Source organism: Vibrio casei (assembly GCF_002218025.2).
GTDB classification, from domain to species: Bacteria; Pseudomonadota; Gammaproteobacteria; order Enterobacterales; family Vibrionaceae; genus Vibrio; species Vibrio casei.
This window is the reverse complement of record NZ_AP018682.1, coordinates 115,344-160,294: the sequence shown is the minus strand read 5'-3', so window position 1 is coordinate 160,294 and position 44,951 is coordinate 115,344. Positions and strand designations below refer to the sequence as shown.

Sequence of the window (44,951 nt, the reverse complement as noted above, 5' to 3'; positions counted from 1 at the left end):
ATGGATACCAATCACACCAACACCACACAAGATTTTCAGCAACTTAAAGAAGGCGCGGACCAATACATAAAGCGTCGTAACTTGCGCTTGTTGGCAAACCATCGCAAAGAATTGCGTAACTTCACACGAGCCGAAGCATCAACCTATTTAGGTATCGATGCTAAAACACTCGATAAGTATGTCGCCAGTGCAGAAATTGACCCTAGACGTCATGAAGATTCTCAATGGTCAATTGATATTGAAGAAATGTATCAAGTTCGTGCCCTACTTCCTGAATCTTTACGTAAAGAAATTAAATTCGAACGTAGTAGTAAGCAAACAGCACAAGTGATTGTTATTCAGAACCAAAAAGGTGGTGTGGGTAAAACCGTATCGGCCGCAACTATTGCATCAGGTTTAGCGACTGAATTTCATCAAGAGTACCGTGTAGGTTTAATTGATATGGATGGACAAGCCACCCTATCGATGTATTACGCACCAGAAGCGGCCCAGGAAGGCTGTTTATCCGTTGGTGATTTAATGATGCGTAACTTTGATTTAGATGAAGGTGAAACCTACGAACAGGCTGTATCGGAGGCTTTTCTACCTACCACTATACCGAACCTACGAATTTTGCCGGCATCTCAAACGGATAGAGCTATCGAAGGCTGGTTCCATGAACAAGTATTCAGTCAACAACTACCCTCCCCTTACTCTATTTTAAGCACGATCATTGATACGGTTAAAGATGAGTTCGATATCATCATCATCGATACGCCACCATCACTTGGCTATGCTACTTACAATGCCTACTATGCCGCTACCAGTGTTGTCTTTCCGCTCTCCATTACAGAAAATGACATCGATGCAACCTGTTCATACTTTAGCTACATTCCACAGGTCTGGGCATTACTGAAAAATGCCGACCATGCCGGTTATGATTTTATGAAAATATTGCTAACCAATCATAAAGACAGCTCAACCACGACCGAGCTGATGAACAGCCTTTATGATCACTTTGCACCCTATTTGTACTCAAAAGAGTTCAAAAACAGTGAAGCGATCAGACAATCATCCTCACTACTCTCAACCGTGTTTGATATGTCAAAAAGTGAGTACCCGAAAAGTAAATCTACTTTTCAAACAGCACAACAAAATAGTTACGAGGTCACAAGTCAAATTCAGCGTGACATTCTCAGCGTATGGCGTGAACAGGAGCAAGCATAATGGCGAAGAAACGCGGAGCGATCAGCCCACTAGGAAACACAGTCGGCTCTCAAGAAGCACAGCAAGGTGCCACTCAAGTGAATATAGACTCACTATCTCGCCAGCTTTCTACTGAGATTGAAAAAAGTGGTCAATCGGTAGAAGCATTTCTCGCTAAGCAGTTTGGTATTGAAGCGGTTGGCAAAAGTGTTGACTGGGAATTAGCATCAGGCCAGAAAGCAACCTTCCATGAACTCACACTGAGTTATGAGCAAGTAAAGAACAATACCTTTGTCACCTTTGATGTAAATGGCCGTGATCAGTCATTACTCACCAAAGAATCATTACAAGATCTCGATTCGATTCAATTCCAACAGTTCTACCCTGCCGTAGGTTATGAAGTTGATGGAAAAATCGATGTGCTAGATGGCTCTCGTCGTCGCGCACGTTTCCTACTGGAAGAAGGCAAGCTAGACCAATTTATAATCTTAGTAACCAAAGATGCCCTATCAACCAGTGACGCCAAAGCGTTGGCCAAACAGCTACAAACGGCCAAAGAGCACAACTTGCGTGAAATTGGTATGCAGTGCCTTGCGCTAAAAAAAGCGAAAGCTGATATTACTCAAGCCGAACTTGCCCAAGAACTAGGATTAAGCCAAGCTGGCGTCAGTAAGGCCATTAAAGCAGCAAATATTGATTCAAAGTTAGTGGCATTATTCCCTGTCACCAATGCCCTATCTCACCAGGATTATTCGCTTCTTGATAAAGTCATGAAAACCTTTAGCGATAAGGCTTCTTTAACATCATTTATCAAAACCATTGAGAAAAAACTTGTCAATATTCAGGTTGAATATTCAGTAGAAGAGCAAAAAGACGCCCTACTTTCAGCGATCAAAGCTGAGCTAAAAATAGCCGAAGCTAAGCAAGAAAGAGACAAAGCTGAAGTCACCCCATTAGCAGAGTTCGAGACCAAAGGCGTGTTTGCACGTAAGCGCGTGAAAGGCCGTAACTTCTCGTATGAGTTTGGAAGATTGCCGAAGAAGGTTCAAGATGAGTTGGATCAGGCAATAACTAAAATAATAAGTAATCACAATAATTAAGTTTAGATAATAAACTGAGACTTCATTAAAAAAGCCTCAGTTTTATTTCAATGCTCTCTCTATACTAATAATCATTACTTTTATTAAGACTTCCACAGCGCCCGACCACCTGATTGTTTTATTTCATCAGCCAATAACCTAATCATTTCATTTTGTTTTTCAGGACTTAGTTGCTGCATTTCCAAAAACATATGTTGATTAGTAATATCAACTAAATTTTTCGCCAAATCATAAGCTCGTTCTTCTATGGTTTGTTCCACTGTTTGTTTCGGTACAATGGCATAGAGCAACTCAGAATCTACGCCTGATGCTAACTGCTTTAATTGATTTATTGTTATGCTGCCGTCTGCTTCTTTTCGTTCAAGAATCGAAATTTTATTACGAGATATACCTAACCTAGCCCCTAGTTGAGCTCCTGACATATCTAGTGCTTCACGAATAGTGCGAACCCAACCTTGTTTGGGCATTGTCGGCAACCTTAAGCCAATTAAACTATTCACTTTTTCCTTTAACTGCTTAATTGCAATGGATTTTACGAAATACTGAGAATGTAGATGTTTAGCCATAATTAATATCTAATCTAGAGGAACACAGTAACATCGTATCACTATACTGATACGCTTTCTTATTTAAGTATCGATTTTTTGATACTTTACGTTTAACTCTTGTCAATATTCAGCCTGAATAATGATAAATATTCACTCTCTTTTAGAATGAGAGATAAACATAGCTTTATGTGTCTAGCCCCCTACTTCAAGTAGAAGCTGAGCTTGTTCTCGGTGCTACGTGGAAAACCATGAGTATTGAGGAAGGAATATGTGGTGAAATAGGAAAACCAACCTGTTCCAACTATGTTAATCGACGAAGAAAAATTCTACTTTAATACCATTAAGAAAAATCAAACCGTCAATTTGGGGTATCAACAAACTCATGTGTCTGTTGTAAGTTGCTCTTCTCAACAGCTCAATCATTTGTCATGTCTTTTTCATTTTGGGAATCTATTTTTTGTACCCGCTCAAGAATAAACTAATTTATGTGAATGAATCGAATTGCTCCCCTACCATCCACTATTTCAGCCTAATATCCAGATTTTCACAACAATACATAACTATCATAGCCAAATTAAAGCATTAGTTGTGTCATGAACAATAACAAAATGATGCATCTTCATGTCACTTTCCTTGTCAATATTCAGCCTGAATAATGACAAATAATCTAGGTTTCGTTGAAGTTACCATTAAAGAAGTTCGCTCATTTCTGGCACACTGCCGGCTTGCGCTAGCAAGTATTCACATTCTGTTTGGATGAGTGATACACATAGTTCTATGTGTTCACGCTCTCTATCATCAATTCCTTGAGCTTCGGTAAGTCCAATTGTTTCTTTCAGGGCATTCTTTATAGCACTAACGGTTTCTACCATTATGGAAGCCATTTTTGTGCCTGAGTAGCCCAGCAGAGCGCCGAACTCAGCTAAATCATAGCTGGTTATAGGGGATTGAAAGTTACCTTTCGGCGGATTTTGAAAGTCTTCACTATCCCAATCACCAATCGACATGGCAAAATATTGAGGAATACTGGCGGCACGCCCATCATGACTAGACAATTTACCGCTTCGTGAGTTGTGCTTTGCTCCCTCTTGAGCGATAGCTTCTATGTTTACTAAATCATAAAAAGGGGCCAGTTCAAGACCTTTAGGGATCACGAAAAAGCTAATATTTTTACCATGAGCATCGTAGTTTAGCGTTGCTAGATTAAAGAGCATCCATTGGGTAAGCTTTAGGTTAGTGATTACCGTGTCTATGGTTTTGACGTTAAGTAGACGTGGGAAAGAAACGCCATCACGCATATATACGCCATCGCCTTCATCCCCATTCTGACGCTCGTATTTGTAACCAGGAGGTAAGTCAGTCGCCTGACAACCATCAATCACATGTTTTCGTTGAACGACATCACGATCTTCGATATAGGAACGATCGAACCTCTCTATTATCAGTGTCCTAGTCATCCCTATACGAGTTAACTCAACATTAGCGGCATCCAAACCTGCTAGCTTGGCTAATGTCATACAGAAGAACTCATTAACAGCAATGCACGGTGCTTTACCGCTTTCAAACTTCAGAATGTAGTCTGAAGTTAATTTGCCTTCACCAAACCCCCACTCATTACCGCGCTAAAGTAGGTTTAACTTGTTTTGAACTCCAGCAACCGAAAGGCGAACCTTGCCGTCCCAATATACTAGTTGCGCTAGATTTCGCTCTAGTTGTTCTATTAGCTCATCATCAGGTACAGGTCTAAAGCTGGTATTCTGAGGCTCTGAGCCTGGAGCTCGAAAAGATAATACGCCTGATGTTTCCGCACCAAGCTTACGAATCAGTCCGAACGTATTGCTTTTGGAGATAGTAGTGTTTTGTATCATCTCCTCAAAAGCTTCACCTTCAGGAAGGAGATTTCTGAGATAGTTTTCGATACTACGTGGTGAAGCCTGATCATCGAAAGGGATATGTGGAGAAATCGGGAAACCAATGTGTTTCCATTCATTTTCATAGATGGATGAGAACTCTGCTTCTGTTCCGACAGGAAGAATCAAACGACCAATCTTGGTATTCGTACCGATAAACACGTCTAACTGTTGTAACTTACTCATACCAACCGTCCTCATTGCTTCGCACACTGTTTTCATCTTGGGAGATTATTTGGCTCTGTGGACGAATAAATAGGTTCAAGTCGACAAGGCGTAACGACAGCCCTAAGATATCCATGAGGACGAGTATATTGGCAAAGGTGACACTGGTATCGCCTTTTTCTACCTTCATGACAGTTCTACGAGATAAATTGGCTTTTAAAGCGAGATCATCAATACGCCAACCTTTATCGGTGCGCTTTGAGCGAATGGCGCTCCCCAGCGCTTCCATACTGAACTCGGTATTCAAATCAGGCATAGGTTGTGCCTTTACCATCTTACCTTTTTTCATAAGTGCCTTTTAATGTACTTTTATAACTGTTAGGTTCCTCTTTTATTATAAGTTCACTATAATTCACTTTTATGATGACTATCTAAAAAATTAACTATAAGTGCAATATAAGTTACTTATAGTTGGTTTACTAGCTCAATAGTCAGATCAGTTTGAGGATCAACGACGCCGTTATATGACTATCCGTTATCATCTGACAGGCATACCTAGTCTATGACTTTTTTATAGCATTATCATTCCCCATGATTTCGCACGCATGAGTGTTGTAATACCTCAGGCTGAATTTGCCGCTTGTTAGTCCTTTATATTTGGACGTTGCTGTCTCGAATATTGAACGATAGTGATAACAAGATTGGACGCTTCACTAAGCAACTTATCAATACCTTTAATTATTTATCAATTAATAAAGCTACTGACTCAATTCTGTCAAAACCTAATTTGGTTCACTATGATTCTTTATACCTCTCAGGCAGTTGCTTCAAAGCTATTCAACGTTACTACTACCGGGTTCACAAATAATCATCGAATTAAAAATAGTATACAAATTTACTTAAGGAGTAGGGTAGGGACGATAGATTCCAATGAGTCTCCTTCTTCCTTTAAAACAGTAGCTAACCAAACACACACCACTTTAAAGGTTAACTCCTGTTTACATCGAATATTTTTGTCAATATTCAGCCTGAATAATCCAGGTGATAGAGATACCAACTAGATAACAAAATCTAGGTGTCACTACCTAAATTCTGTTATTATCACCTAAATTCTGTCATTTGGATTATTAGAATGGAAGATCAGTCTTTATATTACCCAGTCGTCAGCGACAAGCTCCCAAAACACATAAAGAAAGGACATCAACTTGTATTTAGTAGACAAGACTTGTCTGCGCGAGAAGCTGACCTTTTTGCTCTTATGATTGCCAATATGAAAGTAACCGACTGGGATCAAAACACCCCCCATTATGAATTCACATCACATCAACTTTCTGAATGGCTAGGTATTAACTCCAAACATATTGGCAGTAACTTAAGCCCAGTGGCCAATCGACTTGCCAGCCATAAAGTTGGGATAAAAATAGAGACGAGTAGGGGAGAGGTAGAATTTGATTACCGCCCTTTGTTCAAAAATATAAAATACAAAAACGGCGTGTTAACAATGGTGCCGAACGATATGCTTAAAGCCGAGTACATTGAGTACAATCAAGGGTTTGCGCTTATCAATACACATAACTTTCTTGATCTTAATAAAGAATACTCAAAGCGACTTTATGAATTATTAAGCCGCTTTAAAGACCAGGGTTTTGAAATGCACCCTCAAAAACTGAATGATTTGAAAGGTGTTTTTGGCTTACTTGATGAAGCAGGAAAACTTAAAAAAGATAAAAGCTCATTTAAAAACAACAGTGTGTTCATGAAACGTTGTATTCGTAACAGTATTGAAGAACTTTCTAAACACCCAACAATTAGAAAAGAGCTTTTATTTTTAGAAAGTAGCAATGGCGATAAAGGCTTTGAACTTATCAAGAAGGGGAATCGTATCGTAGAGATAAAGTTCTTATTCCGTTGGCTTAAACAAGGTAACGTTGAAGAGCTCAATCTACATGATGCTAAAAACACGATTCAAGTGCTTGAACTAAAGCGCTTACAGCATAAAGAACGCCTATCAGATGAAGAACTAATCAAACTGTCAATGGCATACCGATACTTAGGAAAAGATGAGTATGCAGATAAAGTGGATCAAAGCTTAGCAAAACGCCAAGCAATCATAGAGCCACAGCAAGAAGAAGTGGAAGTGGACTCCGTTTTAGAAAAAATTAATACTCTCATTGAGATAAACGACAACCCAGATTACTGAGACCTAGGTTACACTTTTTAGGTGTATATACCTAAATTATGTTATCTACTCACTAAAAAAGTTGCATTCATAACACTTTTTAGGTCAACAAAACGGATCTTAGGTTTACCAGCTAAGATCTAAGCAAACAAATAACATAATTTAGGTAAAAGGTAACAAAAAATGGTTTTGTCATTAGCAAAACCATTAATTACCTAAATTGTGTCATCTAAATACCTAATAAATGATCACAAACACCTAAAAAGTGTTATCAACATACCTAAATTAAGATCAAAGAAGCCTACTATGTGATCATCAATACCTAAAATATGTGATCAACCCACCTAAAAAGTGATCACAAAACCCATTTAATTTATTTTAAAACAATAACTTACCGTACCTATAGTTTTTATAGATCACATAGATATTATAGTTTTAATAGTATTAAATAGATCTTATAGCTGATGTGGATAAGTGGACAATCTTCGATTGACGCACTTCACCACATCATTTCAAATTTTCTTATCTTTCATTTATTTAATGATAGCCTTGTAATGAGAAATTAGTTTCTCCTTGCGTTTTCTAACAATATCCCTAAAAATAACACTGTGTTTTTGTACAGTATTATTTTTAGGTGTTTCTATGAAAGTCACTCCAATTTCTGTCAGTGCCGGTATAACTGGTTTTGAATCTCCAGCCTCGGAATACTCTCAACTAGGGTTAGATCTTGATGCACTTTTAATTAAGCACCCACATGCAACATTTTTTAGTCGCGTCTCTGGAGAATCTATGCGTGATGATGGCATTTTTGATGATGATATTTTAATCGTCGATAGGGCAGTTAATGTGGTTAATAACAGTATTATTGTAGCTAACTTTAATGGCGAGTTCGTGTGCAAGCGAATCAATACTCAACGAGGGTTATTGTTGTCATCCAATGAAGATTATGCGCCTATTTCGATTCATGATTTAGATGCGTTTTCTGTTGAGGGGGTAGTCATTTGCTCTCTACGCTGTCACCTACCTGTATCTTGGTGCTAAATGTTTGCGTTAGTCGATGCCAATGCGTTACCGCGACAGGTCGATTCTGAAATAAATCTGGAAAGGTATGTGTGATAAGGCTTCTCAGCCTTTTCCAGAAAAACAGTAGTTTTTGACTATTTTTCCTAACATTCGAGTTTTTAGAATACCAATTTCCAGATAATTTGTCACTCCAAAAGGCGAGGCTCAAGGTGTGGTGAGCTGATGAATAGCGCCACCAAACTCATTTATGCCCCAAAACGAGTTAAATACTCGAATCATTTTCTTTGTTTTTCTGTACATGCGCTTATGAATAGATATATGCCTGGTTGGACACAGCCAAGGCTGTTTATAGCTACTCATAAGCGTATTTAATACAGGTTATTCCAATACGCATTATGTCTTGGTTTACAATGAATAAAGCTTTTCTCTTTCATTTGCTTAACTCATGTGCAGATTGGTAACTCAAGCAACCTTCCTATCTAAGTTACATAAACTTTAATCATTCTTGTTTTTGAAATCAGCTTCAGCCTGATTAATTAATGCCTTAGCCATCCACTGCGTAACATCTTGGATACCATCCAATTCAAGATGCCATATATCCTTCAGAACCATAAAAATTTCAGATCCATAGACAAGAGATAAAGCATATTGCAATCGTTGGAAATCTTTCTCTGATAATGAATTAGCTAAAGGTGCCGTAGCTAATGCCAATAATTTTTTCCGATGTCCCCTTATCAGTAGTTCATTATCTTCTAATTTATTTGCTCGCTCAGCAGCCCATTGCTGTAAAGATACTTGAAGCGTTGCTCTTAGAGCGCCTTCATGTTGCAACATCTGTGGATACGCAAACTCTAATAATTCAACAACCCGTTTTGTCGCTGTTTGCTCTTTGGGTTGCCACGCCAGAATAGGGCCAAGACTTTCATCAACAACAGCAGATACTAGAGCACTTTGAGTTGGGAAATAGCGATAGGCTGTAGCTCTTCCTACACCAGCTGCATTAGCTAATTCAGTTATCGATGGGAACCATCCATCTTCCAGCATACGTAATGCAGTAGAAAGCAATAAATTCCATGTTCGAGCTTTAGCCCCTGTTAGCTGAGTTTCGTGTGGTACTGATGCACGGGATTTTGAGATCCCATTCTCATTTTGATACTTTTGTCTCATTTTGTCGTAGTACTCCTGTCTAATCGAGCTTAATATAGCAATTAATACGGCGGCTCAGAAGTTCAGTACGATAATAAATATCGCAATGAGTCGAGGATACCTGATGCACTCAGTATCCATGTGTATTCACCGACAACAGGGAATTCTATGAAAACGAAAAATCGTAGTATTTACATTGCCACTACGCTGGATACTAAGGGAGCTGAAGTTCAGTTCGTTAAAGACCTTATTCAGCAAAAAGGACTGCATCCAGTCACTGTAGATCTCTCCACAAAACCGTCAAATGAAGATCGTGGGGCAGATATTAACGCAAGGACGGTTGCTGAGTTTCACCCAGAAGGTGCTGGAGCTGTGTTCTGTGGCGATCGTGGTAAAGCTATTACTGCCATGTCTGTCGCATTTGAGCGCTTCGTTCTTAATTGTGATGATATCGCTGCACTATTGGGATTAGGTGGTTCTGGTGGTACTGCGTTGATCACGCCAGCAATGCAAGCTTTACCAATTGGGCTTCCAAAACTGATGGTTTCAACTATGGCATCTGGTGATATATCTGGTTACATAGGTGCCAGTGACATTGCCATGATGTATTCAGTCACTGACGTTGCCGGTTTGAATCGAATCTCGCGTCGCGTGCTAGCGAATGCAGCCAATGCCATCACTGGACAGGTATATTTTTCATCAGAAGAGGCTGCTAATAACACAGAAGCAGATAAGCCATCCCTTGGTTTAACTATGTTTGGTGTCACAACACCTTGCATCAAGGAGGTGACAGCTCTACTAGATAAAGACTTTGATTGTTTGGTGTTTCATGCCACAGGCAGTGGTGGCCGAGCAATGGAAAAACTGGCTGATAGTAAACTCCTCAATGGACTTCTTGATCTGACTACAACAGAAGTCTGTGATTATTTATTTGATGGTGTATTAGCTTGCACAGAAGACCGTTTCGGTGCCGTTATACGTTCAAAAATTCCCTATGTGGGCTCTTGCGGTGCCCTAGATATGGTCAATTTTGCTCATATTGATACTGTGCCGCAAAAGTATGCAAACCGTCTTTTCTATAAACATAACGCGCAAGTCACTTTGATGCGTACAACTGCAAACGAATGCGCTGAAATGGGGCGTTGGATTGGTAATAAATTAAATCAATGCGACGGTGAGGTTCGTTTCTTGATCCCTGAAGGTGGTGTGTCAGTACTCGATACACCAGAGCAGGCATTCTGGGATCCAGAAGCTGATACAGCCTTATTCAACGCACTTGAAGCAACAGTCATCCAAACTGAAAAACGTCGCCTAATTAAACTTCCTTACAACATTAATGATCCTCTTTTTGCACAAGCTGCGGTTAAAGAGTTTCTGTCTATTTATCGTTAATTGATCTGGAGATAACTATGTCTATTCAAACTATTCGTCAGGAAATTCTGAACAAATTTCGAGCTATGATTGCTCGTGGTGAACCAATCATTGGCGGCGGAGCTGGAACAGGCTTATCAGCTAAGTGTGAAGAAGCCGGTGGCATTGATTTGATTGTGATTTACAACTCAGGCCGTTATCGGATGGCAGGTCGGGGTTCGCTGGCTGGGCTTTTGGCATATGGTAATGCCAACGATATCGTGATGGATATGGCGAAAGAAGTGTTGCCTGTTGTGAAACACACGCCTGTATTGGCTGGTGTAAACGGAACAGACCCATTTTGCCAAATGGATAAATTTTTAGATGACGTCATTGCGACCGGTTTTTCCGGTGTACAGAATTTTCCAACAGTAGGTTTGATTGATGGAAATTTCCGGGCCAATCTGGAAGAAACAGGAATGGGCTATAGTATTGAAGTCGATATGATCAGTAAAGCGCATCAAAAAGGCTTATTAACCACACCTTATGTATTCAGCAAAGAAGATGCAATTGCAATGGCAAAAGCCGGTGCAGATATTATTGTTCCGCATATGGGATTGACTACTGGCGGTAACATTGGTGCAGAAACTGCTTTGACACTGGCTGGTTGCGTTCCTTTAATCAATGAGTGGGCAAAAGCTGCTAAAGCGGTTCGTGATGATGTGATTGTTTTATGTCATGGCGGCCCAATCGCTACACCAGAAGATGCTCAATTCATTATGGAAAACTGTCCTGAATGTCATGGGTTTTACGGTGCGAGTTCAATGGAACGATTACCAACAGAAGTCGCACTGATTAAAACTACTCGTGAGTTTAAACAGATCAAGCGCTAATAAACATATGCCCTCAGTATGGGGGCTTATTAAAAACCTCAAGTGATGTTGTTAATTGTGGCCTGAATTATTCACTGGCAGGGATTGTATTGGCCAAAAACAATCATCCAAAGGAATGAGTAATATGAATATTCTTGTCGCAATTGGTATTAGTGTTGGTATTCTGGCTGGAGTATGGGCTGGTAGCAGCGCTTATTTACAATTTATAACATTCGCCGGGTTTTTATCTTGGGCTAGTTTTTATGCCGCCGGAGGTGAACTAAAAGGCCTAAAAGATTCTTTAATTACAAATAGTAGCGGTGTTTTATGGGGGTTTATCATTGCAACCATGGCGGGATATATTTCACCCTTTTTAGGCAATTATGCCGGGCTCGCAATTGCTGTCGGCATTGGTGCTGCCGCAATGGTTTGGCAGGCACGATTCCCACTATTTGGTTTTATACCAGGAACATTTATTGGTTGTTCAACTTATTTCGCTACTAATTTTGATATCAAAGGAAGTTTAATTGGCTTAGTGCTAGGTGCTTTACTCGGTTATTTGTCTCAGAAAGGCGGGCAATTGATTGGAAAAAAAGAACAAGTAAATAATTGATGATTAAAACACCCTCAATGATGATTGAGGGTGTTTTAAAGCGCAAATTAACACCAAGCTTGGTTATGTCCAAAAGTGAGCTAGGGAAGAAGTGGCAGTCGTGTGGAGTGTTTGGTCGCCCACATCAATATATCAGTGAGCTACTGGTGGATTACTTGATTGGCACGACCTGACTTCTTTTCAGCCTAGAAAGCTCCTCCCGAAGCTCTGCATTTTCATGCTCCAACTCATCCACACGAGTTAATGCCTGAACCAGCTTATCATTCAAGTGATGCTGCGCAGCCGCAAATAAGGCTAACTTCTCTCGCTCCGTCTCATACTTAGCCTTGTAGTTATCCTTGATACGCTTTTGCTCTTTGAGCTTAGTGCGCACGGTCTGGATCTCTGGCCGGATTACTTCACCGTTGCCTGCCGCGATTTCAGCTTTAGTCTGTTTAACCTTATCAACAAACTCGGGGTAGTAATAGCCACTGCCGTTGCCCAGATTCGCTTCCTCCTCAACAGCGCGTACACTGAGCTTGCGATGGGCAGGGATACGCTTAGGTTTATCCTGTTTAATACGTTCTAGAGCCGCTTCAAGCGCTAGTAATGTGTTTTCGCTCTTACTCATGAGTTCGCTACCTTTAAGTCAGGTTCGAAAGGAGTAAATGGCAGTTCAAAATCAGCCATAACTATCTCTGCTGCTCTTACTTGGGTGATGTAGTGGCTACGCTCACTCACCGAAATATCTTCGTCGGATTCCATGTAAGCAACCAAACTGTTGTGCTTTTTCTGCCACCACCGAGCTTGTTCTTCGTCAATGATGCTGCTGCCTGAGCCGCAATCGACACAGAATTGAGGCATGACAACACCATCCATATCGCAGTTGTATCCATTTTTACAGTAGCTATGAGTCGTGCCATGAAGGGTGAGCTTATCATCCTTGACGGCCTTGTAGATGACATCCCACGAACTGTAGATGGTTGGGACATCTCCTCGCATTTGCATGATCGCTTTGCCATGTGATCCTGATAATTTATCACTAGAATGCCACTGTTTGAAGATTTTATTTGCCGTGGTTTCAGCGTTAATGTCCTCAAGCATGGATTGGATATTTTCATCCACAACAAGGCTTCGATAACTGGCTAGCTTGCCACCGTTGGTGTACCACTCGGTCATAGCAAGATACAGGTGCTTGAACTGCTGCTTGAGAGCGACCATTGTGCTAAAACGGTTCTTAATGCAATAGAATGCCAAAGAGCGTCTAAATTGGTGTGGGGCCATGTGCCAAGGCTTACCGACTAGGACATGCTTTTTAACCCTCCCATGTGATTGAGGGTTAGAATCTAGGCATTCTTGGTGATCTTCCTCTGTCACAATAAAATTGAATTGCTTGCAGAACAGCTGAAGACGTACATTCCAGTATGAGATTAATGTGGGTGGTTTAGAGCGAACTGATTGGTTAACCCAAAGAGTGTTTGTGTACTTTTTATCTGGATAGGTCACTTCTTGTCGCAACCTTTCAGTTAGCGTTGTCATGAGTTCAATCGCGATCTTAGATGAACTGGCTGTTACCCATGTTTCTCGTTTTTCACCCAACTTAAAGGTGTGTGATTGGAGCATATGATACTCACGACCTTCAAAAGTATCCTTGTAATAGCTATTTGGCGTGAGCTTATCTAACTCTGAATCACGCATACCACTAAAACCGCCACACACGATGTAGCTTGCATTGATTAACTGCCCTAGATATCGCTGAAATTCCGAGCTATTGGCAAGTGGTATGTTCGGCAGTTTTTGTGCAAGAGGCGAAATAATATCACTTGGGTTTCGAGGTTTGTTGTCACGTATATAAGCGGCACGTATATTTTTATCTATTTCGCCATTAGCCAAGATAAAGGGGAAGCTTTCACCACTTGCCACCTTTTCACTGAGACGTCGATCACCTTCACGGTAGTTCTCTTGAAGTTCACTCTCGACTTGAGCAATTAGCTTCCTATTAGGGTGTGCTTCCTCAATCAGTTCAATCGCTTTACCATAAATGGCATCGCACAAACGCTCTGGAATGGTCAGTGTTTGTTGTGCCTCTAACTGAATTAACCTTCTAGCAACAACGTCAGGCTTTAAAGGTCCAAGAAACTCATGCTTAACCTTATGCCATGCTGAATCTCTAATGATTGAATTGATAGAGGCAACACATGTCCTTATTGAAGATTGAGAGTATTGTTTTTCAACCAAATCCCCTTCAAAGTTAGTCCAATTTGATGATTTCGAAAGAGCGCGTATAGAATCAAAGCCTTGCTCTACCAAATGACTGTAAGGCATGTTCGTATATATGAGCCTTGAAAATATACTACTAAACTTCAAAGCCTTACGCTGTTTTGGACCTTTATTGAATAACCAACCGTAGGTAAAAAGTTTCAACTCTCGCTGTAAGTCTTTATTGTTATTGAATTGATTGAAATTAAGAGTGTTCTTATGCTTCCTTTTGTTTCGTGAAAACGCAAAGCAATACCAAGCGCTATCACCGAAGTAGGCTGTTACCTTGCCTGATTCATCCTTGCAGACCACAACCTTATCAAGCTCATCAAAACGTTCTTCATGATAGAGCGTGACCACATCGGCTTCTTCTACTTTATGTTGCTCTGGGAAGTTATCTAAATATAAGTGCTGAACTGGCATTACACGCTCTCCTGTTGACGATTAGGAATTAAGAAAAGAATGGATTCAGGCTCATTCCACACTGGGTGAAGCCCTTCATCATTCAGTTTTTCTTCAGCTTGTTTTAAGATTTTAGAATTGATATCGGGAAGAATTTTAGAATCTATAAACACTATAACTTGTTCAAAATTCTTGCGGTAATGGTGAGCATCCAAATGTAGGTACAGCGACTCTTCAATGCACGCCCTAAATGACAGCAAGCACCAAATATCCGCAACGGATTGAACGATGACTTGATAAGGACAACCAAAACACGCCAATAAATCCGCACAAGCCAATCGCTCTCCATCCTTGGCTAGCCCTTGCTTCAGCGCCTTTTTGGTGTGCTTTTCTGACTTACTACCAAAGGGGTCACTACAACTGCCACCATTAGATGTGCGGCTGAGATTTGGTATTTCAATCGCATTCTCTTTTTCAATCACAAGCACATCAATACCAAGGTTTTCTTGTGCTTCCTTGGGTGATACGCCTTGTTTTATTTGTTCTTCACGAATGGCGAAAGAGTCTTGCAGCATCCCATTGTTACTGTGTTTATTACCTTCACTGTAACTCTTTTTTCGAGTGTTGGATGTATTCCCAAGCATGATGTTATTTACTATTTCACCCTGATGATAAGCGGTTAATCGTGCGCCTGTTTCACGAAAACGACTTACCATAGGACGTAATCGTCGCCCCGTTTGATCGTTGAAAGTGAAGTACCTTTCCACCCAACGTGCAAGGAAAGTATTTAAGGTATTCCTTTTGACAGGCTGTACTTTTTTCATGACAATAGTTTGCAGTAGTAGGGCATCTTCCCCAGTAGAAATTAATCGTGAAGCCTCAAGTAACTTATCAAAAAAGTCCATCGAATATTTTGGGATTTCTAGTTCGTGTTCACCCATTTCAATGCGAATGGTTTTAAACGCTCTTCGTTTAAATGCTGGCATCGTATACCATACCTCACCAATGGTGGTTGAAGCATTCTCTGGTTGCTTTAACTTGAACAAATCACTTGTGTTTGCATAGGTGTAATACCCCATTAGATATGTAGCAGCAGACATCATCTTAGAGGTAGCTGCACATAATTTGTATTCACATCCTTTCCAGTGAAAGGTCATGGTTGGTATGTTCCGATACGCCTGAATATGTTTCTCAGGATTATCTATAAACTGTTGATGCGTTTGCTTAAATAGTGCCCTCAAAAAGGGGAGTATTTGCTTTAAGTCACTTCGAGTGTAGGCTTCAAAAGGTTCGGTATCATGATTATATCGCGTAACAATATTATCAAAGTACGAGTGGGGTAAATCTAGATATTGAGTAAAGATGACCTGTAATAATGCATGGCTTGTTCTATAGGTTGAGTTTTTGATTTGCCCTAGCATGACACGCTCATCTTCAAAATTCATATAGCCTTCGATTGATGATTGAGTAAAGGTTTCAACATCCCTCTTGTCACACCACCGAATGTATTGAGATAACTTTACGAAATAGCCGTATAGCTTTTCGTGGCTCCCACCTTCCTCGATAATTTCGTCATATCGAGCTTTTATTTGATGAATAAAGTCTTTCCTATCGGCATCTTTAAACTTTTTACTTTTCTTTAAATCTTCAGTAGATGGAAGGTTTTTTATCAATAAACGATTAAAATCAACTAGTTTTTTACCCTCTATCGTCAACTGAATACACAAGTCGGGATTCCACTTAGGACGGTGCGTGACATTACTCATTCTCAGCCTCCAAAGCTTCATGCATGATGCTGTCTAATATGCCAAATTTCACCTTGAAGGCTTCTTTACGTTTGAGGTAGCGCAAATATTTCCAAGTAGTTGATTCGTTTTTATGTCCCATCCACCCCATGAGTAGCTCCATGCATTCCGCGACAGGTAAACCAGCTTCAAGAAGGTCATTAAGGCGATATGTGCCATACGTTGAACGAAAATCGTGAAAACGATGTTCAAAAGGTGGGGGCGTTTGTTTGATTTTCGCTCTTAGCTCCCCCCACCTAGCTTCAATGGACTTAGGTGATACAGGGTTGCCTTGCTCACTCACAAACAAGGGTTCATGATTTAAGCAAAACTCTAGTGCTTCAACGGTTTCGTAGCTTAATCCCTTTGCTGATTCTTCTAGGTTATCGAGTTTGGTATTTAGCTTGATAACTCGTTTCAAACGTCGCTCAGAAGTACGATAAACGTCTAGTTTATCGAGCAAAGTCTTCGATATTTCAATCGTCCTCTCTTTGCTGTATTTCGTTTGAACACCATTTCGTTGAGGTGAAACCGCTATCTCATAACGATGCACAGATTCAGCAAGTGGTTGTGCAATATCGATAGCATCAAGTGTTAGTGTGGCGACCTCTTGAATTCGAAGTCCAGTATCAATGGAGATTAAAATTTGAAGCCCTAGTTCTTCGGATGCTACAGGTAGATAGGTGGTCAGTGTCGATAACGCATCCTGACTTAATGGTGTTAAGGGGCGAATGTTTTTGCTGTCACTGTCTCGTGGTACTTTGATTCTTAAATCACTGGTTTCAATGATGAAGCTTGGAGCAATATGAGCCAGCATATCGGTTCGCTTAATAGATACGAACTCCATTCTAAAGGGCGCTTCTTTTTCATTTTTAATCTTTAGATAACCATCATGCATCAACCACTTATAGTAATTAACGACTTGGTTCATACGTACACTTGCTGTGGAATGAGCAAGCTCTCCCTTTTTTATTAACTTCAATAAATGGGATCGAAATAAGTAAGTTGGCTTTAAACGCTTAACTGGTGGGAACATATCCCATTGAAGGTTTTTATCCTCAAGAAATTGATAGTAGTCCTTTAAAGCTTGAGCGCAGGGTTGTAAGTCTATCGTTTGCTTGATTGCCTTTTGATAGAAGAAGTAGCTATTGGCTTGGTGATTAAATTCACCATGTTCAGAATAAAGCGTTGGCAGTGAACCAATGTTATCAGTGGTAGGTGTAACAGAACATTGCCCATTACTTATAGAGAGATTTGTTTCTTTAAAAACATCACTAGATCTGATTAAAAACGCCATAAAATCCTCATGGAAAACACTGGCCATACATACAGTGTAGCCATCAATGAATTATTTCCCAGATTTATTTATGTGTGTAAGATGCTTTTCCTACATCAACCTGTCACGGTAATGCGTTTTATTGTAGTGCGGAACAAGTATTCCGGCCTGATTTGCGAGGCAAGCCTATCGTTGTTCTATCGAATAACGATGGTTGTATCGTCGCGGCTAACCGCCAGGCAAAAGAGCTCGGCATCCCCAAGTTTAAGCCCTTTTTTGAAGTGCAAAGATTATGTGAACATAAGGGCGTCGTGGCTTTATCGTCCAATTATGAGTTATATGCCGACTTATCAGCCAAGATGATGACCGTGATTGGGCGCTTTGCACCTGAGCAGCATATCTACAGCATCGATGAATCATTCTTATCTTTGAGACACTGCCAACAAGCGATCCCAGATTTACGTGCGCATGGCATATTGATCCGTAAATCCGTATGGAAAGAATGTCGTTTACCGGTGTGCGTAGGAATGGGGCCAACGCTGACCTTAGCAAAACTTGCCAATCATGCGGCAAAGAAAATACAGGGCTATCAAGGTGTTTGTGTGTTGGATTCAGACGCTGAACGTATCCATATTTTAAAGCATGTTCCTGTCTCTGAAGTATGGGGGATTGGCCGACGCTTAACGACAAAGCTCAATGTCATGGGCATTAAAAGCGCTTATGATTTAGCGTGCTTTGACCCAATGAAAGCTCAGCGATTCTTTAATGTAGAGTTGGAACGCACAGTTCGAGAGTTAAATGGCCAAGCTTGTAAACAATGGGATGCGATACGTGCGGATAAGAAACAGATTTTTTCAACACGCAGTGTCGGAACTCGTATCATGGATTTAGATACCTTACAGCAAGCCCTAAGCAAGCATGTTGGCATTGCCTCCGCTAAAGCCAGAAAGCAACAATCCTTATGCAAAGTAATGATGTGTTTTGCATCAAGTTCACCTTTTGATGCAATCCCAGTCAGCAGTAAGGCAGTACATCATTTTCCTTATCCTACCTCAGATACAACCGTCATTACCCAGGCGGTGAGACAGCTTGCAGAGCAGATGTTTAAGCCTGATGTACGCTATTACAAAGTCGGTGTTGGACTGGTTGATTTAATTGATGGCAAACATGCGCAAATCGATTGGCTGAATCCCAACCCTGACGACCCAAGATTGATGAAAGTATTAGATGGCTTGAACCAACGTTATGGTAGGGATTCGTTGTTTGTGGCAGCGCAAGGTACGGTTGAAAAGTGGGCAATGAGACGAGAAAGGTTAACGCCTCAGTACACGACTAAGTGGGGGGATATACCGGTTGTTAGGTGTTAGTGTTTTCAAATTTGAAAGGTATAGTATCACTACTTATTGTGTCTTGATGGCGAAAGGTTATATCTATGAGCGTTATCTTTATTTTTTGGGGTATTTCATTGGTCATTGGCTTACTGACTTTATTCGCCTCTCCTTTAGAGAAGAAACTGGATAAGTTAGAAAAATGCTTGTTGGATTATGCAGATTCAAATAATGAAAAGTAATGAAATATCGTGTTAATAATCCGATGATGTAGCTCCTGCTTGATTTCGCGAACCTCTTCGCTCGTTCCTCCCTCAATCGGTGGCTCAACCAAGCCACCAATATTCACAAACAACGTTCATTCTGTCGTTTGATTATCTACATGAAGCGAAACTTGGAACCTAAAATAGGATCTATAGTAGTTAACAAAAAAGTTTGCTTTTATTGTTATAAGCAAACTTTTTTGTAAGTTTAGAGCCTGTTTTACATATTTGTTTGCTTTTCTTGTTTTCAGCAAACAATTTTGTCGATTTAAACATTGTATGAAGGTTTGTTGGTTGAGGTTGCAGCATTTATTCACTTATCCACACACACTATAAAGATCTATTATTAACTAACAAATCTAAAGATCTAACTAGACTAAAAGACTAAGAGATCTATAGCAGTTTTATATTGTTGATTTTAAATGCTTTTATCATGATTAATCGACAGGTTTATTTGCTTTTAGATCAAAAAGGTTTGCAGCAAGATCATATTCGTTTGCTTTTGGATCAGATTTATTTGCTTTACAACCTAAATAGTTTGCTTTGATGACATAAAAATTTGCTTATTGATCATTTACTTGTCTTAAAGTGTACAAGAAAGTTTGCTTTTTCATATTGAAGACAACTTTTAGGCTTTGATAGCCTTATTGAGCAAATAATTCTGTGATTTAACCTCATAATTTACACGTTTGTTTGCTTTACGTTTCATGTGTGAGTATATTTTGAGCATAAGTACAAAAATGTTTGCTTGTAGCAAACAAACGTGTGAGTTAACGATGAATTCTAAAAAACTACCAACCCATATAAAGAAAGGGCATCAGCTCGTATTCTCACAACAAGATTTGACGGCTAGGGAAGCAAACTTGTTTGGTTTAATGATAGCTAACATGCGCCCTGAAGACTGGGAAGGTAACACTCCCGAGTATACTTTCACTGCAGCGCAGCTTTCTGATTGGCTTGGTTTGAATAATCGAGCGATTGGTTCACAACTTAATGATGTGGTTAGCCGTCTCTCCTCTAGAAAAATTGGGATCATCCAAGAATCAAAGGGGGATACAGAATTTGAGTTCACCCCTCTATTTAAAAAAGCAAAATACAAAGATCGTGTTTTGACGCTAGTGCCTAACGATGCTCTAGCGAAGGAGTACGTGGAATACAACAAAGGCTTTTCACTGATTAATACCAAAAGCTACTTAGGATTGAAGCGAGAGTACACCAAACGCCTCTATGAGATACTTTCTCGCTTTAAAGGCGATAAGAAGCTCAACCTAATGGAAGTTGAAGCGCTAAAGGCTTATATGGGCATTCTGGACGAGAAAGGGGATATTAAAAAGAATAAGAGCTCATTCTCAAACAATGGCGTGTTTATTACTCGCTGCATTCGAGAAAGCATCATCGAGCTTAGTAACGATCCTAAAACTCAAAAAGAGATCATGTTTCACGAATCTCCTGATGGCCTGGGTATCAAGCTGCATAAACATGGCCGTAATGTACATTCTGTTGAGTTTCTTTATACGTGGATAAACGTCAAAAACCCTGTTGAAGTTCTGAATTTTGAAGATGCTAAAAAAATCATTACTAAGCTTGAAACAAAGCGTTTAACTGGGGATGAACCTTTATCAATCAATGAACTTAAATCATTGGCTGCTGCATATCGCGTTTTTGAAGAAGATGAACAAGCAGAGAAAGTTGAAAGAGCGATTATTAAGCGTCAATCAACTGGTGAAGGTGATGAAAGTGAGGCGGCTGATAAGGCATTCTTAGATAAAATTAAAGAGCTTCAACAGATGAATAATGATGTTGAGTATTAACAGGTAGTTTATACCTCATTTCCTGATTAGACTATAAGTGACAGTGTAGCGTTGATGCGTGGCTTTTCCTGACGATACCACAGCAAAATGATTCTCTTTCGGAGGAATATATGATTACGATAAACCTAGCCAATGGATTTGTACCACTTCTCATTGCTTTAGGTGGACTCATGATAGGAGCCGCTTTGATGCTTTATTATGCTTATAAATGGGATCAGCGTCATTCTGATGATGATTAATAAACTATTGAAAATAAGTTCCTTTACTTCAAATGGTTATTGGCTTTTCAATGGCCATGCTTGAAGCCAATCGAACACTTATCATTTCGATAAATTGATATAACTCTTTGTTTCATCATATCTCTATTGTCACCCTCCTAGCATCACCGTAGAATCTCTAGCAATTAAAAGATTTTACTACGACGCCAACTGTCGCACTCCACCCTAATATCGATGTTATACCCAAACAAAAGGGTATAGATGATTATTTTGGCTTTTTATCACCAAGCCTTTCAGCTTTGAAATGGACAACCACATGACCACCAGCGCGAAAATCACCCTGCAACAGCTTGAATCTTTCCTATGGCAAACCGCCGACATTCTTCGTGGCAATATGGATGCCTCTGAATATAAAGATTACATCTTCGGCATGTTATTCCTAAAACGCCTGTCTGATGCCTTTGAAGAATCTCAGCAAGGTGTGGTGCAATATTATCTAGACAAAGGCAAAACCCAAGAACAAGCAGAAGAGCTGGCTGATGATGAAGATGAATACGACACCACCTTTTATGTGCCAGAAAATGCCCGTTGGTCAGCGCTGAAAGATTTAAAACATAATATTGGTGAAACCCTCAACAAAGCCACTGAATCAATTGAAGAATTTAACCCGTCATTAGAAGGCGTGTTAGTCACCATCGACTTCAACATCAAAAACAAATTGTCGGATGCCAAACTGCGTGATTTGTTATCCCACTTTAGCCAATATCGCCTACGTAATGAAGATTTCGAACGTCCAGATATGTTAGGCGCGGCTTATGAATACTTGATCAAAATGTTTGCTGACAGTGCTGGTAAAAAAGGTGGGGAATTTTATACGCCGTCAGAAGTGGTAAAACTGCTGGTGACGCTATTAAAGCCTCGCGCAGGAATGCGTATTTACGATCCAACCATAGGTTCGGGCGGTATGTTAATCCAAACCCGTGGCTATCTTGAATCGCAAGGTGAAAATGCTGCCAACCTTTCTTTATACGGCCAAGAGATGAACCTAAACACTTGGGCGATTTGTAAGATGAACATGTTCTTACACGGCGTGCAAAGTGCCGATATTCGTAAGGGCGATACCTTGCGCGAACCTAAGCATACCCAAGGCGGCGAGTTAATGACTTTTGATCGTGTGATCGCCAATCCGCCGTTCTCACTGAAAAAGTGGGGCAAGGAAGAATGTGATAGCGATGGTTTTGCGCGTTTCCCTTATGGCACACCGCCGAAAGATGCGGGTGATTTAGCCTTTGTGCAACACATGATCGCCAGCACCAACGCAGAAGGCATGGTCGGCGTGGTGATGCCGCATGGAGTATTGTTCCGTGGCTCAAGTGAAAAAGCGATCCGTCAGGGCATTTTACAAGACGATTTATTAGAAGCGGTGATTGGTTTGCCGTCGGGCTTGTTCTATGGCACTGGCATTCCCGCTTGTTTGCTTGTCATCAATAAGAACAAATCGGCCGAGCGTAAAGGCAAGGTGTTGTTTATTAATGCTGAGTTGGATTATCAAGAAGGCAAAAACCAAAACGTTCTACGCCAACAAGATTTAGACAAAATTGTTGCCGCTTTTGATGCCTATCAAGACATTAAGCGTTACGCCAAAGTGGTGGAACTGGCAGAAATCGAAGCCAATGATTTTAACTTGAATATTCGTCGTTACGCCGATACCTCACCACCGGCAGAAATCTTTGATGTACGCGCCATTCTTCACGGTGGCGTGCCAGTGCGTGAAGTGGAAGAAGATTACATCCGCGAAGAGATCTTAGGGGATTTTGATGTGTCTTTGGTGTTTGATACACAAAACATGGCAAACACTGACGAGCGCTATTACGCCTTTAAGCCACAAATTGCATCAAAAGAAGCGCTCCGTGAGTTTATTTTACAACATGCACCCACTGACACCGAAGTAGACAGCAAGGTGATAGCCCAACTAGAACGCTGGTGGGATAAATACCAAGTGTCGCTACATGAGTTAGACCAACAGGTGCAAGACGCCGAGCAAGTGATGCAAGGTTACTTGAAGGAGTTGGGTTATGAGTAATGTGGTGCCTGAGGGGTGGGCTGAATTTCGATTAGGTGATCTTACAGACGTTATTACTAAAGGCACAACGCCAAAATCATATACTGAGAACGGGGTTAATTTCGTAAAAGTTGAAAGTGTATCTAATAGCGCTACTTTATTACCTTCAAAATTCTCATATATAGATGCAGAAACCAATGAAAAATTTAAGCGCTCACAACTTAATGATGGCGATATTCTTTTCAGTATTGCAGGAAGCTTAGGTCGTTTAGCCTTAGTTGAAAAAAGACACTTACCAGCGAATACAAATCAAGCATTAGCTATTATTAGACTCCAGAAAGATGTGATTAATACAAGCTTTTGTATCCAATATTTAAAAAGCAATCAGATTCAACTTGAATTAATGAAACTTCAAACTGTTGGTGCTCAGCCCAATTTAAGTTTACAACAAGTTTCAGATATATATTTGAAAGTTCCTAAGGAACCAGAACAAAAGAAAATCGCGGCGATTCTCACCTCCGTCGATGAGGTGATTGAAAAAACACAGGCGCAAATCGATAAGCTTAAAGACCTCAAAACAGCCATGATGCAAGAACTGCTGACCTGCGGTGTCGGCGTAGATGGCAAGCCTCATACCGAGTTTAAGGATTCCCCTGTGGGTAGAATTCCGAAAGGGTGGGAGGTTAAGAGCTTAGATACAGTAGTTAAGTGTGTTGTTGACTGCGAACATAAAACGGCACCATATGTTGAACAATCGGAATTTATGGTAGTGCGGACAAGCAACGTCAGAGATGGGGAGTTAGTATTTGATGATATGAAGTTTACTCACTCTGACGGATTTAATGAGTGGACGAAAAGGACTGTTCCAACAAAGGGTGATGTATTATTTACTCGTGAAGCTCCAGCAGGTGAGTCTTGTTTAGTACCAGATAACCTAAAAGTGTGTATGGGACAAAGGATGGTGTTATTACGTCCTGATAATGATGTTGTTGAATCTGATTTTTTTTCAATGTTTTTGACTTCAGAAGTAGCTAAGAAAAGTATATTTGAAATGTCGATAGGGACAACGGTTAGTCGTATTAATATTGAAGATATAAAGAAAATACCGTGTGTGGTTCCTCCGAAGATAGAACAAATAAAAATTGCTAACAGTATAAGTTGTGTCCAAAATTTGTTATCTACAAAACAAGGTAAATTAGAGTCGCTAAATCTCATCAAAAAAGCCCTTATGCAAGATCTCCTCACCGGCAAAGTCCGAGTTAAGGTGGATTAACATGCACTACGCACCGCCTTTCTCGCTTAATAACCAAATCCTGTCGCGGGTGGCTAACATCAGCGAACAGCTTGGCCGATTGACTGCCACGCAAGATAAGGTGCAATCGTTATTGCTACGAAAGGTTAACCGAGTGCGTACCATCCAGGGCTCACTGGCGATTGAAGGTAATCAGCTCACCGAAGACCAAATCACCGCCATTTTAGAAGGCAAGCGAGTAATTGCCCCAGCGCGTGAGGTACAAGAAGCCAGCAATGCCCTCACCGTATACGAGCAACTCGACCGCTTTGCATACCAAAAAGAATCAAGCTTATTGCAAGCGCATAAAACCTTAATGTTGGGATTGATTGATAGCGCAGGGCAATACCGCAACACTGGCGTGGGCGTAATTAAAAACCAGCAAGTCATTCACATGGCACCACCAGCAGATCGCGTACCCAAATTAATGGGCGAATTGTTTACATGGCTCGCTAACAGTGACGATCATCCGCTGATCAAAAGCTGCGTATTTCACTATGAGTTTGAGTTCATTCATCCGTTCGCCGATGGTAATGGTCGCATGGGGCGCTTGTGGCAAACGCTGATCTTAAAGCAATACCATGAAGTGTTTACCTACTTGCCGGTCGAGAGCTTAATCGCCGCCCATCAAACCGAGTATTATCAAGCTATCGCTGATAGTACTAACGCCGCCGACAGCGCACCCTTTATCGCTTTTATGTTGTCGATGATAGAGCAGGCTCTACAGCAGTTGCATCATACTTCTGAGAGTGTCGAAACCGGTGTTAGCCCCCAAGTCGCCCCCCAAGTCACCCCCCAAGTCAAAATGCTAATCAAGGTGATGAAAGTAGCCGGCGAAGCCGAGCAAGCACAAACTAGCTTTAACCGAACGGATTTACAGCAGTTGCTTGGTTTAAAAGACAAAAAATCCTTTAATCAACGTTATTTACAGCCAGCATTAAGCAATGGCTTGATTGAAATGACGATTCCAGAAAAACCCACTAGTCGCTTACAACAATATCGACTGACAGCGTTAGGCAAATCAATACAGGTTGGATAGGGAAGGTTGCTTGTATTGTTGGTTTATTTATTTGTGTATTTTAATACCTTAGGTGCTAAAATAATAAAATAAATAAACCGATTGGTTTGTGTTTAATGTGATATTCATACCTTAGGTGTTAAAATGTCATCAAAAATAAACTGGCTAGTGTCACATACCTCTCCGTCTTCTATCGTGTTGTTGCCTTGGTTGCTTGAGCACGGTATCGGTTATTCTTTGGCTCAAAAATATGCAAAAAGTGGTTGGTTAAAGCGGTTAGCTTCGGGGGTTTACTACCGTCCAGATGCTAGAAATGATGCTTTACCAACTTGGGTTGAAGCCTTACACGCGTTAAATAGCCAATTACAACTTCCTGTTCATTTAGCAGGACTAAGCAGTTTAACGCACCAAGGTTTAAGTCATTATTTGCCAGTATCGAAAGAGCAAGTTTGGTTAGGGGTTGAACAAAAAGCTGATCTTCCTAAATGGTTTAGAGAGTTTGATTCATCATCCTGGTCGTATTGCACAAATACAAAGCTTGAGTTAATGGCTGAAAAAGATCTCAAAACCATAACGGTACAAGGTCAAGAGATTAAGGCCAGTTGTCCTGAACTGGCTGCTTATGAAGTGGTGGATGCGATAGGCAAATTAATCTCTTTTGAGCATGCGGCAGAACTCCTCCAAGGTTTAGTCAATTTAAGTCCTAGAAAAGTACAATCTCTTCTTGAGCGTAGTGATGCTATACAAGCAAACCGTATTTTCTTGTTCTTGAGCCATTATCACGGACATCAATGGGTGAAACGGTTAGATGAAAGCAAGATAAAACTAGGCTCGGGGAAACGACAAGTTGTTGAAGGTGGGCGCTATGATGAGCGTTACAAAATCACGGTTCCAATGACTTTAGATATATCAAAAAAAGAGCAAGATTATGGATAGAAATAGCCCGTACTATAAGCAGGTTTCACTGCTCATTCGAATGCTACCCATTGTCGCAACGGAACCTTGTTTTGCTTTGAAAGGTGGTACGGCGATTAATTTGTTTGTGTGGGATTTTCCTCGCTTGTCGGTGGATATCGATCTTGCTTACTTGCCACTAGAGCCAAGAGATGAAGCCCTAGCCAATGTAAAAGCAGCACTGCAACGTATTGTAGATATCATTAATACTCAATCAGGGATTAAAGCCGTTTATCAAGATAACCGAGCCGATGAGCTTAGGATCATAGTTTCTACACCAAGTGCGACGATTAAAATTGAAGTTTCCCCTGTTTCTAGAGGTACTTTACATTCTGCTGAAATAACTCCAATCAAAGAAACGGTAGAAGATGAATTTGGCTATGCAGAAATCCCTGTTGTTAGCCTTCCTGATTTATATGGTGGCAAACTTTGTGCAGCGATGGATCGACAACATCCTAGGGATCTATTTGATGTGCGTATGTTGCTGAACTCTGACGGGATTTCTCGTGATATTTTTGTTGGATTCTTAACGTATTTACTCGGTCATCCAAGGCCAATTAACGAAGTGATGAATCCAAACTGGCAGTTGCTTGATGAAAGGTTTCAATCTGAGTTTGATGGCATGACATTTGAACCTGTTACGCTTGAAGAATTAACGTCTGCTCGCACTGAGATGTTACGCGCACTACAAAAACAGTTTACGGATAAAGATCGTGCCTTTTTGCTGTCCTATAAGGAAGGGGCTCCTGATTGGTCTTTGTTTGATTATCCTGATATAGCAAACCTGCCAGCGATTCGTTGGAAATTACAAAATATAGAGAAGTTAGCAAGAAACCAGGATAAGCATTTAGAGCAAGTAGCAAAATTAGAACGGGTACTTGATGAGTGGTTGAAGCAATCAAGCCAGCAATAATATGACGTATAGATAAGGCCGTTTAGGATGAACAACGAATTCGATAAGGTAGAAGCACCCGCCATTGCTCAGTTGGTATCACAAGGCTGGCAATATGTGAGAGGTCAAGATCTCGCGCCAGATCACCTGGATACCGATGGTAAGGCCGAACGAGCCTACTACCGTGATGTGGTGTTGGTGAAGCGTTTGGAATCGGCCATTAAGCGCTTAAACCCTTGGATCAGCGACGAGAACTTGCGCAAAGTGAGCCGTGAAGTGACTCACCCACATCATGCAGGTTTAATGGAATATAACCACGCCTTTTATCAAACCATGGTGCAATATCTGTCTGTCGAGCAAGATCTCGGTAAAGGTCGCAAAGGGCAGACGGTCAAACTGATCGATTTCGATAATCCTGACAATAACGAGTTTCTATGCTGTAACCAGTTTAAGGTCGAAGGGCTGAATCAAAACATCATTCCCGATATTGTGTGCTTTGTGAATGGTATTCCTTTGGCAGTGATTGAATGTAAATCGCCATACATTGCCAGCCCGATGAGCGAAGGGATTAATCAACTAAGACGTTATGCCAATCTTCGTCAGCCAGAAGTCGATGAAGGGGCGGAAAAACTGTTTTGGTATAACCAGCTAATGGTCTCGACTTGTCGCGATAAAGCCAAAGTGGGTACCATCAGCTCAAGTAGCCAGCATTATGGTGATTGGAAAGATGCTTATCCTTATACCGCAGAGCATATCACTCAACAAACGCTCAGCAATAAACTGGATAATCTCCAAGCCAAGCTAGAAATCGAACTTCCGGAACACGCGTTATTAGAGGATACAACGCCTCAAACCGAATTATTGCAAGCGGCAGAAGCGCCAGCCTTATACGAAGTCAACGCACAGAACATTACTGAACCTAGCGATCATGATGTGACGGCTCAACAGCGTTTGCTTGCCGGTATGTTCAATAAAACTAGCTTCTTAGATATTCTGCAGAACTTCGTTTTGTTTGAGACCGACGATGGCAAGATGATTAAGAAAGTCGCCCGTTATCAGCAATATCGTGCGGTGAATAAAGTTATTGAGCGTCTAAGAACCGGTAAAGACCGCAAAGAAAAGTCTGGAGTAGTTTGGCATACCCAGGGCAGTGGTAAATCCCTGACTATGGTGATGCTGGCGGTGAAGATGCGCCGTGATCCGATTTTAAAACAATACAAGCTGGTGTTTATTACCGACCGAACTCAGCTGGATGAACAACTTTCTAATACCTTCCGTGATGCACAGGGCGAAACCGTTTATAACGCAGGCTCGGTGGCTCAGCTCAAAGAATTGCTGAAAAAAGACAGCTCAGATTTGGTGACGGCCATGGTGCAAAAGTTCTCCGATCTTGAGAAAGAGCAAGCCAATAGTGAATTCGTCGATTTAAACCCAAGCGATAAAATCATTGTACTTGCTGATGAAGCGCACAGGACTCAATTTGGTGGTCTGGCGTTAACCATTAATGCTGCGTTGCCGAATGCGCCTAAGATTGGTTTTACGGGTACGCCTTTGCTTAAAACACAAAAGATGGGGCAAGCGTTTGGTGGTTATATCGATGAATACAAGATTAACCAAGCGGTAGAAGATGGCGCGACGGTTAAGCTGTTGTATGAGGGCCGTGAAGTGAAGTCCGAAGTGGCAGGGGATTCCCTCGATGCTTTGTTTGAAGAATATTTTGGCGATTACAGCAAAGAAGAACAGCAAGAAATCAAACAAAAATACGGCGTGGAAAAAGCGGTACGTGAAGCGCCTGCTCGCATTCGTTGGGTGTGCCTAGACATTATTAAGCATTATAAAGAACATATTCGCCCAGATGGATTCAAAGCCATGATCGTGGTGGGCAGTCGTCATGCCGCAGCCTTGTATAAGCAAACTTTGGATGAATTGGATGGGCCGTTATCGGAAGTGATTATTTCAGGCAATCATAACGATGAAGCTTACCTTGCCAAGTACACAGATAAAGCGCATCAAAAGCAGGTGATTGCTAATTTCAAAAAGCCTTTTGGAACCGATTCCAAAGACACCAAAGAAGCAGATAAGAAGTTTGATAACACGTCATTTTTGATTGTGAAAGACATGCTTTTAACCGGCTTTGATGCTCCGATTGCGCAAGTCATGTATATCGACCGTTTATTGCAAGATCATACTTTGATGCAAGCGATTGCACGGGTGAATCGTAGCTATAAGGGAAAAGAATGCGGTTATGTGGTGGATTATTACGGCCTCGCCACTCAGCTAACGCAAGCCTTGGAGTTGTTTAGCAGTGAAGATGTGGAAGGCACTTACCAAAGCCTGAAAGATGAAATACCTAAGCTAAAAGCTAAACACACTCGCGCGATGTCTTTCTTTAAAGGCATGACTAGCGAAGATGTGGATGATTATGTGGTGTTGCTGAAAGATGAAGCCAAACGCGCTCAGTTTGATATGGCGTTTAAGCAGTTTGCCAAACAACTTAATGTGATTTTACCGGATACTGCCGCGGTGCCATTTATGGCGGATGCTCGCTTTTTAGGTAAGGTGCATCATGCCGCAAAAAATAAATACCGTGATGAAGGGTTAGATATGAATGACATTGGCGCTAAGGTTCGGGCGCTGGTGGATGAGCATATTCTAAGTACTGGCGTTGATCCAAAAATTCCGCCGATTGATTTATTGGCGGTGGATTTTAAAGACAGTATTCAAGCCTCCAAATCCGATGAATCGAAAGCTTCTGAAATTGAAAGTGCGATTAAGCATCACATTAATATCAACCTGGACGAAGACCCGGAATATTACCGTTCGTTAAGCTTGCGATTGCGTGACATTATCGAAAAAACCGCCGGACGTTGGGAAGAGCAGTTAGAGTTATTGTTTGAGTTTAGAGATGAAGTCTCGGAAGGACATCAACAAGCAGCGCAGGATTTAGGGCTAAGCGAAGTGGAGTTTGCTTTCTATGGCATCTTAATGACGGAAGTGACCAATGTCAGTGATGGTGATGTGGTGGATGCCAGTATTCACGAGTCAATCAAAGACACGACTCAAGAGTTAGTGAAAACCTTAGAAGAAGCCACTCAGATCGTTGATTTCTTTAATAAACAAGATGAAATCAAACGCATGAAAAAGATCATAAAGCGTATCGTGTTAGATCAGCCATTCGGTGACAAAGCCTTGGTGAATATTTTGCAAGAACGCTTTATGGAACTGGCGAAGACCAAATTTGGTTAATTTAAGGATTGATTAAGCTGACATGAATAAGCCTTTAATTAACGACATAGCCATTAATGCCGAACAAGCAGATTTGATTGAAGGGCAAGGCTATCAAGTTCATATCGTAAGAACTTCACGCCGTAAAACGGCTTCGATGAAAGTTGAAGACGGCGTGGTGAGCATTGTCGTGCCAAAATCTTTAGCCCATGAACGTATACAATCGCTGGTGGAAGCCAAGCATCAATGGATAATAGAAAAGCTCGCGATTTATCAAGCCAGCAAACCGGCCAGTGAAAAGCATTATGTATCAGGTGAAGCCTTTCCTTATCTTGGGCGCAACTATCGCTTAAAGGTGCTGCAAGGGGAATTAAAAGGGGCAAAACTGCTCAATGGTCGCATGACGGTGACAGTGCCTGAACCTGAAGCCCAACGTCATTATGTACGTAAATCATTAGAAAATTGGTACTTACGCCAAGCGCAAAAGAAAATTCGCGAGAAGGTGGAACGCTACCGTACTGTCGTGGGCGTCGAAACTGGCGTGATCCGTATTAAAGAGTTTAAAAGCCGCTGGGGCAGTTGCACTTCTTATGGAGATTTAGAATTCAACTGGCTCATTGTGATGGCGCCAAACCGTATCGTGGATTATGTGGTGATCCACGAGCTATGCCACCTCATCCATCACGACCATTCCCCAAGCTTTTGGAAAGAAGTCGAGCGCGTGATGCCCGATTATCGTGAACATAAAGCGTGGCTGAAAGAGCACGGGCACAGGTTGGGTTTTTAAGTATTGAGTGGGCTCAAAGTAAACTCATACATTGATGTTTTCTCAGGGGGCGTTGATGCTGATATTGAAAAGAAACCCAGGACACTTAATTCACGCTCTATAACATCTGGATGTTCCGTTTTTATAAAAAGCGTTAACGGCTTAAGCATAAGGCCATCCGCGTCGAATGATTCTGCAATTTTAGCTTCCGATACCATAAGGATATCTTGATCATCCATGTCATCACTTTCGGTCAGCATGCTATGGATACCACCTTTTTCCATATGGGTGAGAACTCGAAATAGCTTTTCTGAATCATTAGGATTAATAACGGATTGATAGCTATCGACGATCTGAAGAAGTCTCTTTTCAATCGATTCACCGGCAGGCTTCATTAAAGAGATGGTTTTCAGTCTTTTTTTTACTAGAGCGTAGCGGCGATCTTTAACTAATGGTTTGATATACCTAATAATGATCTGGTTTCGGGCTTGTGTTGTGAAGAACTTTTGTGATTTCGTTACTTCCAGATATAGGTGCAGTAGAGCGTTTGTGAGTACATCAGATAATTGCTTATGAAAGGTTGAATCTGTCATCTGTGTTAAGTTTCTTGTTAGTGCGATGCTTGGAGGTGAGCTTATCACAATGTAGAAATAACGGTAGTAAGGGAGTGTAAATTGACCTGTTGTACTTAAGGATGATCTGATTGTGTGCTGGAGTTGGGACGAATTTATCTGATCATGACTGAACTACAACGATACGTTCTGATTGACAACATTGTACTTGAGAAGATTGAGCACGAACCAACGTTAGTAGTTGTCGAGAATGATGAAACCGGCGAGTGCGATATTTGGATTGACCACACCCTCATGACGGTCAACGATTCAATCTATCAGAGGTGCGTAAAGCAGGCGCATTTGCTTTAGAGAAAGCCAATAAATATGGACAATCAATCAAGCGCTTGGATAGCTTAAAGAAAGGAATAAAGATATTAGAATCGAGAGTCGAATGTTACTCACCAGCGTATCTAATCGAACCCACTTCAGGTTTAGACATTGAAGTTCCGAAGAGTCCACTAGACCAAGACAGTATCATTCTTCAAAACACGCACTGCGATCTCGACAAAGCTATCGATTTAATGGTTGGAATATTGGAGGAGTTAAACGCTGATCCAGAAGTTTTATTTGGCGCAAAATTGGGGCTAATGGCGCGAGACATTAATGTTCCTGACCGCGAGATGACGTCTAAATCAGGACGCATCGGTTTTATGATCAACACTCTAAATACTGTCGTACGACAACTGCCCGATGAAACGTTGAGAGCCAATGCCTGCGCTCACTTTCGAACGTTTTGTTTCCACGCTGAAATACTTGGCATCGATAATACGGTTAATTTGGTTAATAAAACGATGAACGATGGGGTACAGGTTCGAAGTGAATTCATTTCACGAGCTGAGCGGAAATCGATGAACGAGAAAGCTGCACACAAAGCCGCATAACACGGAAAAATAGCAGGGTATAACACCCTGCTAAATTCCTACCAACAATATACGTTGACTGCTGGTGGTTACAATAAATCCCAAAACCACATCCGGTGTTTCGTGAGCTTACGGCAGCATAGCTCAACTTAACTCGCCAGCTCTGGTTTACTAAGTGCTTATCCAATATAAGGAAGGCACCATGCAAAACCAGAAAAACCTGATTCAGGCCACTGCTGACTTTGAGCACTGGCGACAAACCCGCATTAATAAACATGCCAGTATCCCCGATGAACTACGCTGCTTAGCACTCAAGCTGCTTGAAGAATATCCGATCAGTCACGTGACCAAAGCACTACGGATCTGCACCACCCAGCTCAATGACTGGCGCAAGCAACTTCCCGTTAAGTCGTCCGCTCCTGATTTTGTTCCGTTACAGATAGAGCCTGATTTACTACCTAAATCAGACCTGAGCCTTCAGCTCACTCTTCCTAATTCAAGTCAGATCTGTATCAGCGGCCTTGTCTCTCCTGACTTATTGCGAGCTCTGATACAAGAAGCAGGAGAAGTAAAATGATCCACCTGACTGCTGAGAGTAAAATCCTGCTTGCGACTCAACCAGCCGATTTTCGCTGTGGTATTGATGGACTCGCCGCCCTGTGTCGTCATCAGCTAAAACAGTCGCCTCGTAGCGGAACCCTGTTTGTGTTTACCAACCGCCGTCAAACCATGCTTAGAGCATTATGTTATGACGGCTCTGGCTTCTGGTTAATCAATAAACGCCTGAGCAAAGGCCGCTTTCAAGATTGGCCCCGTCATCACCAAGATGGGGTGACCCCTGTCGCCGCGAAGCAGCTTAAAGCTCTGTTGGTGGGGCTGCCTGGCTGGCAAAAAGTATGACCGTACGCACACTATTCCCCCTTAAGTTATCGATCCTCACGATCATGTTGACTGATCCCACAATGCTGGAATAATTGAGCGCATCAGCACTGCAAGCCAGCCGACAGGAACTTAAATGGCGCAAGACTTTACCGATATTGACAGCGAAGAGCTGGACGGGCTTATCCAGCGAGTGCACGAGGCAAAGGAGCACGACTTAGCACTGAGTGCGGAAGATTGCCACATCTTGTTGAAGGCATTAAAGACGCTGGCTGCCTTGCAAGAGCGTCTGTCTGATAACGATATCACCCTGCATAAATTGCGTAAGTTGGTTGGCATGGTCAAGTCATCAGAAACGATGGACACTCTACTCGGCCAGAAAAATAAGAAAAACAAAAACCGCGGTCAAAAACGTCCTAAGCCTAAAAATACCCAACCCAGCACACCACCAGTGAAACCGAAAGTCACTCAGCATAAACTGGACGATCTAAAGAAAGGCGATAGTTGCCCCGAGTGTCAAAAAGGCAAGTTATATAAATACGAGCCCGCTACGCTGTTGCGGATCACTGGGCAAAGTCCGTTCGTCCCAGAGCAACACGTTATGGAGCGGCTACGTTGCAATGCCTGTGGTCAGTACTTCACTGCCAAGTTACCTAATGACGTGATAAATGATGGAGAGCCAAGCCAGAAGTATGGTTACAGTGCCCGCAGCCTGATGGCTCTTCACAAGTTTTTTGCAGGTGCACCCTACTATCGTCAGGAGAGTACGCAAGCGCTGATGGGGATTAAACTGACCGCCTCAACCATCTTTGACCAAGTCGAGTTAGTCGCCAATAGCTTGCAACCCATTTATAACTTGTTAAGAGTGTTTGCCGCAAACGCAGAGCACTATTATTTAGATGACACGACCAACCGAATTTTAGACAAAGTCCCGATAGAAAAGCCGCAGAGAAATGGAACAAAAACCCGAGAGCGCAGTGGTGTTTACAGCTCCGGTTTAGTCGCGGGCTTAAAAGAGGGTCGTACTGTCGTGTTGTATCAGACCAATATCGGTCATGCCGGCGAGTTCATCGACGAGATTTTACATGACCGTGGCCGGACACTCGCGCCCCCGATATTGATGAGTGATGCCTTATCCAGCAACCGCCCATCGCTTGATTACGTGGTCGAACACAGTCTGTGCAACAGTCACGGACGACGGCAGTTTGCCGAAGTCCTTAATCAGTTTCCAGATGAAGTGGAGCAAGTACTACAGTGGTATGGTGAAATCTGGCGACACGATGATGAAGCCAGGGAGCTAGGACTTAACGCGGGGCAACGGTTAGCTTGGCATAAAAAGCTATCACTTCCGGTAATGGAGCAGATCCGAAACTGGGGTCAGGCCGAGCTGAACAGGGGAAGTACAGAAGAAAACAGCGGGCTTGGTAAAGCAATTAATTATTTTACTAAGCATTATGAGGGGCTGACCGCCTTCTGCCGTCTCGAGGGAGCACAGCTGGATAATAACCGAGCGGAGCAAGCACTCAAGCTAGTTGCTCGCAACCGAAAAAATGCCCTGTTCCATAAAACACAGGCTGGTGCGAGCATTGCGGATGTGATCATGGCGATGATAGCGACATCAGCCGAAGCGGGTATAAATGTGCTGGATTACTTTAATACGATACAGCGAATGGAAAGTGAAGTTAAGGCTAATCCACAACAGTTCTTGCCCTGGAATTATCAGTCCAATATCTAATCAAAACAGGCTCTGGCTTTCGGCCAGAGCCGCTTCTTAATACCTATGTACACTATCTTCTCGTAAGCTCACGGTGTTTCCAAATCCATCTACCAATTTTAAGCCACCTGAGTATGGTTTCGCCATGAACTATCCAAAATAGATGAGCCGCTACCACTATACGTATTGCATTGTATTTTAAGTCATATTTTTCCTTTTTAAATTTCATTTTTTCATTTTGATTATTGTGCCTTGCGGCATTTTTACGGTTTTTTAGTGTGATTCCGATACATTCAAAATCACTAACCGTTATCTAAATTTAACGATTATGGCTGACTGAAAATAGGGCTTAGAGGCTGATCGCAACACTTTATGTGTCATTATGCCGAGTATTGAATTTGCCGATTTAAAAGAGGGGGTAAATTAGAGTTAACAGCAACCGGATAGTAAGGAAACGCTATGAGCGACCAAGTACAAATGACATCAAACTTACGATTGACTGACGAGAATATTCAAGAGTTAAAAAGTCAAATCATTGAAAATTGCACAACGGAAAAAGGGGTAGGTATTCTATTAAAACTCACTGAAACAGATGCGAGTGAGTGCCTGATTCATGGTCTGATTAAGCCAGATGATATAGAAAAGAGCATTGAGAAAGCGTTGAGTGGTGATGTGCTTCATGACAATTTCATTTTGATAGGCTTTAGTCCATTCATCGACAAAGACCATATTTATATCAAAGATGTACTGAATCAATATGGCACTACATCTTCGTCGAATTCCGTGCATTAATCACCAACGAAAGGGCATCTTCAATGAAAACTTTAGAACTCAACTGCTATGGCATCACCATTCAAAATGCAGACGATATTACTCAAGCGAGCATCAGCTCAAGCGAAATGTACCGTGAACAACATGCATGTAATGAGCAGTTCAACGGTGCGGTTTACATGCTATTAGAGACAGTTTTAAACCATCATAAAGCCGGACTCGAAATTCAGTCTCCTGCTTATTTGGAGGGGGTGGAATCAACCTACTAAACGATCACTGATACGCACTGTAAAACGGACATCCTAGATGGCGAAATAGTGCTAACCCGTACTCGCACTGTCGAGTGTACCGGTATTGAAACGGTAGAATATAAAGTGAGTGAATCCGATTGGATTGAAGCGCTCTCCAACGCAGATAGCGAAGAAGAAGCGCTTGAGAATTTATTATGTAGTGGTGTAGTAACTAGATTGATTGATGAAACTGAAAGCACTGAGGTTCATGAGTCGTTTTCAGTGGAAATTGAGGTTGGATAACACTGCCTACCTACTTTCGTAACTTACAAAACCTGGGCCACTAATTTCAATGGAATAGTGGCTCAAGAAAGACCATGTTCAATTTCAAGAAATGTAGGAATTTCAAATCTCTTATATCGATTTCGTTTTTTCCCATTCCTCTCGACCTCGTATGAAAGTACTACCATGCCTAATTTATAGTGTTCATCATACATGGCATAAAAATCATACTTTTCTCTAAATTTAATACCAGCATGGTGATTAATTTTCTCCATTTTCTTGGCTTTGAAGTGTCTATATAGTGACAAAGGGGCGAGAATTATTAATAACAACACTAGAAATCCTTTTAGCTCACTACTATCGCTTTGGTTAATAGCACTTACGGCAAATAATGCCGTCGCTATGGTTATGCCAAGTAATTTGCCATTAAACGAGTGATACTTGGATAGTTCTTTAGTAGCTTTAAACGAATCTTGAGCCTCCCAACGAATCTTATCCAACTCTTCTTCGCTAAAAGGTATGTCAAAATAATCATTTAGATGTTTCCTTTCTTGCATTAATAGCTCCCTGAATTTACAAACCAATGTGGATCTAAGTCTCCCAAGTAAAAATCGACAAATTTGTTTGCTTTTGTAGTGATCCGCACCAGCAGTTTTGGACACCGAGTTAAGTGAGTACAATCACTAACGAGGTGAACCATGACAAGCAAGAAAAAACGTATTATCCATTCCCCTGAATTTAAAGCAGAAGCCCTGAAGCTAGCAGAGAAAGTGGGAGTAGCTGCGGCAGCGAGACAACTGTCGTTACACGAATCCCAGATCTATGGTTGGCGTAAGTCAGCTAAGAGCGACACCAGCACCAGTCAGCGGGAAAAAGATCTAGCCGCTGAAGTTGCCAAACTCAAACGACAATTGGCTGAGCAAGCTGAAGAGCTAGATATAGTAAAAAAGGCCGCCACCTACTTCGCGAAAAACCTAAAGTAGATTGCTACGAATTTATGCTCGAACACCTGCTGTGCTTCAGAGTTGCCCGCATGGCTAAGGTGTTCGGTGTTTCACGAAGTGGGTTTTATTACTGGATTAAGCATCGCCACAAGGCCATCCAGCGCGAGGTAACTCGGCAAGAGCTTGATACGAAGGTCAAAGAGGCTTTTGATAATAGCAAAGGTCGTGATGGCTCAAGGCGCATCCAGAAAGAGCTGGCTGAGAACGGTGATAGCCGTAATGTTAAAACCATTGCCGCCAGTATGAAGCGGCAGGATTTAACGCCGAAAGCGGCACGTAAGTTTAAGTGTACGACGGACAGCAAACATAAAATGCCAGTTGCTCCGAACCTGCTGGCTCAGGATTTTAAGGCAGAGGCTCCGAATCAAAAGTGGGCGGGAGACATCACCTATGTTGCGACAAGCGAAGGCTGGCTGTATTTGGCGGTAATCATTGACCTTTATTCCAGGCAAGTAGTCGGTTGGTCTATGGATACCAGAATGACGGCAACTCTGGTTTGCGATGCGTTATCAATGGCCTTGTTCCGTCGAGGGTTCCCTGAGCAGGTTATCGTTCATAGTGACCGAGGTAGTCAGTACTGCTCAAAAGATTATCGAGACATCATAACTGCTTATAATCTAAAGCAAAGTATGAGTAGGAAAGGAAACTGCTGGGATAATGCTTGTGTTGAGAGCTTCTTCCATTCATTGAAAGTTGAAGCGATCCAGTATGAGCCGATCATGACGCGAGACGAGATGCGCCAAACGATCTTTGAATACATAGAGGTTGATTATAATCGGACAAGAAGGCACAGTGCTCTTGGGTATCTAAGCCCAGTTAACTTTGAAAATCAAAATGTCGCTTAATGAAGTGTCCAGTCTGGCTGGAGCAGATCATTAGTGCATCAGAAGAGCAACCATCAGTTCAACCTGTAAAATCCAAAAAAGGCTCAAATTTTTCGCCTGATATTGTAGCGGAAGCATTGTCCAGACGTCCTATAGTTCTGATAGGGGATGTAGGAGTAGGAAAAACATCATTCGTAAAGAATTTAAGGCATAACAGCGCACACGAAGAGTTTAGTAAGGCTATTTATATCTACATTGACTTAGGTGCAAATGCTTCCCTCAACACAGAAATAAACTCATTTATTTTGGATCAGATTGAGCATCAGTTACTAAGACAATATGAAGTTGACACCTACGATAACAGTTTTATTCACGGGGTGTATGATAGTGAAATTCGAAGGTTTGCCAAAGGCTTATGGGGAAGTTACAAAGATTCAAACCCAGAAAAATACCAAGAAAAGCTTATAGAAGAACTGGCAAACCTTGTAGAAAACAAAAGTAACCATATGAAGCGCTCGGTAGAACATATTGCGAAGGGGCGAAAAAAACAAGTCATAATTTGTATTGATAATGCTGACCAACGAGACTTCGACATTCAACAGGAAGCTTTTATTATTTCCCAAGAGCTAGCCAAAGAGTGGAAAGCTACTGTATTTCTGTCTGTTCGACCACAAACGTTTTATAAGTCTAAACGTTCAGGAGCGTTAACAGCTTACCCACATAAAATCTTTACCATATCTCCGCCACGTGTAGACCAAGTTGTGGAAAAAAGGCTAAGGTTCGCAGCTAAATTAGCTAGAGGAGAGCATGCGATCGATTTACCTTCTGTTCGATCTGAGAATTTAGCCTTATTTTTGGAAGCATTAGTTCGATCACTACAAAATAACAGAGAGCTAAACGAGTTTTTAACGAATATTACTGGTGGCAATATTCGCGCGGTAATAGAGTTCGTCACTGGCTTCATCGGCTCTCCGAACATAGAGGCACAAAAGATAACTGATATAATGGAGAAGGAAGGGGACTATCGAATTCCTGTACATGAGTTTTCTAAACAGGCCCTTTTAGGTGACTACTCTCACTACAGTCCAGATACATCAATTTCAATGAACGTGCTCGATATATGTAATGCAGACCCAAATGAACACTTCTTAGTCCCTGTTATTATTTCGTATCTTGATACGAAAGGTGGGCATTTGGACAAGGATGGATTTTGTAGGACCGAAACTTTAATAGAGGAATGTCAAAACGCTGGCTTTACGACAAATCAGGTAGAATCCGCACTGAGGAGAGCCACGAACAAAAAGCTGATAGAAACCTCGCTAAGAGTTACGTTTGAAGAAGATGAAGATAGTAATCTTATCGGAGATATGCCAGATAGTTTTAGGGTAACTACTATCGGTGCGTATCATATTAAGAGGTGGCTCGGTGAATTTGCATATCTTGATGCGATGCTTTTTGATACCCCAATAATGGACGAACTTTCCAGAAATGAACTAATAGTAGACTTATCATGCTTAAAAATTGCGAGCAGATATGCAAGAACAGCCATCTTTAGAGAGTATTTGAGAAGTTGCTGGCGAGCTTATAGTAGCGCTCCCTCATACTTCGACCTTGAGGAGGCATTTTCAATGGGAGATGACAGTTTCCAAAGGGTTCATAAAGCAATCAAGAAATACGAAATGGATGAGAATAAGTAATTTGTAGTATTTTAGCACTTGAACCGAAGACATAAGTTGGAGATGTTTTCCAACTTGTTTTTGTATATCTTCGAGTCAGCCAGATCTGGGCTGACTCACCTCTGCCCCATTTTGTTTTTTAATCGATTGCTGACTCAATGGATAGAAATACAAATTGACTTACATTTAGTAATTCAATTTGTAGGCAAGTATAGTAAAAACAGATACTTAATTCGATTGCTAAGTTCACTATGTCACTACACTACAAGACGCAAGTGCTGTATCACTGAGGTAAATAATGAGTATTGGTAGGTTTGATTTTTCTTGTATAGGCTGGGATGGCCGACTAGATAGTGTCCTAGAAATATTCGCTGAAAATGTATGTTACGAAATAGCTCCCAACAACTATCGTAAGCCGAGAACTCAGATTGAGCTTGAAAGTACCCTTGAATCATCCTTAGTTTTAGATAATTGGCAAGATATTAGACAGCGCAATATTTATACTCCAGTGTTTAACAGCTATCAGAGAGAATACAAAAAATTTGATTTTCATCGGTACTCTGAGTTGAAAAAGGAAATTCGGGAAAAAGGGGTTTTATTGCCAAAAGGTCAACTTTTGTTTCGTGGGGTGTGTTCTGATAATCAAAATGATGCATGGACACACCCTGTTTCAACCACGTTATCACCATATATCGCGGTCTACCATGCGTTAAAAAATGGGTATGGAAAACATAGCAAAGTCTACGTTATCGAAACTCCATTAAAGCATGATTTTAAAGCGATATATGGACCATTCGGCAAAGACCATAAATTTGGGCATGAGTTTGAATTGCTTGTGTATTTTAATCGACGACCAACTACTATCGAGACAAAAGTTGCAGGTGGGCTTGAGATTCACTTGCTTCGTTGGTGATAAATATAAAAACAGAAACTTGTCGTATTGGTAAAAAGGAGAATGGTTTGATAGCCGAGTTAGTGAAAGTATTTAGAGAAGCACTTATTTTGGAACTCACCGAGGCGGACTTTATTGAAACCGAGCTTAGTGATTTTCCTTATGGTTCATGTGAAGCAACAAGTCAGATGCTAGCGCTTTATCTTGAATCAGAAGGTATAAAAGATGTTGTGTATACACGCAACCAATTTGAAAGCTCAATTCACTATTGGGTTGTCGTAAATGACTTGATTATTGATTTAACAGCACATCAGTTTTCTGAAGTTGATGAAGATTTTATCGTTGCATCAGAATCTCCATTTCACAGCAAGTTTGAATTACTTGAGACGTATTCACCACGTCGGGATTCTCTAAATCGCATGGGAAGTTTATACGGATATACGCGTTGTTATGACAGCATATTAAGTCGAGTAAAAAATATTTAAAAACTTCAATAGAGAATAGCAATGCGTTTCTTTTTTCTTTCAGCCATAACAAGACATCATTATATAAAGGATTATTATGAATGAGAATTCAGTAAGCGCATCATAAACCCCGCATTCTAATCGTCTAGCCCGAATAATAAGATCAAACCTCCAACCCAAAGCAGCAAAGGAGATTTGAAATGGCCAAACGACGCACTAACCAAGAATGGCGAACCCTGTTCGAACGCTATGAATCCAGCCAACTATCACAACGATTATTCTGTGAACGTAACGGCCTCAGCCTTTCCACTTTTTATGCTAAGCGCCAACAGTTAAAGCACATCGAAAAACCGAACACGGTTGGCTTTGTTAAAGCAGAAGTCGTTGAAAAGACCACAAAGTATCAAGCCACTCACCTTGCCGTTGCCAATATGACCCTGCTCGTCAATGATGTTGAACTGAGCATCCCACAAGGCACGCCAGCGACCTATCTTGCAGAACTTATCGGTGCGCTGTCATGAAACGTATGCTCAGTGCTCCCGAAATCTATCTCTATCGCGAAAGCGTCGATTTTAGAAAGTCCATCAACGGCCTCGCTGCGATTATCGAAAATGACATCGACTTGCCCTTGGGCAGCGGTGCACTATTCCTGTTCACCAACAAACAGCGCGATAAAGTCAAAGTGTTGTACTGGGATAAAACAGGCTTTGCTCTTTGGTACAAGCGCCTTGAAAAAGCCAAATATAAATGGCCTTCCAAAGAGAAAAATGACGTGTTTACCCTGACTCATTTCGAGCTTGATAGGCTGCTTTCAGGCTTCACGATTATCGGCCATAAACCCGTTAAAATAGAAGATTTTACAATGACTTAATCGATAATATAGTCTTATCCACCAAGCGTTAACGGCATGATTTTAGTATAATAAATGCCATGAAAAAGATGCCAAATATCAACCCAGAAAGCCAAGATGTTGCCGAGCTACAAGCGATGGTGAAAGCGCTGTTGGCGTCAGAAATCCAATTGAAACAAGAGCGCCAATCGCTGCTTGAACCGCTCAAACTTGCCTTCGACCGTCAGTTCGCTAAACGCTCGGAGGCGTTAAAGCCTTACAATGAATCCCAAGGTGACCTCTTCAACGAAGCGGAGTGTGAAGCTGCTAAAGAAGAAGAGGTTGACGTTGTCACAACGACCATCACAACGAAGAAACGCGGTAAACGCAGACCACTGCCAAAGAGCTTGCCTCGTGAGGTTATCGAACTCGATTTAGACGACGATGAAAAGCAGTGCGCTTGCTGCCAACATAGTCTGCATAAAATCGGTGAAGACCGCAGTGAAAAGCTTGAGTTCACGCCAGCGGTACTCAAAGTGTTGGAATATGTTCGTCCTAAATATGCTTGCCGCCAATGCGAGCAAACTCAGGACAACAGCCGCATTGTTCAAAAGCCAGCGCCGCAAAGCATTATCCCGAAGAGCTTCGCCACAGAAAGCTTGTTGGCCAATATCATCCTCGGCAAATACCAATACGCGATGCCACTTTATCGACAAGAGTCGTTGTTTACCCAGTCGGGTATCGAACTCTCACGAACCACGATGGCAAGGTGGATTATCCAAGTCAGTGAGAAGTTCGCCCCGCTTTACGCGGCCTTGAAAGCGCACCTACTTGAGCAAGTGGTGATTCAGGCGGATGAAACGCCGCTCAATGTCCTCAAAGAAGATAAACAGTGTTACATGTGGCTCTACTGCTCGGGCGCAGACTCGCCAGATGCCGCACTCCCCAATGTGAAAAATATCGTCTTGTACGACTATCAAAACAGTCGCGCGAGGGCGTGCCCCGTTGCCTTCTTGGGCGACTATGATGGGTATCTGCAAACCGATGGCTATGGTGTTTATGATGGGCTTCATCTCGTCACCAATGTCGGTTGCTTCGCGCATGCTCGGCGCAAGTTCATGGAGGCGAAAAAGCTTCAAGGCAAAGGCAAGTCAGGTAAAGCGGATAAAGCGTTGGCCAAAATCCAGAAGCTTTATGGAATAGAATCACGCTTAAAAGGTGCCAGTGCCGAAAAACGGAAAGCAGAGCGCCAAGAGCATGCTAAGCCGATACTGGATGAGCTTTATGAATGGATGACAACTCAGAAAGTGCTTGAGTCTAGCCCGCTGGGTAAAGCAATAAAATACACGCTCGGTCAGTGGCCGAAGCTCACCCGCTATATCGATGACGGTCACTTATCGATAGACAACAACCGAGCTGAACGCGCAATAAAACCGCTGGTTATTGGGAGAAAGAACTGGCTCTTCTCGACCAATCCCAATGGAGCTGAAGCGAGCGCGATGCTTTACAGTATCGTCGAGACAGCGAAAGCCAACGGCCTTATCGTTTACGACTACATGGTCAAGTGCATGCAGGAGTTAGCGAAAGCGGAACCTGATATCGATGCACTCCTGCCTTGGAACTTCAAACACTAACAATATCGCCCCGTGGGTTCATGGCGCGGATACAAAGAATTGAATCAAGAGAGCTGGCAAGGCAAGCTAAGTTGATGGTTTGTGAGCCCTAATTATTTTTTTAGGGTGTTATTTAGGGTGTTAAATAGTTTTTTGTTTTTTAACATCTGAATTTATTCGGTTTTTTATAAATGGGCGGCATGATGTAATCCACCTTTAGGCTTAAACATCAGCACTTATCTGACCCTATAAACGCTTAAAATTGAAGGCTCACTGCTTAGGTAGTGAGCCTTTTTTGTTATTCAAAATAATGAGATATTGCAAGGTAACGATTACGAATATGCTCTATTAATAATCGAACTTTATGAGGCGGTTGCCGAGTAAAAGGATATACAGCATAAACACCAAGCTTTTTACCAACTTGTTCCGGGAAGATATCGATTAATTCTCCATTACGTAAATCGTGATAAACCAAGCACTTGGGTACATAAGCAATCCCATGGCCACCAAGTGATGCTTTTCTTAATGCCATTGCGTTGTCAGTCGTGAAGGTTCCCGATACTTTTACAATATAGTTGCCATCATTTCCTTTAAATTCCCAATCGGTCGCCCCTGTTGTTTGATAACTATATTGAAGGCAATTATGGTTAACAAGGTCTTGTGGTGTGAGAGGTTTTGTA

At 41.6% G+C, this 44,951-nt stretch carries 41 protein-coding genes and 2 pseudogenes (1 of these 43 only partly in view); 32 read left to right on the top strand and 11 right to left on the bottom strand.

Annotation, left to right across the window (positions count from 1 at the left end; translation table 11 throughout):
* Nucleotides 1-1,206, top strand: coding sequence for a ParA family protein (locus tag VCASEI_RS19225; protein WP_089110679.1), 1,206 nt, complete (start codon nucleotides 1-3; stop codon nucleotides 1,204-1,206).
* Nucleotides 1,206-2,285: a ParB family protein gene (locus VCASEI_RS19220; RefSeq protein ID WP_089110678.1), complete on the top strand. Its 1,080-nt coding sequence runs from the start codon at nucleotides 1,206-1,208 to the stop codon at nucleotides 2,283-2,285. Before VCASEI_RS19225 ends, VCASEI_RS19220 begins: the two co-directional genes overlap by 1 nt.
* An 83-nt stretch (nucleotides 2,286-2,368) precedes the next feature.
* Here the strand turns inward: VCASEI_RS19220 and VCASEI_RS19215 are convergent, their stop codons facing one another.
* The 3 genes and pseudogenes from VCASEI_RS19215 to VCASEI_RS19205 form a co-directional block, all read right to left on the bottom strand.
* Nucleotides 2,369-2,851, bottom strand: coding sequence for a mobile mystery protein A (locus VCASEI_RS19215; protein WP_027695149.1), 483 nt, complete (start codon nucleotides 2,849-2,851; stop codon nucleotides 2,369-2,371).
* Between the two features lie 671 nt (nucleotides 2,852-3,522).
* Nucleotides 3,523-4,929, bottom strand: a pseudogene (locus VCASEI_RS19210) (HipA domain-containing protein).
* The gene (locus tag VCASEI_RS19205) at nucleotides 4,922-5,257 is read right to left on the bottom strand and encodes a helix-turn-helix domain-containing protein (RefSeq protein WP_027695148.1); all 336 of its coding nucleotides are present in this window, start codon (nucleotides 5,255-5,257) and stop codon (nucleotides 4,922-4,924) included. Before VCASEI_RS19205 ends, VCASEI_RS19210 begins: the two are co-directional and overlap by 8 nt.
* A 783-nt stretch (nucleotides 5,258-6,040) precedes the next feature.
* Between VCASEI_RS19205 and VCASEI_RS19200 the strand changes: the two genes are divergently transcribed.
* Both VCASEI_RS19200 and VCASEI_RS19195 read left to right on the top strand, forming a co-directional pair.
* On the top strand, nucleotides 6,041-7,108 hold the full coding sequence (locus VCASEI_RS19200) for a replication initiation protein (RefSeq protein ID WP_089110677.1): 1,068 nt from the start codon (nucleotides 6,041-6,043) through the stop codon (nucleotides 7,106-7,108).
* 621 nt (nucleotides 7,109-7,729) lie between these two features.
* Nucleotides 7,730-8,128, top strand: coding sequence for a LexA family protein (locus tag VCASEI_RS19195; protein ID WP_089110676.1), 399 nt, complete (start codon nucleotides 7,730-7,732; stop codon nucleotides 8,126-8,128).
* A gap of 477 nt (nucleotides 8,129-8,605) precedes the next feature.
* Here the strand turns inward: VCASEI_RS19195 and VCASEI_RS19190 are convergent, their stop codons facing one another.
* Nucleotides 8,606-9,277: a TetR/AcrR family transcriptional regulator gene (locus VCASEI_RS19190; protein ID WP_089110675.1), complete on the bottom strand. Its 672-nt coding sequence runs from the start codon at nucleotides 9,275-9,277 to the stop codon at nucleotides 8,606-8,608.
* 147 nt (nucleotides 9,278-9,424) lie between these two features.
* Here VCASEI_RS19190 and VCASEI_RS19185 point away from each other — a divergent pair, with 147 nt between their 5' ends.
* The 3 genes from VCASEI_RS19185 (at nucleotide 9,425) to VCASEI_RS19175 (ending at nucleotide 12,091) form a co-directional block, all read left to right on the top strand.
* Nucleotides 9,425-10,648: a Tm-1-like ATP-binding domain-containing protein gene (locus VCASEI_RS19185; protein ID WP_089110674.1), complete on the top strand. Its 1,224-nt coding sequence runs from the start codon at nucleotides 9,425-9,427 to the stop codon at nucleotides 10,646-10,648.
* Nucleotides 10,649-10,665: 17 nt separating this feature from the next.
* A complete protein-coding gene (locus tag VCASEI_RS19180; protein WP_089110673.1) occupies nucleotides 10,666-11,499 on the top strand; it encodes a phosphoenolpyruvate hydrolase family protein in 834 nt (277 codons plus the stop codon).
* Between the two features lie 124 nt (nucleotides 11,500-11,623).
* Nucleotides 11,624-12,091 carry a DUF1097 domain-containing protein gene (locus VCASEI_RS19175; protein ID WP_162621118.1) on the top strand — a complete coding sequence of 156 codons (468 nt, stop codon included), beginning with the start codon at nucleotides 11,624-11,626 and terminating at the stop codon, nucleotides 12,089-12,091.
* Between the two features lie 151 nt (nucleotides 12,092-12,242).
* Here VCASEI_RS19175 and VCASEI_RS19170 read toward each other — a convergent pair whose 3' ends face one another.
* Genes VCASEI_RS19170 through VCASEI_RS19155 form a run of 4 tightly spaced genes read right to left on the bottom strand, consistent with a single transcriptional unit; the run spans nucleotide 12,243 to nucleotide 17,812 of the window.
* Complete coding sequence (locus VCASEI_RS19170; protein WP_089110671.1) at nucleotides 12,243-12,701, bottom strand: hypothetical protein; 459 nt, start codon at nucleotides 12,699-12,701, stop codon at nucleotides 12,243-12,245.
* A complete protein-coding gene (locus tag VCASEI_RS19165) occupies nucleotides 12,698-14,752 on the bottom strand; it encodes a hypothetical protein (protein ID WP_089110670.1) in 2,055 nt (684 codons plus the stop codon). Before VCASEI_RS19165 ends, VCASEI_RS19170 begins: the two co-directional genes overlap by 4 nt.
* Nucleotides 14,752-16,497, bottom strand: coding sequence for a hypothetical protein (locus tag VCASEI_RS19160; protein ID WP_089110669.1), 1,746 nt, complete (start codon nucleotides 16,495-16,497; stop codon nucleotides 14,752-14,754). Before VCASEI_RS19160 ends, VCASEI_RS19165 begins: the two co-directional genes overlap by 1 nt.
* Complete coding sequence (locus VCASEI_RS19155) at nucleotides 16,490-17,812, bottom strand: tyrosine-type recombinase/integrase (RefSeq protein WP_089110668.1); 1,323 nt, start codon at nucleotides 17,810-17,812, stop codon at nucleotides 16,490-16,492. Before VCASEI_RS19155 ends, VCASEI_RS19160 begins: the two co-directional genes overlap by 8 nt.
* A 110-nt stretch (nucleotides 17,813-17,922) precedes the next feature.
* On the opposite strand from VCASEI_RS19155, the pseudogene VCASEI_RS19150 reads away from it, so the two are divergent.
* The 11 genes and pseudogenes from VCASEI_RS19150 to VCASEI_RS19110 form a co-directional block, all read left to right on the top strand.
* Nucleotides 17,923-19,158 (top strand): annotated as a pseudogene (locus VCASEI_RS19150) (Y-family DNA polymerase); the annotation flags it as partial.
* 65 nt (nucleotides 19,159-19,223) lie between these two features.
* Complete coding sequence (locus tag VCASEI_RS19530) at nucleotides 19,224-19,361, top strand: hypothetical protein (protein ID WP_162621117.1); 138 nt, start codon at nucleotides 19,224-19,226, stop codon at nucleotides 19,359-19,361.
* A 797-nt stretch (nucleotides 19,362-20,158) separates the two neighbouring features.
* Entirely contained in the window at nucleotides 20,159-21,193 is a 1,035-nt protein-coding gene (locus tag VCASEI_RS19145; RefSeq protein ID WP_394347163.1) for a replication initiation protein, read from the top strand.
* A gap of 110 nt (nucleotides 21,194-21,303) precedes the next feature.
* Nucleotides 21,304-21,432 (top strand): hypothetical protein, encoded by a 129-nt coding sequence (locus tag VCASEI_RS19810; RefSeq protein ID WP_264298504.1) that lies wholly within the window; start codon nucleotides 21,304-21,306, stop codon nucleotides 21,430-21,432.
* Nucleotides 21,433-21,727: 295 nt separating this feature from the next.
* Nucleotides 21,728-23,494, top strand: a complete 1,767-nt coding sequence (locus VCASEI_RS19140; protein WP_089110665.1) for a type I restriction-modification system subunit M — start codon at nucleotides 21,728-21,730, stop codon at nucleotides 23,492-23,494.
* Entirely contained in the window at nucleotides 23,487-24,746 is a 1,260-nt protein-coding gene (locus VCASEI_RS19135; RefSeq protein ID WP_089110664.1) for a restriction endonuclease subunit S, read from the top strand. Before VCASEI_RS19140 ends, VCASEI_RS19135 begins: the two co-directional genes overlap by 8 nt.
* Nucleotide 24,747: 1 nt before the next feature.
* The gene (locus VCASEI_RS19130; protein ID WP_089110663.1) at nucleotides 24,748-25,803 is read left to right on the top strand and encodes a Fic family protein; all 1,056 of its coding nucleotides are present in this window, start codon (nucleotides 24,748-24,750) and stop codon (nucleotides 25,801-25,803) included.
* 123 nt (nucleotides 25,804-25,926) lie between these two features.
* Nucleotides 25,927-26,718 carry a type IV toxin-antitoxin system AbiEi family antitoxin gene (locus VCASEI_RS19125; RefSeq protein ID WP_089110662.1) on the top strand — a complete coding sequence of 264 codons (792 nt, stop codon included), beginning with the start codon at nucleotides 25,927-25,929 and terminating at the stop codon, nucleotides 26,716-26,718.
* Nucleotides 26,711-27,649 carry a nucleotidyl transferase AbiEii/AbiGii toxin family protein gene (locus VCASEI_RS19120; RefSeq protein WP_089110661.1) on the top strand — a complete coding sequence of 313 codons (939 nt, stop codon included), beginning with the start codon at nucleotides 26,711-26,713 and terminating at the stop codon, nucleotides 27,647-27,649. The genes VCASEI_RS19125 and VCASEI_RS19120 overlap by 8 nt, the downstream gene beginning before the upstream one ends.
* A gap of 27 nt (nucleotides 27,650-27,676) precedes the next feature.
* Nucleotides 27,677-30,874, top strand: a complete 3,198-nt coding sequence (locus VCASEI_RS19115) for a type I restriction endonuclease subunit R (RefSeq protein WP_089110660.1) — start codon at nucleotides 27,677-27,679, stop codon at nucleotides 30,872-30,874.
* A gap of 22 nt (nucleotides 30,875-30,896) precedes the next feature.
* A complete protein-coding gene (locus VCASEI_RS19110; protein WP_089110659.1) occupies nucleotides 30,897-31,640 on the top strand; it encodes a M48 family metallopeptidase in 744 nt (247 codons plus the stop codon).
* Here VCASEI_RS19110 and VCASEI_RS19105 read toward each other — a convergent pair.
* Entirely contained in the window at nucleotides 31,637-32,212 is a 576-nt protein-coding gene (locus VCASEI_RS19105) for a DUF2913 family protein (RefSeq protein WP_089110658.1), read from the bottom strand. The two genes, VCASEI_RS19110 and VCASEI_RS19105, sit on opposite strands and share 4 nt — an antisense overlap.
* 302 nt (nucleotides 32,213-32,514) lie before the next feature.
* On the opposite strand from VCASEI_RS19105, the gene VCASEI_RS19095 reads away from it, so the two are divergent.
* From VCASEI_RS19095 to VCASEI_RS19065, 7 genes are all read left to right on the top strand, one after another.
* Nucleotides 32,515-33,114 carry a hypothetical protein gene (locus VCASEI_RS19095; protein ID WP_089110656.1) on the top strand — a complete coding sequence of 200 codons (600 nt, stop codon included), beginning with the start codon at nucleotides 32,515-32,517 and terminating at the stop codon, nucleotides 33,112-33,114.
* A 181-nt stretch (nucleotides 33,115-33,295) separates the two neighbouring features.
* The gene (locus tag VCASEI_RS19090) at nucleotides 33,296-33,670 is read left to right on the top strand and encodes a hypothetical protein (protein WP_110957753.1); all 375 of its coding nucleotides are present in this window, start codon (nucleotides 33,296-33,298) and stop codon (nucleotides 33,668-33,670) included.
* Nucleotides 33,667-33,993, top strand: coding sequence for an IS66 family insertion sequence element accessory protein TnpB (gene tnpB, locus VCASEI_RS19085; protein WP_004393962.1), 327 nt, complete (start codon nucleotides 33,667-33,669; stop codon nucleotides 33,991-33,993). The genes VCASEI_RS19090 and tnpB (VCASEI_RS19085) overlap by 4 nt, the downstream gene beginning before the upstream one ends.
* Nucleotides 33,994-34,108: 115 nt before the next feature.
* The gene (gene tnpC, locus VCASEI_RS19080) at nucleotides 34,109-35,707 is read left to right on the top strand and encodes an IS66 family transposase (protein WP_110957756.1); all 1,599 of its coding nucleotides are present in this window, start codon (nucleotides 34,109-34,111) and stop codon (nucleotides 35,705-35,707) included.
* Between the two features lie 438 nt (nucleotides 35,708-36,145).
* Nucleotides 36,146-36,478, top strand: coding sequence for a hypothetical protein (locus VCASEI_RS19075; protein ID WP_110957884.1), 333 nt, complete (start codon nucleotides 36,146-36,148; stop codon nucleotides 36,476-36,478).
* Between the two features lie 23 nt (nucleotides 36,479-36,501).
* Nucleotides 36,502-36,726 carry a hypothetical protein gene (locus VCASEI_RS19070; RefSeq protein WP_110957883.1) on the top strand — a complete coding sequence of 75 codons (225 nt, stop codon included), beginning with the start codon at nucleotides 36,502-36,504 and terminating at the stop codon, nucleotides 36,724-36,726.
* 48 nt (nucleotides 36,727-36,774) lie between these two features.
* Entirely contained in the window at nucleotides 36,775-36,990 is a 216-nt protein-coding gene (locus VCASEI_RS19065; protein ID WP_110957882.1) for a hypothetical protein, read from the top strand.
* A 62-nt stretch (nucleotides 36,991-37,052) separates the two neighbouring features.
* Here the strand turns inward: VCASEI_RS19065 and VCASEI_RS19060 are convergent, their stop codons facing one another.
* Nucleotides 37,053-37,526 carry a hypothetical protein gene (locus tag VCASEI_RS19060; protein ID WP_110957881.1) on the bottom strand — a complete coding sequence of 158 codons (474 nt, stop codon included), beginning with the start codon at nucleotides 37,524-37,526 and terminating at the stop codon, nucleotides 37,053-37,055.
* A 141-nt stretch (nucleotides 37,527-37,667) separates the two neighbouring features.
* On the opposite strand from VCASEI_RS19060, the gene VCASEI_RS19055 reads away from it, so the two are divergent.
* The 7 genes from VCASEI_RS19055 to tnpC (VCASEI_RS19025) all read left to right on the top strand — a co-directional run bounded on the left by VCASEI_RS19055 (nucleotide 37,668) and on the right by tnpC (VCASEI_RS19025) (nucleotide 44,292).
* A protein-coding gene (locus VCASEI_RS19055; protein WP_110957751.1) for an IS3 family transposase occupies nucleotides 37,668-38,818 on the top strand; the annotation gives its coding sequence in 2 pieces (ribosomal slippage) (nucleotides 37,668-37,911 and nucleotides 37,911-38,818; 1,152 coding nt in all).
* Complete coding sequence (locus tag VCASEI_RS19050; protein ID WP_238321427.1) at nucleotides 38,818-40,494, top strand: hypothetical protein; 1,677 nt, start codon at nucleotides 38,818-38,820, stop codon at nucleotides 40,492-40,494. Before VCASEI_RS19055 ends, VCASEI_RS19050 begins: the two co-directional genes overlap by 1 nt.
* Before the next feature lie 277 nt (nucleotides 40,495-40,771).
* Nucleotides 40,772-41,386 (top strand): hypothetical protein, encoded by a 615-nt coding sequence (locus VCASEI_RS19045; protein WP_110957880.1) that lies wholly within the window; start codon nucleotides 40,772-40,774, stop codon nucleotides 41,384-41,386.
* Nucleotides 41,387-41,433: 47 nt separating this feature from the next.
* Nucleotides 41,434-41,850, top strand: a complete 417-nt coding sequence (locus VCASEI_RS19040) for a hypothetical protein (protein WP_110957879.1) — start codon at nucleotides 41,434-41,436, stop codon at nucleotides 41,848-41,850.
* A gap of 179 nt (nucleotides 41,851-42,029) precedes the next feature.
* A complete protein-coding gene (gene tnpA, locus VCASEI_RS19035; protein WP_004394070.1) occupies nucleotides 42,030-42,350 on the top strand; it encodes an IS66 family insertion sequence element accessory protein TnpA in 321 nt (106 codons plus the stop codon).
* Nucleotides 42,347-42,700: an IS66 family insertion sequence element accessory protein TnpB gene (tnpB, locus tag VCASEI_RS19030; protein ID WP_110957878.1), complete on the top strand. Its 354-nt coding sequence runs from the start codon at nucleotides 42,347-42,349 to the stop codon at nucleotides 42,698-42,700. Before tnpA ends, tnpB (VCASEI_RS19030) begins: the two co-directional genes overlap by 4 nt.
* 59 nt (nucleotides 42,701-42,759) lie before the next feature.
* Nucleotides 42,760-44,292, top strand: coding sequence for an IS66 family transposase (gene tnpC / locus VCASEI_RS19025; protein ID WP_110957877.1), 1,533 nt, complete (start codon nucleotides 42,760-42,762; stop codon nucleotides 44,290-44,292).
* A gap of 277 nt (nucleotides 44,293-44,569) precedes the next feature.
* Here tnpC (VCASEI_RS19025) and VCASEI_RS19020 read toward each other — a convergent pair whose 3' ends face one another.
* Nucleotides 44,570-44,951, bottom strand: the 3' end of a protein-coding gene (locus VCASEI_RS19020; protein WP_105902543.1) for a LysR family transcriptional regulator. 521 nt of this gene lie beyond the right edge of the window; only the last 382 of its 903 coding nucleotides appear in the window; the start codon falls outside the window, past its right edge — the gene reads right to left on this strand; the stop codon is at nucleotides 44,570-44,572.

What these genes read in the sequence shown, in the direction of transcription:
- VCASEI_RS19225 (WP_089110679.1), top strand. Translation starts at nt 1, where the DNA reads ATGGATACCAATCACACCAACACCACACAAGATTTTCAGCAACTTAAA.
- VCASEI_RS19220 (WP_089110678.1), top strand. Translation starts at nt 1,206, where the DNA reads ATGGCGAAGAAACGCGGAGCGATCAGCCCACTAGGAAACACAGTCGGC.
- VCASEI_RS19215 (WP_027695149.1), bottom strand. Translation starts at nt 2,851, where the DNA reads ATGGCTAAACATCTACATTCTCAGTATTTCGTAAAATCCATTGCAATT.
- VCASEI_RS19205 (WP_027695148.1), bottom strand. Translation starts at nt 5,257, where the DNA reads ATGAAAAAAGGTAAGATGGTAAAGGCACAACCTATGCCTGATTTGAAT.
- VCASEI_RS19200 (WP_089110677.1), top strand. Translation starts at nt 6,041, where the DNA reads ATGGAAGATCAGTCTTTATATTACCCAGTCGTCAGCGACAAGCTCCCA.
- VCASEI_RS19195 (WP_089110676.1), top strand. Translation starts at nt 7,730, where the DNA reads ATGAAAGTCACTCCAATTTCTGTCAGTGCCGGTATAACTGGTTTTGAA.
- VCASEI_RS19190 (WP_089110675.1), bottom strand. Translation starts at nt 9,277, where the DNA reads ATGAGACAAAAGTATCAAAATGAGAATGGGATCTCAAAATCCCGTGCA.
- VCASEI_RS19185 (WP_089110674.1), top strand. Translation starts at nt 9,425, where the DNA reads ATGAAAACGAAAAATCGTAGTATTTACATTGCCACTACGCTGGATACT.
- VCASEI_RS19180 (WP_089110673.1), top strand. Translation starts at nt 10,666, where the DNA reads ATGTCTATTCAAACTATTCGTCAGGAAATTCTGAACAAATTTCGAGCT.
- VCASEI_RS19175 (WP_162621118.1), top strand. Translation starts at nt 11,624, where the DNA reads ATGAATATTCTTGTCGCAATTGGTATTAGTGTTGGTATTCTGGCTGGA.
- VCASEI_RS19170 (WP_089110671.1), bottom strand. Translation starts at nt 12,701, where the DNA reads ATGAGTAAGAGCGAAAACACATTACTAGCGCTTGAAGCGGCTCTAGAA.
- VCASEI_RS19165 (WP_089110670.1), bottom strand. Translation starts at nt 14,752, where the DNA reads ATGCCAGTTCAGCACTTATATTTAGATAACTTCCCAGAGCAACATAAA.
- VCASEI_RS19160 (WP_089110669.1), bottom strand. Translation starts at nt 16,497, where the DNA reads ATGAGTAATGTCACGCACCGTCCTAAGTGGAATCCCGACTTGTGTATT.
- VCASEI_RS19155 (WP_089110668.1), bottom strand. Translation starts at nt 17,812, where the DNA reads ATGGCGTTTTTAATCAGATCTAGTGATGTTTTTAAAGAAACAAATCTC.
- VCASEI_RS19530 (WP_162621117.1), top strand. Translation starts at nt 19,224, where the DNA reads ATGAGCGTTATCTTTATTTTTTGGGGTATTTCATTGGTCATTGGCTTA.
- VCASEI_RS19145 (WP_394347163.1), top strand. Translation starts at nt 20,159, where the DNA reads ATGAATTCTAAAAAACTACCAACCCATATAAAGAAAGGGCATCAGCTC.
- VCASEI_RS19810 (WP_264298504.1), top strand. Translation starts at nt 21,304, where the DNA reads ATGATTACGATAAACCTAGCCAATGGATTTGTACCACTTCTCATTGCT.
- VCASEI_RS19140 (WP_089110665.1), top strand. Translation starts at nt 21,728, where the DNA reads ATGACCACCAGCGCGAAAATCACCCTGCAACAGCTTGAATCTTTCCTA.
- VCASEI_RS19135 (WP_089110664.1), top strand. Translation starts at nt 23,487, where the DNA reads ATGAGTAATGTGGTGCCTGAGGGGTGGGCTGAATTTCGATTAGGTGAT.
- VCASEI_RS19130 (WP_089110663.1), top strand. Translation starts at nt 24,748, where the DNA reads ATGCACTACGCACCGCCTTTCTCGCTTAATAACCAAATCCTGTCGCGG.
- VCASEI_RS19125 (WP_089110662.1), top strand. Translation starts at nt 25,927, where the DNA reads ATGTCATCAAAAATAAACTGGCTAGTGTCACATACCTCTCCGTCTTCT.
- VCASEI_RS19120 (WP_089110661.1), top strand. Translation starts at nt 26,711, where the DNA reads ATGGATAGAAATAGCCCGTACTATAAGCAGGTTTCACTGCTCATTCGA.
- VCASEI_RS19115 (WP_089110660.1), top strand. Translation starts at nt 27,677, where the DNA reads ATGAACAACGAATTCGATAAGGTAGAAGCACCCGCCATTGCTCAGTTG.
- VCASEI_RS19110 (WP_089110659.1), top strand. Translation starts at nt 30,897, where the DNA reads ATGAATAAGCCTTTAATTAACGACATAGCCATTAATGCCGAACAAGCA.
- VCASEI_RS19105 (WP_089110658.1), bottom strand. Translation starts at nt 32,212, where the DNA reads ATGACAGATTCAACCTTTCATAAGCAATTATCTGATGTACTCACAAAC.
- VCASEI_RS19090 (WP_110957753.1), top strand. Translation starts at nt 33,296, where the DNA reads ATGCAAAACCAGAAAAACCTGATTCAGGCCACTGCTGACTTTGAGCAC.
- tnpB (WP_004393962.1), top strand. Translation starts at nt 33,667, where the DNA reads ATGATCCACCTGACTGCTGAGAGTAAAATCCTGCTTGCGACTCAACCA.
- tnpC (WP_110957756.1), top strand. Translation starts at nt 34,109, where the DNA reads ATGGCGCAAGACTTTACCGATATTGACAGCGAAGAGCTGGACGGGCTT.
- VCASEI_RS19075 (WP_110957884.1), top strand. Translation starts at nt 36,146, where the DNA reads ATGAGCGACCAAGTACAAATGACATCAAACTTACGATTGACTGACGAG.
- VCASEI_RS19070 (WP_110957883.1), top strand. Translation starts at nt 36,502, where the DNA reads ATGAAAACTTTAGAACTCAACTGCTATGGCATCACCATTCAAAATGCA.
- VCASEI_RS19060 (WP_110957881.1), bottom strand. Translation starts at nt 37,526, where the DNA reads ATGCAAGAAAGGAAACATCTAAATGATTATTTTGACATACCTTTTAGC.
- VCASEI_RS19050 (WP_238321427.1), top strand. Translation starts at nt 38,818, where the DNA reads ATGAAGTGTCCAGTCTGGCTGGAGCAGATCATTAGTGCATCAGAAGAG.
- VCASEI_RS19045 (WP_110957880.1), top strand. Translation starts at nt 40,772, where the DNA reads ATGAGTATTGGTAGGTTTGATTTTTCTTGTATAGGCTGGGATGGCCGA.
- tnpA (WP_004394070.1), top strand. Translation starts at nt 42,030, where the DNA reads ATGGCCAAACGACGCACTAACCAAGAATGGCGAACCCTGTTCGAACGC.
- tnpB (WP_110957878.1), top strand. Translation starts at nt 42,347, where the DNA reads ATGAAACGTATGCTCAGTGCTCCCGAAATCTATCTCTATCGCGAAAGC.
- tnpC (WP_110957877.1), top strand. Translation starts at nt 42,760, where the DNA reads ATGAAAAAGATGCCAAATATCAACCCAGAAAGCCAAGATGTTGCCGAG.